Source organism: Arthrobacter sp. JUb119 (assembly GCF_024807995.1).
Lineage (GTDB): Bacteria > Actinomycetota > Actinomycetes > Actinomycetales > Micrococcaceae > Glutamicibacter.
In genome coordinates this window covers 976,179-1,032,150 of sequence record NZ_JANUFE010000001.1, presented here as the reverse complement: position 1 = coordinate 1,032,150, position 55,972 = coordinate 976,179, and the positions used below count along the sequence as shown (strand labels likewise).

At 61.6% G+C, this 55,972-nt stretch carries 57 protein-coding genes and 2 tRNA genes (1 of these 59 running past the window's edge); 41 read left to right on the top strand and 18 right to left on the bottom strand.

All coding sequences use genetic code 11. The features are described from left to right. Window positions 1-48 precede the first annotated feature (48 nt). Window positions 49-918 carry a VOC family protein gene (locus tag M2368_RS04945; protein WP_105657722.1) on the top strand — a complete coding sequence of 290 codons (870 nt, stop codon included), beginning with the start codon at window positions 49-51 and terminating at the stop codon, window positions 916-918. Window positions 919-996: 78 nt separating this feature from the next. Here M2368_RS04945 and M2368_RS04940 read toward each other — a convergent pair whose 3' ends face one another. Together M2368_RS04940 and M2368_RS04935 are read right to left on the bottom strand one after the other, a co-directional pair. Then, a complete protein-coding gene (locus M2368_RS04940) occupies window positions 997-1,788 on the bottom strand; it encodes a CatB-related O-acetyltransferase (protein WP_448940297.1) in 792 nt (263 codons plus the stop codon). 78 nt (window positions 1,789-1,866) lie between these two features. Then, window positions 1,867-3,696: a glycosyltransferase gene (locus M2368_RS04935; protein ID WP_498724077.1), complete on the bottom strand. Its 1,830-nt coding sequence runs from the start codon at window positions 3,694-3,696 to the stop codon at window positions 1,867-1,869. A gap of 358 nt (window positions 3,697-4,054) precedes the next feature. Here M2368_RS04935 and M2368_RS04930 point away from each other — a divergent pair, with 358 nt between their 5' ends. After that, a complete protein-coding gene (locus M2368_RS04930; RefSeq protein WP_286134218.1) occupies window positions 4,055-4,183 on the top strand; it encodes a hypothetical protein in 129 nt (42 codons plus the stop codon). Window positions 4,184-4,301: 118 nt separating this feature from the next. On the opposite strand, the gene M2368_RS04925 is transcribed toward M2368_RS04930, so the two are convergent. Continuing rightward, window positions 4,302-5,309: an ABC transporter substrate-binding protein gene (locus M2368_RS04925; protein WP_332727382.1), complete on the bottom strand. Its 1,008-nt coding sequence runs from the start codon at window positions 5,307-5,309 to the stop codon at window positions 4,302-4,304. Window positions 5,310-5,562: 253 nt separating this feature from the next. Between M2368_RS04925 and M2368_RS04920 the strand changes: the two genes are divergently transcribed. The 3 genes from M2368_RS04920 to M2368_RS04910 all read left to right on the top strand — a co-directional run bounded on the left by M2368_RS04920 (window position 5,563) and on the right by M2368_RS04910 (window position 9,362). Beyond that, on the top strand, window positions 5,563-6,510 hold the full coding sequence (locus M2368_RS04920) for a FecCD family ABC transporter permease (protein ID WP_498724076.1): 948 nt from the start codon (window positions 5,563-5,565) through the stop codon (window positions 6,508-6,510). After that, window positions 6,507-7,562 (top strand): FecCD family ABC transporter permease, encoded by a 1,056-nt coding sequence (locus M2368_RS04915; RefSeq protein WP_402472936.1) that lies wholly within the window; start codon window positions 6,507-6,509, stop codon window positions 7,560-7,562. The genes M2368_RS04920 and M2368_RS04915 overlap by 4 nt, the downstream gene beginning before the upstream one ends. 63 nt (window positions 7,563-7,625) lie before the next feature. Continuing rightward, window positions 7,626-9,362 carry an HNH endonuclease signature motif containing protein gene (locus tag M2368_RS04910; protein WP_105661207.1) on the top strand — a complete coding sequence of 579 codons (1,737 nt, stop codon included), beginning with the start codon at window positions 7,626-7,628 and terminating at the stop codon, window positions 9,360-9,362. Between the two features lie 46 nt (window positions 9,363-9,408). Here M2368_RS04910 and M2368_RS04905 read toward each other — a convergent pair whose 3' ends face one another. Continuing rightward, on the bottom strand, window positions 9,409-10,038 hold the full coding sequence (locus tag M2368_RS04905; protein ID WP_498724075.1) for a LysE family translocator: 630 nt from the start codon (window positions 10,036-10,038) through the stop codon (window positions 9,409-9,411). Window positions 10,039-10,288: 250 nt separating this feature from the next. Between M2368_RS04905 and rpsP the strand changes: the two genes are divergently transcribed. The 17 genes from rpsP to M2368_RS04820 all read left to right on the top strand — a co-directional run bounded on the left by rpsP (window position 10,289) and on the right by M2368_RS04820 (window position 24,727). Further along, window positions 10,289-10,699 (top strand): 30S ribosomal protein S16, encoded by a 411-nt coding sequence (gene rpsP, locus M2368_RS04900; protein WP_105657730.1) that lies wholly within the window; start codon window positions 10,289-10,291, stop codon window positions 10,697-10,699. Between the two features lie 2 nt (window positions 10,700-10,701). Next, window positions 10,702-10,944, top strand: a complete 243-nt coding sequence (locus M2368_RS04895; RefSeq protein WP_038991490.1) for an RNA-binding protein — start codon at window positions 10,702-10,704, stop codon at window positions 10,942-10,944. Window positions 10,945-11,098: 154 nt separating this feature from the next. Next, window positions 11,099-11,641, top strand: a complete 543-nt coding sequence (gene rimM / locus M2368_RS04890; RefSeq protein WP_498724074.1) for a ribosome maturation factor RimM — start codon at window positions 11,099-11,101, stop codon at window positions 11,639-11,641. Between the two features lie 3 nt (window positions 11,642-11,644). After that, the gene (gene trmD, locus M2368_RS04885; RefSeq protein WP_105661210.1) at window positions 11,645-12,469 is read left to right on the top strand and encodes a tRNA (guanosine(37)-N1)-methyltransferase TrmD; all 825 of its coding nucleotides are present in this window, start codon (window positions 11,645-11,647) and stop codon (window positions 12,467-12,469) included. A gap of 250 nt (window positions 12,470-12,719) precedes the next feature. Beyond that, complete coding sequence (gene rplS / locus M2368_RS04880) at window positions 12,720-13,079, top strand: 50S ribosomal protein L19 (protein ID WP_105657733.1); 360 nt, start codon at window positions 12,720-12,722, stop codon at window positions 13,077-13,079. A gap of 13 nt (window positions 13,080-13,092) precedes the next feature. Then, window positions 13,093-13,740, top strand: a complete 648-nt coding sequence (lepB, locus tag M2368_RS04875) for a signal peptidase I (RefSeq protein WP_402741333.1) — start codon at window positions 13,093-13,095, stop codon at window positions 13,738-13,740. 424 nt (window positions 13,741-14,164) lie between these two features. After that, entirely contained in the window at window positions 14,165-16,348 is a 2,184-nt protein-coding gene (locus M2368_RS04870) for a S1 family peptidase (RefSeq protein WP_483561295.1), read from the top strand. A gap of 173 nt (window positions 16,349-16,521) precedes the next feature. Further along, complete coding sequence (locus tag M2368_RS04865; RefSeq protein WP_133833437.1) at window positions 16,522-17,109, top strand: hypothetical protein; 588 nt, start codon at window positions 16,522-16,524, stop codon at window positions 17,107-17,109. A 164-nt stretch (window positions 17,110-17,273) separates the two neighbouring features. Further along, entirely contained in the window at window positions 17,274-17,978 is a 705-nt protein-coding gene (gene lepB, locus M2368_RS04860; protein ID WP_286134220.1) for a signal peptidase I, read from the top strand. Between the two features lie 11 nt (window positions 17,979-17,989). Beyond that, entirely contained in the window at window positions 17,990-18,715 is a 726-nt protein-coding gene (gene rnhB, locus M2368_RS04855; protein WP_105657738.1) for a ribonuclease HII, read from the top strand. Next, window positions 18,715-19,035, top strand: coding sequence for a DUF2469 domain-containing protein (locus tag M2368_RS04850; RefSeq protein WP_105657739.1), 321 nt, complete (start codon window positions 18,715-18,717; stop codon window positions 19,033-19,035). Before rnhB ends, M2368_RS04850 begins: the two co-directional genes overlap by 1 nt. Before the next feature lie 161 nt (window positions 19,036-19,196). After that, on the top strand, window positions 19,197-19,559 hold the full coding sequence (locus M2368_RS04845) for a YraN family protein (protein ID WP_105657740.1): 363 nt from the start codon (window positions 19,197-19,199) through the stop codon (window positions 19,557-19,559). Then, on the top strand, window positions 19,556-21,115 hold the full coding sequence (locus tag M2368_RS04840; protein ID WP_498724073.1) for a YifB family Mg chelatase-like AAA ATPase: 1,560 nt from the start codon (window positions 19,556-19,558) through the stop codon (window positions 21,113-21,115). Before M2368_RS04845 ends, M2368_RS04840 begins: the two co-directional genes overlap by 4 nt. A gap of 8 nt (window positions 21,116-21,123) precedes the next feature. Further along, window positions 21,124-22,368: a DNA-processing protein DprA gene (gene dprA / locus M2368_RS04835; protein WP_498724072.1), complete on the top strand. Its 1,245-nt coding sequence runs from the start codon at window positions 21,124-21,126 to the stop codon at window positions 22,366-22,368. 33 nt (window positions 22,369-22,401) lie between these two features. After that, window positions 22,402-23,397: a tyrosine recombinase XerC gene (locus tag M2368_RS04830; RefSeq protein ID WP_105657856.1), complete on the top strand. Its 996-nt coding sequence runs from the start codon at window positions 22,402-22,404 to the stop codon at window positions 23,395-23,397. A gap of 141 nt (window positions 23,398-23,538) precedes the next feature. Next, complete coding sequence (locus M2368_RS04825; protein ID WP_105657742.1) at window positions 23,539-24,042, top strand: DUF3145 domain-containing protein; 504 nt, start codon at window positions 23,539-23,541, stop codon at window positions 24,040-24,042. A 298-nt stretch (window positions 24,043-24,340) separates the two neighbouring features. Continuing rightward, the gene (locus M2368_RS04820; protein WP_105657743.1) at window positions 24,341-24,727 is read left to right on the top strand and encodes a VOC family protein; all 387 of its coding nucleotides are present in this window, start codon (window positions 24,341-24,343) and stop codon (window positions 24,725-24,727) included. A gap of 6 nt (window positions 24,728-24,733) precedes the next feature. Here the strand turns inward: M2368_RS04820 and M2368_RS04815 are convergent, their stop codons facing one another. From M2368_RS04815 to M2368_RS04795, 5 genes are all read right to left on the bottom strand, one after another. Next, complete coding sequence (locus M2368_RS04815) at window positions 24,734-25,309, bottom strand: dihydrofolate reductase family protein (RefSeq protein ID WP_105657744.1); 576 nt, start codon at window positions 25,307-25,309, stop codon at window positions 24,734-24,736. Between the two features lie 193 nt (window positions 25,310-25,502). Continuing rightward, complete coding sequence (fabF, locus tag M2368_RS04810; RefSeq protein WP_105657745.1) at window positions 25,503-26,750, bottom strand: beta-ketoacyl-ACP synthase II; 1,248 nt, start codon at window positions 26,748-26,750, stop codon at window positions 25,503-25,505. Between the two features lie 121 nt (window positions 26,751-26,871). Further along, window positions 26,872-27,117 carry an acyl carrier protein gene (locus M2368_RS04805; protein ID WP_105657746.1) on the bottom strand — a complete coding sequence of 82 codons (246 nt, stop codon included), beginning with the start codon at window positions 27,115-27,117 and terminating at the stop codon, window positions 26,872-26,874. 219 nt (window positions 27,118-27,336) lie between these two features. Beyond that, on the bottom strand, window positions 27,337-28,260 hold the full coding sequence (locus M2368_RS04800; RefSeq protein WP_105657747.1) for an ACP S-malonyltransferase: 924 nt from the start codon (window positions 28,258-28,260) through the stop codon (window positions 27,337-27,339). Between the two features lie 176 nt (window positions 28,261-28,436). Next, complete coding sequence (locus M2368_RS04795; RefSeq protein WP_105657748.1) at window positions 28,437-29,648, bottom strand: PucR family transcriptional regulator; 1,212 nt, start codon at window positions 29,646-29,648, stop codon at window positions 28,437-28,439. A gap of 62 nt (window positions 29,649-29,710) precedes the next feature. On the opposite strand from M2368_RS04795, the gene M2368_RS04790 reads away from it, so the two are divergent. After that, window positions 29,711-29,845 (top strand): hypothetical protein, encoded by a 135-nt coding sequence (locus M2368_RS04790; RefSeq protein WP_286134540.1) that lies wholly within the window; start codon window positions 29,711-29,713, stop codon window positions 29,843-29,845. Here the strand turns inward: M2368_RS04790 and aceE are convergent. Continuing rightward, window positions 29,805-32,549 (bottom strand): pyruvate dehydrogenase (acetyl-transferring), homodimeric type, encoded by a 2,745-nt coding sequence (gene aceE, locus M2368_RS04785; protein ID WP_105657749.1) that lies wholly within the window; start codon window positions 32,547-32,549, stop codon window positions 29,805-29,807. The genes M2368_RS04790 and aceE overlap by 41 nt on opposite strands. A gap of 362 nt (window positions 32,550-32,911) precedes the next feature. Between aceE and M2368_RS04780 the strand changes: the two genes are divergently transcribed. The 8 genes from M2368_RS04780 to M2368_RS04745 all read left to right on the top strand — a co-directional run bounded on the left by M2368_RS04780 (window position 32,912) and on the right by M2368_RS04745 (window position 36,987). Then, window positions 32,912-33,328, top strand: coding sequence for a DUF3052 domain-containing protein (locus M2368_RS04780; protein ID WP_105657750.1), 417 nt, complete (start codon window positions 32,912-32,914; stop codon window positions 33,326-33,328). Next, window positions 33,328-33,780: a redoxin domain-containing protein gene (locus M2368_RS04775; protein ID WP_133833430.1), complete on the top strand. Its 453-nt coding sequence runs from the start codon at window positions 33,328-33,330 to the stop codon at window positions 33,778-33,780. The genes M2368_RS04780 and M2368_RS04775 overlap by 1 nt, the downstream gene beginning before the upstream one ends. 115 nt (window positions 33,781-33,895) lie before the next feature. After that, window positions 33,896-33,971: transfer RNA gene (locus tag M2368_RS04770), tRNA-Val, on the top strand. Between the two features lie 662 nt (window positions 33,972-34,633). Beyond that, window positions 34,634-34,709: transfer RNA gene (locus M2368_RS04765), tRNA-Val, on the top strand. A 112-nt stretch (window positions 34,710-34,821) separates the two neighbouring features. After that, on the top strand, window positions 34,822-35,430 hold the full coding sequence (locus M2368_RS04760) for a class I SAM-dependent methyltransferase (RefSeq protein WP_332503844.1): 609 nt from the start codon (window positions 34,822-34,824) through the stop codon (window positions 35,428-35,430). A 258-nt stretch (window positions 35,431-35,688) separates the two neighbouring features. Further along, complete coding sequence (locus M2368_RS04755) at window positions 35,689-36,351, top strand: hypothetical protein (RefSeq protein ID WP_332489097.1); 663 nt, start codon at window positions 35,689-35,691, stop codon at window positions 36,349-36,351. Beyond that, entirely contained in the window at window positions 36,338-36,631 is a 294-nt protein-coding gene (locus tag M2368_RS04750) for a transcriptional regulator (RefSeq protein ID WP_402734985.1), read from the top strand. Before M2368_RS04755 ends, M2368_RS04750 begins: the two co-directional genes overlap by 14 nt. Before the next feature lie 161 nt (window positions 36,632-36,792). Next, on the top strand, window positions 36,793-36,987 hold the full coding sequence (locus tag M2368_RS04745) for a CsbD family protein (RefSeq protein WP_105657755.1): 195 nt from the start codon (window positions 36,793-36,795) through the stop codon (window positions 36,985-36,987). Window positions 36,988-37,073: 86 nt separating this feature from the next. Here the strand turns inward: M2368_RS04745 and M2368_RS04740 are convergent, their stop codons facing one another. Beyond that, window positions 37,074-38,300 carry a methyltransferase gene (locus M2368_RS04740; RefSeq protein WP_402734875.1) on the bottom strand — a complete coding sequence of 409 codons (1,227 nt, stop codon included), beginning with the start codon at window positions 38,298-38,300 and terminating at the stop codon, window positions 37,074-37,076. 66 nt (window positions 38,301-38,366) lie between these two features. Beyond that, a complete protein-coding gene (locus M2368_RS04735) occupies window positions 38,367-39,599 on the bottom strand; it encodes a glycosyltransferase (RefSeq protein WP_402734874.1) in 1,233 nt (410 codons plus the stop codon). Window positions 39,600-39,693: 94 nt separating this feature from the next. Between M2368_RS04735 and M2368_RS04730 the strand changes: the two genes are divergently transcribed. The 3 genes from M2368_RS04730 to M2368_RS04720 all read left to right on the top strand — a co-directional run bounded on the left by M2368_RS04730 (window position 39,694) and on the right by M2368_RS04720 (window position 42,867). Next, the gene (locus M2368_RS04730) at window positions 39,694-40,335 is read left to right on the top strand and encodes a TetR/AcrR family transcriptional regulator (protein ID WP_498724071.1); all 642 of its coding nucleotides are present in this window, start codon (window positions 39,694-39,696) and stop codon (window positions 40,333-40,335) included. 91 nt (window positions 40,336-40,426) lie between these two features. Further along, window positions 40,427-41,596: an acetylornithine deacetylase gene (gene argE, locus M2368_RS04725; protein WP_332595173.1), complete on the top strand. Its 1,170-nt coding sequence runs from the start codon at window positions 40,427-40,429 to the stop codon at window positions 41,594-41,596. Beyond that, window positions 41,593-42,867 (top strand): MFS transporter, encoded by a 1,275-nt coding sequence (locus M2368_RS04720; protein WP_133833424.1) that lies wholly within the window; start codon window positions 41,593-41,595, stop codon window positions 42,865-42,867. The genes argE and M2368_RS04720 overlap by 4 nt, the downstream gene beginning before the upstream one ends. 81 nt (window positions 42,868-42,948) lie before the next feature. Here M2368_RS04720 and trhA read toward each other — a convergent pair whose 3' ends face one another. Continuing rightward, the gene (gene trhA / locus M2368_RS04715; protein ID WP_181148856.1) at window positions 42,949-43,638 is read right to left on the bottom strand and encodes a PAQR family membrane homeostasis protein TrhA; all 690 of its coding nucleotides are present in this window, start codon (window positions 43,636-43,638) and stop codon (window positions 42,949-42,951) included. Window positions 43,639-43,748: 110 nt separating this feature from the next. On the opposite strand from trhA, the gene M2368_RS04710 reads away from it, so the two are divergent. After that, window positions 43,749-44,681: a zeta toxin family protein gene (locus M2368_RS04710; protein WP_498724070.1), complete on the top strand. Its 933-nt coding sequence runs from the start codon at window positions 43,749-43,751 to the stop codon at window positions 44,679-44,681. A 93-nt stretch (window positions 44,682-44,774) separates the two neighbouring features. Here M2368_RS04710 and M2368_RS04705 read toward each other — a convergent pair whose 3' ends face one another. Continuing rightward, entirely contained in the window at window positions 44,775-45,035 is a 261-nt protein-coding gene (locus M2368_RS04705; protein WP_105657761.1) for a GlsB/YeaQ/YmgE family stress response membrane protein, read from the bottom strand. Between the two features lie 322 nt (window positions 45,036-45,357). On the opposite strand from M2368_RS04705, the gene M2368_RS04700 reads away from it, so the two are divergent. Then, entirely contained in the window at window positions 45,358-45,864 is a 507-nt protein-coding gene (locus M2368_RS04700) for a gluconokinase (protein ID WP_498724069.1), read from the top strand. A gap of 66 nt (window positions 45,865-45,930) precedes the next feature. Then, window positions 45,931-47,346, top strand: coding sequence for a GntP family permease (locus M2368_RS04695; protein WP_498724068.1), 1,416 nt, complete (start codon window positions 45,931-45,933; stop codon window positions 47,344-47,346). 89 nt (window positions 47,347-47,435) lie between these two features. On the opposite strand, the gene M2368_RS04690 is transcribed toward M2368_RS04695, so the two are convergent. Next, complete coding sequence (locus M2368_RS04690; protein ID WP_105657764.1) at window positions 47,436-48,170, bottom strand: FadR/GntR family transcriptional regulator; 735 nt, start codon at window positions 48,168-48,170, stop codon at window positions 47,436-47,438. 208 nt (window positions 48,171-48,378) lie between these two features. Here M2368_RS04690 and gnd point away from each other — a divergent pair, with 208 nt between their 5' ends. Next, window positions 48,379-49,818, top strand: coding sequence for an NADP-dependent phosphogluconate dehydrogenase (gene gnd, locus M2368_RS04685; protein ID WP_105657765.1), 1,440 nt, complete (start codon window positions 48,379-48,381; stop codon window positions 49,816-49,818). A gap of 500 nt (window positions 49,819-50,318) precedes the next feature. On the opposite strand, the gene M2368_RS04680 is transcribed toward gnd, so the two are convergent. Beyond that, a complete protein-coding gene (locus M2368_RS04680) occupies window positions 50,319-50,897 on the bottom strand; it encodes a TetR/AcrR family transcriptional regulator (protein ID WP_332727893.1) in 579 nt (192 codons plus the stop codon). Between the two features lie 92 nt (window positions 50,898-50,989). On the opposite strand from M2368_RS04680, the gene M2368_RS04675 reads away from it, so the two are divergent. From M2368_RS04675 to M2368_RS04665, 3 genes are all read left to right on the top strand, one after another. Then, entirely contained in the window at window positions 50,990-51,382 is a 393-nt protein-coding gene (locus M2368_RS04675) for a DUF1304 domain-containing protein (protein ID WP_105657767.1), read from the top strand. A gap of 51 nt (window positions 51,383-51,433) precedes the next feature. Continuing rightward, window positions 51,434-52,444: an NADP-dependent oxidoreductase gene (locus tag M2368_RS04670; RefSeq protein ID WP_332727892.1), complete on the top strand. Its 1,011-nt coding sequence runs from the start codon at window positions 51,434-51,436 to the stop codon at window positions 52,442-52,444. Window positions 52,445-52,589: 145 nt separating this feature from the next. After that, a complete protein-coding gene (locus M2368_RS04665; RefSeq protein ID WP_498724067.1) occupies window positions 52,590-53,399 on the top strand; it encodes a DUF4839 domain-containing protein in 810 nt (269 codons plus the stop codon). A gap of 471 nt (window positions 53,400-53,870) precedes the next feature. Here the strand turns inward: M2368_RS04665 and M2368_RS04660 are convergent, their stop codons facing one another. Continuing rightward, a complete protein-coding gene (locus M2368_RS04660) occupies window positions 53,871-54,371 on the bottom strand; it encodes a GNAT family N-acetyltransferase (protein ID WP_402734870.1) in 501 nt (166 codons plus the stop codon). A gap of 2 nt (window positions 54,372-54,373) precedes the next feature. Beyond that, a protein-coding gene (locus M2368_RS04655; RefSeq protein WP_498724066.1) for an ATP-binding cassette domain-containing protein crosses the window boundary here: on the bottom strand, window positions 54,374-55,972 show its 3' portion. The gene runs 663 nt beyond the window's last position; only the last 1,599 of its 2,262 coding nucleotides appear in the window; the start codon falls outside the window, past its right edge; the stop codon is at window positions 54,374-54,376.

Genomic DNA, 55,972 nt, shown 5'->3' with positions numbered 1-55,972 from the left:
AGGCTGTTAATCAATAAGGAATCGATGCACTTGGAAAAGGAGCTTGCCATGTCAGTACTCCAGCAAGACAAACTAGCGGCCAACACCCACATGAACGCAGTCCAGCTCAAGGTCGGCGACATGAAAACCATGAGCGAGTACTACCAGAAGGCCCTGGGCCTTGAAGTGCTGGCCGAATCAGCCGAAGGCACCCGCCTGGGCCGCGGAACCCAGGAACTGGTCAACCTGCAGAACGCGCCAGGACTGCAACTCCCATCGCGCAACGAAGCGGGCCTGTTCCATACCGCGCTGCTCTTCGACACCAAGGCTGATCTGGCTGCGACCGTCCTGTCGGCAGCCCAGTTCGACCAGAGCCGCTTCGTGGGCAGCTCCGATCACCTGGTATCCGAAGCGTTCTACTTCACCGACCCGGAGGGCAACGGCATCGAGCTGTACTGGGACCGCCCGCGCGAGACCTGGAGCTGGAGCGGCGGCGAGGTGGCCATGGACACCATCTACCTGGATCCGAACAAGTTCCTCAATGAGCACCTGACCGAGCAGTCCATTGCCGGACAGCGCAAGGCCGCCGCGGATGTAGGCCACGTGCACCTGCAGGTGGGCGATGTCGCAACCGCCCGCCAGTTCTACGTCAGCACCCTGGGCTTTGACGAAACCACCACCCTGGGCGAGCAGGCACTGTTCGTCTCGGCTGGCGGGTACCACCACCATATGGCCATGAACGTCTGGAACTCGCGCGGAGCCGGCCCGCGCAAGGACACGCTGGGGCTGGGTGAAGTGCTGATCAACGTCCCGACCGAAGAAGAAGTGGGCAAGCTGGCCGAGCGGCTGGCCTACGCCAAGGTGGCAAACCACCACACCGGAGCCGAACTTCGCTTCCGGGACCCTTGGAACAACGAACTGCGCGTCGCCGTAGGCTAACGCGGAGACAACGCACCGAGGCTTCATTGCCCCCGGGCGCTCGCCGAATCGGCGAGCGCCCGGGGGCACTTCCTGTCTTCACCCGGTTCCGGTGCCCAGGGCCTCCAGGTGCTCGGCAATGGTCTTGGCGGTCAAGGGCCTCGTCTGGAATGGCCGCACAGTCCCTGCCTCGGCCTGCTCGAGCACCTGCTGGGCGAAGGCGGCCGGGTTGGCCACGTCCAGGTGGGTCAGGTTCTCCGGGGCGTACTGCCACCACTGCGATGCCTGGAGGGCCTGGACGGTCGGCGCATCGAAGCGGTCGCGGATCTTCTTGGCCGGCAGGCCGCCGACCACGGTGTACGGCTCGACGTCGCTGGTGACTACGGAATTCGAGGCGATGACCGCGCCGTCGCCGATGGCGACCCCATGGCCCAGCGTGACCTTTTCGCCGATCCATACATCGTTGCCGATGGAGATCTTCCCCGGCGTGTAGCCGTACTTCGTCGTCCCCAGTTCCGCGCCGTGATCGGCCGCGTAGGTGCGCATCAGCAGCCGCTGGTTGTAGAACACCGGGCTGGTAGATGCCCACTCCAGGGGGTGCTTGGCTCCCATGACAGTCATGCCCTTGGCGATCGAGGTGAACCGTCCGACGCTGATGGCCTTGTTGAGCTTTGAATGGGTGTAGGAGAACGCGCCCATGCGCGGAAGGGCTGTTCCGCTGGTTCCCCAGAAGGTGGTGTAGGGATCCAGCGCGAGGTCTTCCTGGTAGCTGATCCACGCCTCGGGATTGCAGGTGCTTCCGGTGTTCTCGAAATCCTTCATGCCCGGAACCGTCATGAGGATCCGGTGGCTTTTGAGCAGCGGCCGCAGTTGGGACATCTGAATTCGCATGCGATCGAGTTTATGGGACCGGATTTGGAGAATTGTCAGCAAGTCCCGAACGCGCGCTGGATGCGACCTGCTGCCCGGCTACTGCTTAGGGCGGAAGGAGAGGTTCTTCTGCGTAGTGAAGTACGGCAGGATCATTGATTCGGGCAGACCCAGGCGCTTCATTTCCATGGCCCTGCCCACGCGCAGGCGCAGGTTCACGTCCACCGCTGCATCCTGTTCCTGGGTCTCGCCCAAGAGCTGCGGTTCCACATCGAAGACCGCCAGCTGCTCGTCCACGCTGCTGCTGGCCACGGCCGCAATTTCTTCCTTGCTGTCCCGATTGACGAAGACCAGCTCGAAGGTTGCCGGTTCGGGTAGGTCTTCGACGTGGGCCCGATGCTCCACCCGCACCTGCAATCCCTGGCCGTCAGGGAAGTCGACGCCCCGCAGTTTTGCTTCGAAATGCGGGACGCGGTTCTTCGCGCCGAGCTTCTTGAGCATCTTCGCTATGGACATGGTGTCCTCCCAAAGTGAGACTAGATCGCGAGCTTGGTACTCGCTGGCAAAAGTGCGGGCCTGCTGCGACATCCGGGAGGCCAGGGCGGGATCGTCCATGAGCTGCTGCACCCGGTCGGCCATGGCCTGGATATCGCCATGGCGGACCAGGAAGCCGTTATGCCCATCGGCGATGCTGTCGGCAGGGCCGAAGTTGATGTCGAAGGACACCGGGATGCATCCCTGGGCCTGGGCCTCGAGGATGACCAGCGCCTGGCCCTCGTTGGTCGAGGTGAATAATTGCGCCGTGCAGGAAGCGAAGTGGCGGGGGAGCTGGTCGGAATAGCCATGGAAGATGACCGACTCGCGCAGGCCCAGCTCGGCGGCCCGTTCGGTGAGCGCGGCGTATTCGCTGCCCTTGCCCACAATGTGCAGGGTCGGCCGCTTGCCGCGAAGGGCCAGCTCGTGGAGGACATCCAGGGCGGCGGCTACGTTCTTGTTGGGGGTCAGCGAGCCGGCCACGATCAGGCTGGTCGAGCTGCGTGCCGGTACCGGCGGTTGCACGGTGGACGGGTTCAGCGGGTTGGGAATGACGAATGCCGAGTCTGCTGCGCCGAAGCGGTCGACATAGGCCTGGCGCTGGGCGTGGGTCAGGAAGACAAAAGCATCCCAGTTGGAGCGTTCTTCGATGATGGGTTCGTGGCCCTTGGAGAGCTGGCCGCTGGCAAGGTCCTGCCCCTTGGCCACATGGATGCTGTGGAACGCGAACACCTTGGGCACATGCACCGGTTTCCAGGAAGCGAGCATGGCCGCGGTGTACTTGCTGTCGATGACCACCAAGGAGTTCGGGTGGTCGACGATCTGCGACAGCCAATGGCGGTAGAAAGCCGCCGCGCTGGGGAAGCGGGCCACCAGGGTTCCCCTGCGGTCAAAAGCCTCAACGATGCGGCGGGCCTTGCCGTCATGGAACTTCATATCGGACAAGAAGACGGTGCCATCGGCCCGGTAGTACGTGGTCTTCTTGATCCCGCCTTCGGGGCCTGCAACCCCGCCTTCGGGGCCTGCAACGCTGTGCTCGCAGAACAAGGCGGAATCCTGGCCAGGGTGGTGGACGGACTGGCGTACCGTGAAGTCCAGGCAGGCCGGTTCGGCCTTCCGCTGGGGGATGCTGGCCTGCGGCTGCAGGTCATGCTCCGCCAGGTGGAGGTAGGGATTGAGCACCCGGACCTTGGGCGAAAGCTTGCCGCGCTCCACGAGTTCCCCAACGATCTGCGGGAGCTGTTCGTTGGGGCCGAAGGTCACCACCGCGGCAGAATCGTGCCGCTGGGCGAAAGCGGCCGCGCGCTGGGTGCAGACGGTGGTCATCCCGCCGAATTCGCGCTCAAGCTTCCACGTGACCATGTAGGCGTCCAGCTGCTGTTCCCTGATATCCACGGAGAATGATCCTTAGTTTGACCACGGCAAAGTTAATTTCGCGCGAAGATATGCAGTTCCTCGCGCCAAGTTCCAGACTACGCGGTGAAGCTAGGCGGGCGCTGGGAAGGCGCCGTCGTGTCGGCCTCGATTTCCCTGATCTGCACCGCAGGGATGGCCCAGTGGCCGAAGAGGCGGCCAACGCGGATTCGAACGTATCTTCGAAAACGCCATGGCGCTCGCCGAAAGCCGTGGGAGAATCGCCGGGAAGGCCCCAGCCCTTGCTCTTCGGTGCGAAACTTCCTATGGTTCAGGTTATGGGGTACTCTCCCCACACTTGTTGGAGGCGCAGCGCGTCTCCGGTAAAGGACGGCACGTCATGTCGAGCAAATCCCCACGCAAGGGCGAAGCGAAAAAACCAGGCAAGAGCATCAAGGAAAAACGCGCTGAGAAGCGGCTGAAGCACGCGGAGGTCGCTGTCGATCCGGTGCGCAAAGCTGCCAGGTAACCACTGATTGGCACCTGCTCCCACGCACGGAGCCGGTAAATGAATCGAGTCCCTGCCTACGGCGAATGACGCCGGGCAGGGACTCGAGTATTTTAATTGCCGGTTTTCCGGGTGCCGCTTAGGGCAGCTGCGGATCGACCTCGAAGTGCTCGGCCACCTGGGTGATGACCTCATGGGCGCCCTGCAGCGACACCGAGGAGAGGAAGATCGAGTCGTCGACCTGCATGACCTCGCCTTCCAGCTTCTCCCACAACGGGTTGGAGGTGAACTTGTCTTCCTGGGCGCGCGACGCGTCGCCCTCGGCACCTTCCGGGGCCCAGGTGGACTGGAAGATCACTTCGGCGTCGGCCTTCAGGATTTCCTCCGGCGACAGCGGAACGAAGATCGACTCGGTGGTATCCGGGGCATCCTCCGGGCGCGGAATGCCCATGTCCACCATGATCTCGCCGATGAACGAATCGGTGGCGTACAGGCGCGCGGTGTCCTCGCCGGCGAAACGCACCAGCGAGTAAGTGGTCTCGGGCTTCTTCGCCAGGATTTCCTTGCCCACCGCGGAGGCGCGGGCCTCGTAGTCAGCCACGGCCGTTTCCGCCTGCTCCTTCTTGCCCAGGGCCTCGCCCAGCAGCACCACGTTTTCCTTCCAGGTTGGTCCGGTGGACTCGGAGAAGATGGTCGGGGCGATCTTGTTCAGCTGGTCGTACATGGCGCCCTGGCGCACGTCGGCGGAGATGATCACGTCCGGCTCGGTGGCCAGCAGCTTTTCCAGATCCGGTTCGGTGATGGTGCCGACGTTCACGGCTTCGTCGGTCTGCTCGGTGATGTCGCCGAGGTACTCGGGGAAGGGGTTGTTGCCCTTGCGGTATTCGGTGTAGGCCACCAGCTCGGCTCCTAGCAGCATGGCGGCATCCACGTAGGAGGGGTCCAGTGCGGCGACGCGCAGCGGGCGTTCGGCCAGCTCGGTGGTGCCGCGGAAGTGCTTGATGGCCGCCGGGAAGCTGGAATCGGCTTCCGCGGTGGCGGCGGTTTCTGCCGGCTCGGTGCTCGGGGAGGAGCTGGCGCAGGAGGACAGGGCCAGGGCGGCCGCGGCCAGGGCGGCGCTCAGGGCGAGAATGCGGGGAGTGTGCATGCGAGTGCTTTCCATGAAGGTGATTGACTAATTAGCGCATGATGTATTTTTGCTTGCCCCACTTAGGTAAGGGTAAGCTTAGCGCGCGAGAAGAACAGTAGCATGGATCCGGCCGTCCTGGTCAAGGTCCTGCGACATCACTGCTTCGCATATCCTGCACGCACCCGCCGCGCACTCCGCGGCCCGAGAAAGGCCACCCACCATCGACCGCACCACACCGCGCACCAGCTCGCTGCTGGCCCTGGCCGCCGGCGTGGGCGCCGTCATCGGGCTCAGCCTGTGGATCGGCAGCACCACCTCCAGCTTCGCCGAGCTGCGCCACGCGCTGCTGGCCCCCGACGGCCAGGTCAGCGACATCGCAATCCGCGAGATCCGCTGGCCGCGCACCGTTACCGCGCTGGCTGCCGGCGCCGCTTTGGGGATGGCTGGCACGCTGATCCAGGGCCACACCCGCAACCCGATCGCCGAACCCGGCCTGCTGGGCATCAACCAGGGGGCGGCCCTGGCCATCGTCTCGGTCGCCGCTTTCACCGGCCCGCTGCCGGCGTGGACCCAGGCGCTGCTGGCCCTGGGCGGAGCGCTGCTGGCGGCCCTGGTGGTCTTCGGCATCGGGCGCATCGACGGGCGCGGGGGATCGCCCATCACCTTGCTGCTGGTGGGCGCCGCGGTCACCGCGCTCTGCGCCGGAGTGGTCTCGGCCATCGTGCTGCTGAGCGAGGCCGCCTTGGAAACCCTGCGCTTCTGGCAGGTCGGCTCCGTGGTCCAAGGCTACGAATCCTTCTTGTCGCTGTGGCCGCTGCTGGTGGCCGGCACCGTGCTGGCGCTGGCCAATGCCCGCGGGTTGAACGCGCTGACACTGGGCGAGGATTCCGCCCGCAGCCTCGGGGTCACCGCCCTGCATGCCCGCGGGCTGGGGCTGGCGGCGATCGTGGCACTGTCCGGGCTGGCGGTCACCCTGGCCGGGCCGATCGCCTTCCTGGGCCTGCTGGTACCGCATATTTCCCGGCGCATCTTCGGCGCCGACTACCGCTGGGTGATTCCCGGCTCGGCATTGTGCGGCGCGCTGCTGCTGTGCGTGGCCGATGTGCTCGGCCGCATGCTGGCCCGCCCCGGGGAACTGCCCGTGGGCGTGGTCATCGCGCTGCTCGGTGCGCCCTTCTTCATCTACGTGGCCCGGCGCCGCAAGGCTGTCACCGTATGAGCGCCCCGGCGATCCGCACCCCCGCTTCCGCGGTGCGCGCCCGGCGCGCTGTGGCCACCGGCCTGATCCTGCTGGCCGTGGCCCTCGCGGCCTTCTGCCTGCACCTGGCCATCGGGGGCACACCGATCGCGCTGGGCGATGTGGTGGCCACGCTCTTCGGCGCGGCCCCGGATCCGCGCACCGAGCTGACGATCATCGAGTTCCGGCTGCCGCGCAGCGTGGCTGCGGTGCTGGCCGGGGCCGGCTTCGGAGTGGCCGGGGCGCTGACCCAGAACGTGGCGCGCAACCCGCTGGCCAGCCCCGACATCCTCGGGGTGACCAACGGCGCGGCCCTGGGCGCAGTGGCCGTGCTGGCCCTGAGCGTGCACGCCGGCGGGCGTTCGGAACTGCTGGTGCACTACGGGCTGCCCATTGCCGCCACCTTGGGCGGCTTGCTGGTCTCGACCCTGGTCTTCGCGCTGGTCTGGCACAGTTCCCTGGAAAGCAACCGGCTGGTGCTGGTGGGCCTGGGCTTTTCCGGGCTGTGCGCCGCACTGACCTCCTGGATGCTGACCCTGGGAGAAATCTACAACGCCCAGCAGGCGCTGACCTGGCTGGCCGGGACCATCAACGCGATCTCCTGGGCCGACCTGGCCTTCGCGCCGGTGGTCATCGTGCTGGGACTGGCCGCGGCCGCGCTGCTGCGCAACCAGCGCGAGGTGCTGGCGCTGGATTCGGATACCTCCCGCGCGCTGGGCATGAACCTGGGGCGCGACCGGGTCCTGATGCTCGGCATCGCCTCGCTGCTGGCCATCGCCGCGACCGTGATCGCCGGGCCGCTGGCCTTCGTTGCGCTGGCCAGCGGGCATGCCGCGCGGCTGGTGGCCCGCGGCACCATCCCGCCGGTGCCCCATGCCGCGCTGATCGGGGCGATCTTCGTGCTGCTGGCCGACCTGGTTGCGGCCCGGGCTTTCCCGGTGATCCTGCCCGCCGGGGTGGCCACCGCGGTGATTGGCGCCCCGTACCTGATCTTCCTGGTCATCCGCCAATCCAAGGTCCGCCAACGCGGCTAGCGGTTTATCCACAGTTGGCGATGGCTGCCAGCTCGGGCCTCTGGCCGCGCCCATGATGGGTCCATGGGCATCCACCAGCTAGCCGCAGCGATCCAGATCCTGCGCGAATCCATCACCGGGTCGCTCCCGCGCGGAGCGATCCAAGTGCTCCTTGAGCTGATGGCTTCCTGCTGCGCGCTGCTGGCCAAGCTCTCCTGCACCCTGCGCGAGTCCGATGACCCGCGGGTGGCGGCGGGGCATGCACGGCTGATTGAAACGCTCTACCGCTACACCCTGCGGGAGCAATTGCACTGCGCTATCCATCTCGAATCAACCGGCGCCCACCTGCTGGAAGACGATGAGCTGGCGGCCGTTTCCGCATCGCGGACCAGCTACGACCGCCCCGCCCGCCAGCATTCAGGCCGCGCCCACTACCAGAACACCGGCGACTTCCTGGCCAGCTGGCTGGGGATCAACGCCCATGAGGGGCAGCACCGGGTGAATGACGCGCACCTGCTCATCGCCCGGCGCCTCATGGATGGCAGCACCGCCGCGCCGCGCTTGTCCCAGCTGGCCAGGCTCTACGCCGAAGCGCCGGACCTGGACCCGCGGCTGATTGCCCGCACGGCCCGCGCACTGGACAAATTCGAGCCGGCTGACACGAGCTTCCAAGGCCGGCCGCTGGAATCGTCCGCCCGCGATGAACAGGGCCAGCTGCTCGATCACCAAGCCGCCGTGCTGCTGCAGGAACCTGACCGTGCCACCCGCGAGACCCAGCTCGCGGCAATGCTTTCCGCTGAGCGCAGGGCCCGCAAGCAAACCAGGAACCCGGCACCCGGCATCTATCCGCGAGGCACCGTGGGCGACTGCGACAAGTACGAGCTCTACATCGCCGGGACCCAGCGCGAGGAATTCCGCTCCACCCTGGCCCAGGCCGATAACCCGCGTACCAAGGCAGGCAAAGCCGCCCGTGCCGCCAAATCCGGTTCAAGCGCTGCCCCTGATGATGGCCAGAACGCCTCAGAGGACCAGCAGGAAGCGGATCCCGGGGCAAATGCCGGGCAATCAGCCACCGACGACCTGTTCAGCAGCAAGGAACCACCACCGCCATGGGCCCAGGACGGGCACGGGGAGGAAGAATCCTTGTCCGGAGCGCAGCAACAACCTGACAAGCTTGTTGATGAGCAGGAAACGCGCGGCGCAGGCGGAGCAGGCGAAGGCCTCCAAGCGTCCCTGCTGCTTGGCGATGGGGAGGTTCCGGTGGCCCAGCGCCGGCTCAACGCACTATTGGCCGCGCTGAGAGGGCGCACGGCAGGTGCCGCGCCCAATGGAATCATTCCAAGGATCGGCATCCATATCCAGTTGCGCGATCCGCAGGATCTTGGAGATCCGGCCAAGCTTCGCGCCACCTCCGACCACGGGGTGAAACTCGATTCCGCGGACACCGCACAGCTGATCTGCCAAGGCGAGATCTACCGGGTGGTCTTCGGACCCGATGGGCAACCGCTGGATGTAGGACGCAAGGAACGCTTCTTCACGGATGCAATGAAGCGCGCAATTTTCGCCCGCGACCGCGGATGCATCGTCCCGGGATGCACCGCACCGCCTGAAATGCTCGAATACCATCACGACAACTGGTGGGAACGTGGCGGGTGCACTTCATCGCGCAATGGCAGCTGCCTGTGCCGGAGGCACCACCATGCCATTCATGCAGGATTGCTGACCCTGGTTACCGTTGGGGGACTGGCTCACATCCTGCTGCCCAAGCACCTGGACCCGATGCAGGTACCGCGAAGAAACAGTGTTCCGGTGGCCGCCTGAGCACCCGGAGCCGCGAACTGCTGCACCTGCCGGCGTGGCCAAGATGCTATGGGCGCGAGAGCGCAACTTTCAGTCCGAACCCGATCAGCACTGTCCCGGTGATCCGGTCCATCCAGGACACCGACTTCGCTGAGCCCAGCCAGCGGCCAGCGATCCGAACCCCGTATACCAAGGCCACTGCCCACACCAGGGTCAGTGCAACATGCACCGCCGATAGCCCCACGCCCATGAATAGGGCGTTGGTGCCCGCCGGGGTGAACTGCGGGATCGCGGCGATATAGAAGACGCCGATCTTCGGGTTCAGCACGTTGGTCACCAGCCCGGTCAGGTAGGTTCGATACCTGCTGTGCGATACCGGGACATGGATCGTGGCCAACTGCTTGCCCCGCAGGCTCCGATGGATCATCTGCCCGCCCAGGAACACCAGATAGGCTGCGCCGGCATAGGCCAGCACCTGGTAGGCCAGGGATGAGGCGGCCAGAATTGCCGAAGCTCCCGCGGCCGCGGCCACACCCCAAGCGAATACTCCCGTGCAGATCCCCAGCGCCGCCAGCAGCGCTTCACCGCGTCCCCGGGCAATGGCCGATCGCAGGATCAGCGCGGTATCGACACCCGGAATCAACGTCATCAGGGCGGCAACTATACTGAAACCCAGCAAGGCGGAAGCAACGGTCATGCACTCAATGCTAGAAGCTGCATCTGGGCGCAGACCCCAGGGTGAGCAAGCTCATGATCTTCGCCCGACGCGCGGGGCCAATTAGAGTTGGCCACCACGCACGCTCTCTGGCATAATTGCAGGGTACTCGATTCGCAGTGGCCCCTCTCTCCGCTATGAATCCTGTCCTTTTAGAATCCGACCAGTAAGGCCTGCCCCACAGGTGCTAAAAATTGGATTCGACCATGTTGAGAAACAGGAGACCACAAAAGTGGCCGTAAAGATTCGTCTGAAGCGCTTCGGTAAGATGCGCGCACCTTTCTACCGCGTTGTCGTCATGGACTCGCGCGCTAAGCGCGATGGCCGTGCCATCGAGGAGATCGGCAAGTACCACCCAACCGAGAACCCATCGGTTATCGAGATCGATTCGGATCGTGCACAGTACTGGCTGTCCGTTGGCGCTCAGCCAACCGAGCAGGTACACGCACTGCTGAAGATCACCGGTGACTGGCAGAAGTTCAAGGGCATCGATGGCCAGGAAGGCACCTACAAGGTTGCCGAGCCTAAGCCAGCATTCGTTGCTCCTGACAAGGGTTCGGTGATCCTCCCAGAGGCAATCACCAAGAAGGCTGAAAAGCCAGCTGCTGAAGAGGCAGAGGCCGAAGCTACCGAGGCTGAGTAACAGTGCTCGTTGACGCGCTAGACCACCTGGTACGCGGGGTTGTCGAGGAACCGGAAGACGTCAAGGTCGCCTTGAAGTCCACCCGCCGCGGCGACCTGCTCGAAGTACGTGTGAACCCTGAGGATCTCGGTCGTGTGATCGGACGCCAAGGACGCACCGCACGAGCACTGCGCACCGTAATGGCAGCGTTGGCCAAGGAGCCGGTACGTGTCGATGTAATCGACACCGACCGTCGCCGAGGCTAAGCAACTTAGAGGTCTGGCTTTTAAGTTGGCTTCGAAACGAAAGGAGTTTCCGTCCTAACTAGTGACGGAAACTCCTTTCGTGTTTACCCCTAGAATTTCCATTCCAGTCTCCCGGCACACGCCACGGAACACAGTGCAGAAAGAGCAGCAGACTATGCGATTGCAGGTTGCCCGCATCGGCAAGCCCCACGGCATCCGTGGCGAAGTCACCGCCCAGGTCATGACCGACACCCCGGAAGAGCGCTTCACCGCTGGCGAAGAACTCATCGTCGTCGACGGCCCGGTCAAGACGCTGACCATCGCCAATGCGCGCTGGAACAAGACCATCCTGCTGCTCTCCTTCAAGGAAATCGCCGACCGCAACCAGGCTGAAACCCTGCGCGGCGCGCGCCTTGAGATTGAAGTTTCCGACGAGCCGGAAGACGACTCGGACGAATGGTACGAGCATGAACTGCTGGACCTGAAGGTCATGCTCGATGGCGAGCAGGTCGGTACCATCACCGCACTGCGCACCAATCCCGCCCAGGACCTGCTGGTCTTCGAAGACGCTGACGGCCAGGAGATCTACCTCCCGTTCGTCGACGAATTCGTCCCGGAGATCGATCCGGAAACCGGCATCGTAGTCATTACCCCGCCGGCAGGCCTGCTGACCTTGAACAGCGATGAAGACGGCAGCGACGAAGAGGGACAAAAGTAAGCCATGCGTCTTGACGTCATCTCGATTTTCCCTGAGTACCTCCAGCCACTCTCGCTTTCGCTGATCGGCCGCGCCGCCGAAGACGGCATCTTGGATCTGAACGTCACCAACCTGCGCGACTTCACTGCCGACAAGCACCGCAAGGTCGACGACACCCCGTACGGTGGCGGCGCCGGCATGGTGATGATGCCGGAACCATGGGGACAGGCACTGGACGCGGTGCGCCCAGCCGATGCTGGCGGCCCCAAGCCAACCCTGATTGTCCCTTCGCCTGCAGGCGCCGTCTTCAACCAGCAGATGGCTTACGACCTTGCCGAGGAAGAGCATCTGGTCTTCGCCTGCGGCCGCTACGAAGGCATCGATGAGCGCGTCATCGAATACGCGCACGAGAACTTCAACGTCATCCCCGTATCCATCGGCGATTACGTGCTCAACGGGGGAGAAGTGGCCGTGATGGTGATGGTGGAAGCCATCGCCCGGCTGATCCCAGGAGTCATCGGCAACCCGGAATCGCTGGTAGAAGAATCCCACTCGGATGTTCTGCTGGAATACCCGGTGTACACCAAGCCGGCCTCCTGGCGCGGCCGCGATGTCCCCGAGGTGCTGCTCGGTGGCAACCACCAGCGGGTGGGACGGTTCCGCCGCGACGAGCAGATCAAGCGCACCGCAGCGCGTCGCCCCGACCTGATCACGCAGCTGGATGCCGAGAGCCTGAACCGCAGGGACCGCGATGCCCTATGGCACAGCGGATTCGCGCTCGTTGACGGTGCCATAACCCCCAAGTCCGAATTGGACTGGGCTACCGGCGCCGGCACCGAGAGCGACTAAGAGGCCAAAATCACTCGAAAGCCATTTCGGGCAAACTCGCATCGGCTTCGCTGATACGGCATAATTGTTTCTTGGTGTGTTTTTGTTCGACTCCTGCCGCAGGGGGAAGCTCGAGCCACAGAAGACCGCCGCACCGTTTGCTAGAGGCAATCGGTGGTACAACGTTCCGGGGATTTCACTGGTTTCGACCGGTGTCGGGCCCCGCTACGAGGATTCGGTGACCTGCGGCATTGATCCTAGGAGATGCACTATGCATATTCTTGACTCTGTTAACGCAGCCTCGCTGCGCTCCGACGTTCCAGCCTTCGGCCCAGGCGACACCCTGAAGGTTCACGTCAACATCATCGAAGGCAAGAACTCCCGTGTTCAGGTCTTCCAGGGCTACGTCCTTGGTCGCCAGGGCCAGGGTGTTGGCGAGACCTTCACCGTTCGCAAGGTTTCCTTCGGCACCGGTGTTGAGCGTACCTTCCCAGTTCACTCCCCAATCATCGACAAGATTGAGGTTGTGACCAAGGGTGACGTTCGTCGTGCAAAGCTGTACTACATGCGCGATCGTCACGGCAAGGCTGCTCGCATCCGCGAGAAGCGCGACTTCAGCGCAAAGAAGTAATCTGCGTTCTTCAATGAACCGGATTGCACGCACTGAGCGGGCAACAATGAAGCGCCGGGCCTTTTCATGGGTCTGGCGCTTCGCTGTACTCGCCATCACTCTTGGTCTGCTAGCCACCATCGTCATTCGCGCCACCCTGATCGACGTCTTCCATATCGAGTCCAACTCCATGGAATCCACGCTCAACCCTGGCCAGAGCATCGCCGTAGACCGCCGCGCTTACTCGGATGCCGAACCGCAACGCGGAGACATCATCGTCTTCGATGGCCGCGGCTCGTTCCTGCCCTACGCCAAGGCCAGCTTCGCTGATGATCTGCTGGGGGCGTTCAGCCTCACCGGGAGCAGCAATAAGTACGTCAAGCGCGTCATTGGCGTTGGGGGAGACACAGTGGAATGCTGCAGCGCCGATGGGCGACTGCTCGTCAACGGCGAGCCTGCAGACGAGCAGTACATCTTCGCCGGGGACGCTCCGAGCGAACAGAAGTTTTCCGTAGAAGTGCCGGTTGGCCGCTTGTGGGTCATGGGCGATCACCGCTCCACTTCCAAGGATTCGCGGGCATTGCTGGGCGCAAGCGGCGGCGGAATGATCAGCGTCGAGCGCGTCACGGGCAAAGCGACCGAGGTGATTTGGCCGCTCGATCAGCGTTCAGTAATCAGATGACACGCCGTAACAACCGGCGATTTTGATAGCGCCAGATGGGTAGAACTACCCATCTGGCGCTATTTTTCTAGGTTAATGGAATTAATTCGGATGGATTTCCATCCCACCCGATTTGCTGTGCAATTGGTGTGTAAATTTCGCGACAACACTCAGGATCCACCAAGCTGACTAGGGATTAGAAAGAGAAGTCCAATCTTAAACCAATACTACTGGCACGTAAGTTGTAACCAAGCTCGATGAGGGTAGAGCTATTTGACTAGGTGAAACGGGTTCTGGAATTTATATTTTTGTTGGATTCGATGGTTGAAAAGCTGTGTCGGAACAAAGTATTGTTTCATTTTGGTAACAACACCTGTGCTTACGCGCGCGCCCTTAGGTAAGGGGACGCGCGGGCACTCGCACCATAAATCTGGGAGAAGCATTAATGCCACATCCAAAAAAGAAGACTGCGCAACGCGGCATCGTTGCAGCAGCCGCGACCGCCTTGGTGGTCGGCTCTAGCTTCATGCCTGCCGCAGCGGCGCCAACGGCCTCCGAATCGCCGTCTGCGTCCGCTACGGCAAGCGAGAAGCCTTTGGCCAGCGAAACCGCTCTGGACACCGAGGGGCTCGACAAGGCTATTGAGAAGGACCTCAATAAGTCCGTTGAAGAGTACGTCAAGGACGGGGAGACCAGCGACGCTGCTTCCAAGGTCCGCGATGAACTGAATGCGAAAGGCATTGACGCCACTGCCTCGGTGAAGGACGGCAAAGCCGAGATCACCGTAAGCAAGAAGGACGCTGCCAAGGCCAAGGAGATCGTCAAGGCCAGTGCAGCTCCGGCTCCTATCGTAGTGACCGAAGTTGACTCGCAGGTCAAGACCGTAGACAAGGTCTACACCGAGCTTTTGGCCAACATCGAGCCGAAGGAACTGAAGCGCATCACCGCTATCCTTCAGACCAACGATGGCTTGAAGATCTACGCAAAGGGCTTCGACGAGAAGGAAGCTGCGGACGAACTGAAGTCCAAGTCCGCTGGCTCCCTGCCTGAGAAGCTGACCGTTGAGCAGTTCGTCAGCGAAGCTACGCACGTTGACGGTGTAGAAAGTTCGGGTGTTGCCAAGACCACCGCCGCAGAGGATATTTACGGTGCCCTGGGTTACGCAATGGACAAGTCCGGCGCACCTACTAGCACGTCGACGGTCTGCTCGCTCGGATTCACTGCGTGGACCGCAGAGGGTGAAGATGCCATCATCTCGGCTGGGCACTGCTCGGAAGATGGCGCCACCAAGATTTTGGGCCTTGCCGAACAGTCGGTACCAGGCCAATCGCCAACGCTGGGTGCCGAGCTGGGTACCTTTGGATTCAACCAGTTCGGTGGTCCGGGTAATTCGGGCCTATCTGCCGAAGAACTGAACTCCTTGACCGAGGAAGAGTTCAATAACCTGGAACCAGGCACGGATATCTCGGTGATCGATAACATCAATCCTGCGCTGAACCTGCATGCTGCCGTGTCCGAATGGGTTGACGGCAAGGAACCTCGCGACGACGTTATCAACGTGACTGGCACGACCAAGGCTCTCGTCGGGTCGGAAGCTTGCTCTTCGGGCCGTACCACCGGTTGGAGCTGCTCCCCGATCATCGGCGAAGGTGTCTTCTTCGTCGGCGGCTCGGACCAGACCTACCGTTCAGTTGCTGGCTATGTCGCTGAAAATCCTGGCCAGAGCGTGCTTGACCAGGGTGACTCCGGTGGCCCAATGCTGGTTGGCAGCAAGGCTGCAGGCATCAACTCGGCCAACGCCGCAGGTGAAGACCTGGAGGAAAACACCGCTGATGACATCGCCATGTACACCTCGCTCGATGATGTCTTCGACAAGGGCTACATTGATGGCTACACGCTGAAATTCCATATCAATACCCCTGCCATCACGGTGGAAAACGGTACTGAAGTTGAACCTGGTGAAGCAATCACCGGTACCCTTGCCAATGCTCCGGCTGGCACCATCATCCGTGTGGTCGTTGACGGCAAGCTCTACAAGAAGGTTGAGCTGGACGCTAAAGGAAACTTCTCGTTCCCAGCCCCGGAAGAACCAGGAAAGTTTGCGTTCAGCGTTGTGGCCAAGAACGGCTTCAACACCTCTGAGCGGGTCAACGCCAACGTCGTGATCGTTGCTGCGCCGACTCCAACTCCGACGCCGACTCCAACCGAGGAACCGACTGAGGAGCCAACCGAGGAACCTACCGAGGAACCAACTGAGGAACCAACTACGGAGCCTTCCGAGAGCACCTCGCCATCGCCTTCCGAGGAACCAACTACTGAGCCTTCCGAGAGCACCTCGCCATCGCCTTCCGAGAGCACCTCGCCATCGCCTTCCGAGGACGAAAGCGACAAGCCATCGGAGAGCACCTCTCCTTCCGCTTCGGAGGACGACGACAAGTCGGAAGCTCCGAAGGACCAGAAGGACGACGAGCCAAGCAAGTCTGCAACTCCAAAGGAAACTCCTAAGAAGGACGATCCTTTGGCGGATACCGGTTCGAACAGCGTTCCGCTGATCGCCGCCGGTGGCGCAATGGCCCTGGCCGGTGCGGCATTCCTGCTGTTCCGCCGCAACGCACGTCGCCACGGCTAAGGGATTCTGATCCGGCGGGACTGGGTCCTGCTGAAAATGCCCCGCTACTTGAGAACAAGTAGCGGGGCATTTTTACTTGGCACACATGTAGTTCCTTGGTTGCTCTACGATTTCGGCACTAGTCTCAAAGCTAAGATCGTTGCGGCAACGTGAATATCACCGAGGTGTAAATTATGAATTTCAACGCTAGAACTTCACGCACGCCAATCATGCTGGCCTCTACTGCCGCCATGGCTGCCCTATTGCTAACCGGCTGTGGTCAGGGAACTGATCCAGGTGCGCAGGCTACGGCCAGCGCCACGGCATCGGAACCCTCGCAGCAAACAGAAAACTCGAGCGGGAACACCGTGGACCAAGACGCATTGCTCCAGACTAATGACCAGCTCTCCGAAGCCTTGGGCGATGAATACGTCCAGGGTTGGATCAAGGACGGGCAGCTGAACGTTTCGACGACCAGCGAAGAGCAGCTATCCGTTATTGAAGAAGCCGGGGCTATCGGGCACCTAGTCCAATTCAGCAGCGAGGAGCTTCGTTCGGCGATTTCCGAAATCATGAAGTGGCAGGGCAAGCAGGAAAACCCCGTGCGCACTGCCATCCATGCATACACGCTGAATCCTGAAACGGGCGGCATCACCCTGTCGGTGGATAAGAGCCAGCTGGACGAAGTCCAAAAGCTGATTGAAGCTGAGAAGCCCATCGGCGAAATCCCCGTGGACTACAAGCAGAGCGGTGGCATCATGTCGCCTGCTGCCACCCAGTAGCCCGCAGCCCGCTTGAACGGACGCACCAATGGCCAGGCCCGGCGACGGACCTGGCCATTGGTGCGTTTCTGGGCAACTGGCCGTGGCTATGCAATGATCCGTTGCGCCTGGCAAGACACGTAAGATGGGGATTACACGCGACAATGGAAGGTACTAATCGAATCGTGAGCGCAGCATCAGCAGAGACTCCTCCAAGCAGGGGACCCCTATACAAAATATGGCGCTTCGTCCGCGAGATTGTCATCATCATCGCGATCGCGCTGTTGCTCTCGTTCGTGATCAAGACCTTCTTCTTCCGTGCCTACTACATCCCGTCAGGCTCCATGGAGCATACCCTCGAGGTCAACGACAGGATTTTCGCCAACCTCATGGTTCCCGGGCCGTTCGAGCTGGAACGTGGCGACGTCGTCGTCTTCCGCGATGACCAGGAATGGTTGCCACCGCTGACCGAGTACCCCACCGCGTTCCAGAATGTGCTCTCCTTTGTCGGAGTGCTGCCAGCGGCTGATGAGCAGTACCTGGTCAAGCGCATCATCGGCATGCCCGGTGACACCGTGGAATGCTGCACCGCGGAAGGTGCCATCACGATCAACGGCGAGCCCATAGACGAGCCGTACATCTTTGACGGCGACAGCCCGTCAGACATGGAATTCAAGGCGACCGTCCCAGAGGGAAAAATCTGGGTGATGGGTGATCACCGAGGTGCCAGCGCGGATTCCCGCTTCCACGCCGATCGCCAGGGTGGCTTCGTCGACCTCGAATCCGTCCAGGGCCGCGCTTCGGTGATCTCTTGGCCAACCTCGCGCTGGGGCATCGTCGACTCGCACGAAGAAGTCTTCGCCAACGTCCCGCACGCAGTGGCGAAGTAGGGGCACCGCCCATGGCCGTTTTGAAGAGCAAGGCAACCACGCTAGAACATGAGCGCGCCTTGGCAGCCAAGCATGGGTTCCGCTATATCGCAGCGGTCGATGAGGTGGGACGCGGCGCCTTGGCTGGTCCGATTACCGTCGGCATGACGGTGATAGATATTGAGCAGGTCACGGAGTTCCCAGCGCTGCGCGACTCCAAGCTGCTGAGCCCGGAAACCCGTACGGAACTGGTCGATCCAGTTCGCCAGTGGGCCGTGGGCTATGGCGTCGGGCATGCCTCTGCGGCTGAAATCGATGAGCTGGGAGTTACTGGCGCCCTGCGCCTGGCCGGATCGCGGGCCATGGAGCTGTGTGCGGTACAGCCCGAGGCGGCGCTTCTGGATGGCAGCTACGACTGGCTGACCGCACCGGAACCGGATCTCTTCGACATCCTGGCCGATGACCGCGAACCAGTGGGCCTGCACATCCCGGTGACGACCATCATCAAAGGCGACATGACCTGCCAGGCGATCGCCGGAGCTTCCATCCTGGCCAAGGTCGAACGCGATGGAATCATGGTTGATCTGGCCATCGAGCATCCGGCCTTCGGCTGGGAGATCAACAAGGGGTATGCCACCGCTGCGCATCGTGCCGCGATCGTTGCGCAGGGTCCCTGCGACTACCACCGCAAGAGCTGGAACTTGACTTCGGGTGCTGATCAGGCCCAAGGTGAAGCCACGACAAAGAAAGCAAAGTGATGGCTGCCGACGACCTGGAAAACTACGAGTCCGACATGGAACTGCAGCTATACCGCGAGTACAAGACCGTGGTGGGGCTGTTCAATTACGTGGTCGAGACCGAGCGCCGCTTCTACCTGGCCAACCAAGTGGACGTGAAGACCCTGTCCAACGCCGGGGAAGTGTACTTCGAGTTGAACCTCACCGACGCGTGGGTCTGGGACATCTACCGCCAAGGGCGCTTCGTGAAGTCCGTCAAGGTGCTGACCTTCAAGGACGTCAACGTCGAAGAACTGAACCCTGACGAGTTCCAGATCCCGAAGGATGGGCTGGGCTCCTAACAAGAGGCACTGCGGCATTCGATCGCTGGCTCTGTTCCTGGAACAGAGCCGGCGATCTCGCTTAAAGCGAATTGTCCACATTCCGCGGCGGGCGCCGCCGCTGTGGACCATAATTCTCCGACGATGTTTCCATTACGGATCGCAGACATCGAGGAGCAAACATGCAGACCGCGAAGCAACGCCTAGGGACCGATGGCGAACAAGCTGCCGCCGCATTTCTCACCGGGCAGCACTACGAAATTCTCGATCGCAATTGGAGATGCCCAGCAGGGGAGCTGGACCTGGTAGCAAGAGCCGGCAACGGTCAGATCACCGCCATCGAAGTCAAAACGAGGTCCTCGCAACGCTATGGATCAGGCTTCGAGGCGATCAGCGCGGCAAAATTCCGCCGGCTCAACAGGCTGCTGATTTCCTGGGCCCAATGCCATCGCATGTTTCTCGCCGAACTTCGCGTGGACATCGTCGAGGTCTATCTGACAACAACAGGGTTCGAATGCCGGCTGCATGAGAACGTGCGCTCATGAGCACCGCGCGCACCAGCGCAGTGGCCCTGCACGGGGTCAGCGCCTCACTGGTGGAAGTCGAGGCCGACCTCGGCAACGGCATCCCAGGATTCGTCCTGCTGGGCTTGCCCGATGCATCTTTGAGCGAGGCCCGTGAACGAATCAAAGCCGCGGCAAGGAATTCAGGGATTCCTCTGGCAAACCGGAAACTGACGGTCAATCTTTCGCCAGCCACCCTGCCCAAGTATGGATCAGCTTTCGATCTGGCCATCGTCATCGCCGCCTTGGCCGCTGATCAACAGCTGTTCGCGTCACCGAGCACGCTGTACATGGCGGAACTCGGCTTGGATGGCACCTTGCGGCCAGTACCCGGGGTGCTGCCAGCGGTGCAGCTAGCCAAGGTCCATGGTCTTGACCGGGTGATCGTGGCCGAGTCTAACGGGGCAGAAGCGAGGCTGGTGCATGGAATCGAGGTCATGGCGCTACGCCATCTGGGACAGGTTCTCACCTGCTGCGGAGCCCCAGCCGAACAGGTCACCACTTACCTGCGCCACCGGCAGCCGCAGGCGCCTACCGAATCTGCTGGCCCTGCCGCAGGAACTGCTGCCTCGGGCGATGCGGACCTGGGCCTGGTCAACGGGCAGCAGGAAGCTCGGCTCGCCTTGGAACTGGCCGCGGCCGGCGGGCACCACCTGATCATGGTCGGACCGGCCGGTGCCGGCAAAACCATGCTGGCCAAGTGCCTGCCATCGATTCTGCCGCCACTTGATGACCTGCAAGCCCTTGAAGCCACCGCGGTGCATTCCATTACTCGGGGCGGATCCGGGGAATTGGACCAGCTGCAACGCACCCCGCCTTTCGTGGCGCCGCACCACACCGCGTCCCGTTCAGCCCTGATTGGCGGCGGAACCGCCCAACTCATTCCCGGGGCCATTACCCGCGCGCACCAGGGCATTCTATTCCTCGATGAAGCAGCGCAATTCCACACCGGAGTACTTGATGCGCTTCGCCAACCGATCGAGGAAGGCTATATCAACCTCGCGCGGATACGCGGCCACCAGCGGCTGCCGGCCCGTTTCCAACTCATCATGGCCTCCAATCCGTGTCCCTGCGGAAAAAACTTCGGCACCGGTACCGGGTGCACCTGTACGCCCATGGCCCGCCGGCGCTATTTCGCCCGGCTTTCAGGACCCATCCTCGACCGTGTGGATCTGCAAGTCAGAGTCAATCCGGTAGCGCAGGCACAGCTTCTTAGCGGAGTACCAAATGAATCCAGTGCACAGGTGCGTGAACGCGTCTTGGCCACCCGGGCACGCAGCAAGGAGCGGCTGGGAAAGTTCTCTATTGCTTGCAACGCGCAAATACCAACTCAGATCCTCAGGAATGAACTGGAATACTCGGCCAAGACCCGGGCGGCGCTTGAACAACTCGCCACACGACGCGGGCTCTCTGCGCGTGCCATCCACCGCCTCCTGCGGGTCGCGTGGACGGTTGCAGACCAGCAAGGGCATGCAGCACCGACCGGGGATGATCTGGCCATCGCCGCTCACCTTCGCCAGAACTTGGAAAATAGCTAGGTATGGCCATGACTTTCAACGATGTGAACACTGCCGGAAAAGCCTCGGCTCCAACCAGCCAGGAGCGCCGGGTCTACGCCCATCTGAACCAACTTATCGAGCCCAACGACTATGTGGCCACTGCCTTGCTGGAACTGATGAGCCCACAGGAACTGCTGCGCCTGATCCAGCGGGAGGATTTCTACCCGGCCGCGCTCAAAGCGCCGGTCGACGGAATCCTCGGATTCCACCCGCCCGGGGATGGCGCACAAGACTTGAGGGTAGCCTTGGCCCGATGGAGAAAGCGCCTGTCGCTGAGCAACCCGGCGGGAGCCTTGGATGCCGCTGCGCGCGCGGGTGGCGGATTGCTGATCCCGGACGATGCTTCGTGGCCGCGACAGCTAGCCGACCTGGAACTGGGACGTCCCCTGTGCCTGTGGTGGCGTTCAGCGAACCCGCAATTGCTCGAAGGCCAAGAGCTGGCGCGCAGCGTGTCCATCGTCGGCTCCCGCGATGCCAGTGACTACGGTGATCAAGTCACCTTCGATCTTGGCCGGACCCTGGCCCTGAACGGGTACACCATTGTCTCGGGTGGCGCTTACGGCATTGACGCCAGCGCGCACCGGGCCGCTCTGAGCGTGGACGATTGGCAGCATCCGAACCCGCCAACGATCACGGTTATGGCTGGCGGCATCGATCGGCTCTACCCTTCGGGCAACAGCAACCTGCTCAACCAGATTGTTGCTCGCGGCGTGCTGATCTCAGAGGTGCCTCCCGGAACCACATCAGCACGCTTCCGCTTCCTGAACCGCAACCGGCTGATCGCGGCATTGAGCAGGCTGGTTATCGTCAGCGAAGCGCGCCACCGCTCAGGAGCGCTGAACACCGCCAGCCATGCAGTCGAGTTGGGACGCGATGTAGCGGCCGTTCCCGGAAGCGTTTTCGCGCCCAACTCCGCAGGGTGCCACCGATTGATTGCAGAAGGCAGTGCGGCCTTGCTCGCCAGCCCGCAAGATGCGCTGGGCCTGGTTGGCCACCACTGCCAAGCAGAGCCGCGGAGTGCCAAAGTTCAGCAACGCCCGACGGACATCCTGGGTAGGGACGAAGCAATGGTGTACGACATCATGTCCTTCACCAAAGGACTGCTGGTCGATGAGATCTCTGCCCGCAGCGGGGTACCGCTGATCCAGACGCTACGCGCCATCAATCGATTGGAGACACTGCAAATGGCTGCCACCGATGGCCTGGCATGGAAGTTGGTGCGCCAAAACTGACCGGTGACGCAGCTGAGGGTATCCTCAATAGTGATGAAGCAAGAATCAACGACGCACGCCAGCAATGCGACGTCAGCAAAATTCGCTGAGCCGGTGGCAGACTACCTGGAGTACCTGCAACGCGAACGCGGCCGCAGCACTAATACCCTGCGAGCCTACGAAGTGGATTTGCGGAACCTCGGCCAGTTCTTGCTCCACCATGCGCAGGATCCGAGCCTCAAGCAGATTTCAGTTGATACGCTCCGCGATTGGTTGGCACAGCTTCATGAATCGCAGATTTCCCGCACCACCTTGGCCCGCAGGATCTCTGCGGTGAAGAGCTTCTTCGCGTGGGCGCTGAAGCATCAGCTGATCGACGCGGACCCTGCCCTGCGGCTGGCCGCGCCCAGGAAGGAACGGCGTCTTCCGCATGTTTTGCAGCCAAGCCAGATCGACCGCTTGCTCTCCGAAACAGCCCAGCCGCCTGCTGGAAAAGAAGTCAGCGAGAGCAAGCCGGAACCTGCCCCCGATGCCAAGAGCCAGGCCGTAGCGGCACGCGATAAAGTCATCGCCGAGTTGCTGTACGCATCCGGCCTGCGTATCAGCGAGCTCGTGGCCTTGGACGTTGACGACATCGACTTCGAACGACGCACCGTCAGGGTTCTCGGCAAGGGCAACAAGGAACGGGTTGTTCCGTTTGGCAAGCCCGCCGAACGCGTGATCATCGGGTGGATTCGGTCGCATCGCAAGGTCCTGGCCCGCCAGGAAGCTCAAGGCGCTTTGCTCGTAGGGGTGCGCGGTGCGCGCTTGAATGTACGCCAGGCACGAGAGGTCATTTCCAAGGCCTTGCAATCGCTGGGGGATACCGCTGCCAGCGGCCCGCACGCGTTAAGGCACACCGTAGCCACGCATCTGCTGGATGGCGGCGCAGATTTGCGTGCTGTCCAGGAATTCCTCGGGCATGCTTCGCTGGCAACGACCCAGCTATATACTCACGTTTCGGTTGACCGATTGAGGCAAAGCTACCGCCAAGCCCATCCCCGAGCCTGACTATTTGGTACCAATCTGCAAAAATAGCCTTTCTGGGTGGCGAAAGGCCTCTTCATCGGGCAAAATGGAAGTATCGGCGGCGATGGCACCGGAACGATGTTGACGTAGGGGAAGACGATCAACACCGCAACGGAGGATGGCATGTCTGCACCGATGTCCAGAGGCGTGATTTATATTCATTCCGCCCCTGCAGCGCTATGCCCACATCTGGAATGGGCAATCGGGTCCGTGCTCGGTACTCCAGTAAAAATGGAGTGGACCGAACAGCACGTCGCACCCGGATTTTGTCGCGCCGAAATCGAGTGGGTAGGTACGCAAGGTACCGGCGCTTTGCTGACCAGTGAGATGCATGGTTGGCAGCACCTTCGTTTCGAAATCACCGAAGACCCAAGCCCGGGTGCCGACGGCAGCCGTTGGTCCGTGACCCCTGATCTTGGCATCTTCCACGCCACCGTTGATTGCGCTGGCAACGTCATGGTCAGCGAAGAACGCATCCGGTGGGCCTATGAAAAGGGCGACGGCAATCCCTCGGTCTTCTACCAGGAGATGTCCATCGCTCTCGGCGAGCCCTGGGATGAAGAACTTGAACCCTTCCGTCACGCAGGCGAAGACGCGCCTGTTCGATGGCTCAACCAGGTGGTTTAGCAACTGGTTATCTAGTCCCTGAGTGACTTATCAACAGACACTCAGATACAACCCCGATGGTGCGGGGTTGTTACCCAAAAGAAGTGGGATCCCATGCCGGGGATCCCACTTCTTGCTTTAAAAACTGCGGTTGTGGAGAAGTGCCGAAGCGCAGTGCTATGCTCGATGGCGATGAAGACCAGTCAGGCCGCATGCGGCCACTCCCGGAACGGCAAACTGGTCGTTCCCTGATCCGCGGCCCTCCCGTGCCAGATGCATTCCACCAAAGAACAGCACATCTGAACCACGAAAGGGAGACATGACCGCACAGTTCAACCACACCATCATCGCTTCACTCGACCCGCAACGCATGGCAAAGTTCTATCTTGAGTTGCTCGAAGCCCGCGCGGAATCAAGCTGGGGACCATTTACCAACATCAGCCTGGCCCACGGGGTGCTGCTTCAATTCGCTGCACCACCGATGGACTTCCCAGCGCAGCACTATGCCTACCTGCTCGATGACGAGCATTTCGACCGCGCCTACGCGACTATCCGCGAGGGGAAAATGGAGCATTGGGCCGATCCCCAACGGCAGCTGCCAGGGCAGATTAATCATGAACACGGCGGCCGGGGAGTCTATCTGCTTGATCCTTCCGGGCACTACCTGGAATTGATCACCCGGCCTTACCTGCCCGCAGCCAGCTAGGACCAGCTAGCGCTGAACCTTGAACACGTTCTTCTGGATGCCGTTGGAGTAGACCTGCGAATCAATAAGGGCCAGCTTCTGCGCGTCCAGGCTCGCGTCGCTGAAAAGGCGCTTGCCTGCACCAAGCAAAACCGGGAAGACCAGCAGGTTGTACTGGTCGATGAGCTGATGTTCTTGCAGCGAGTGGACCATCGTTGCCGATCCATGGATACTGATCGGGCCGCCGTCGCCGGCTCGAAGCCGCGCCACATCGGCGACCGAGCGCAAGATCGCAGTCTCGCCCCAGTTCCCGGCCAAGTCCTTCTCCCGCAAGGTAGTGGAGAGCACGTACTTGGGCATCGCGTTGTACTGCGGGAACTGCTCGGTCATCGAGGGCCACACCGCGCAGAAGGCCTCGTAGCTGTGCCGGCCCAAGAGCATGGCGCTGGCTTCTTCTTGCTCGGCGCCCTTCAGTTCGTAGGCGGCGGGGTCGAACTCGACCGAGTTCATCGTCCAGCCTGAATTGCGGTAGCCGGGTTCGCCGCCCGGGGCTTGGACGACACCGTCCAAGGAGACGAAGGAAGTGGCGATCAGGGTGCGCATGGGAAGGGATCCTTTGCTCGTGGCATGTACCGTCAGTTGCCTCCGACATGAGGCGGTACTTGAGCTTAACGAACATGTCAGGACCGAAGCAATGGCTCTGAGCCAATTCTTTCGGGGTTAAAGACCACTGGGCTGGTTGAAGATTACTCTTCAACCAGCCCAGTGGCGCGCTCGCCTGCAGCTGCCGGAACGGCTAGACGCTGCGGATGGCGACCACGGCGTTATGGCCGCCGAAGCCGAAGGAGTTATTCAGCGCAACGATGGAGCCCTCTGCAGGCAGCTGCGCAGGCTGGCCGGTGACGACCTTCAACGGGATCTCTGGATCCTGGTTGTCCAGGTTAATGGTCACCGGGGCCTTGCGGTTGTAGATGGCCAGTGCGCACAGCACGGACTCCACGGCACCGGAAGCGCCCAGCAGGTGGCCCATCTGTGACTTGGTCGCGGATACCCACACGTTCTCGAGGTGATCGCCCAGGGCGTTCTTCAGCGCAGCGTATTCCGGCTTGTCGCCAACTGGGGTGGAGGTTGCGTGGGCGTTCACATGGACCACGTCCTCTGGCTGGATGCGGCCATCGAACATGGCAGCCTTCAGCGCACGGGTTGCACCCATGCCTTCTGGATCCGGTGCGGTGATGTGGTGCGCATCGGAGGTGACCGAGGAGCCTGCCAGCTCGGCGTAGATGCGTGCGCCGCGGGCGATTGCATGCTCTTCGGCTTCCAATACCAGCGCGCCAGCGCCCTCGCCCATGACAAAGCCATCACGGTCGGTGTCGTAGGGACGCGAAGCCTTGGTCGGATCATCGTTGCGGCGGGAGAGTGCATGCATGGACGCGAAGGCGGCCATCGGCATGGGGTGGATCGCGGCTTCTGCGCCACCGACCATGACCACATCGGCCTTGCCCGAACGGATCAGTTCCAGGCCAACGTGCATCGCTTCGGTACCCGAAGCGCAAGCCGAAACCGGGGTATGCGCGCCACCGGCGGCACCCAGGTCCAGCGACACGGCAGCTGCTGGGCCGTTAGGCATCAGCATTGGCACGGTCATGGGCAGGACGCGGCGTGGGCCCTTTTCACGCAGGGTGTCCCAGGCGTTGAGCAGGGTCCAGACGCCGCCGATGCCGGTAGCGAAGGCAACGGCCAGCTTGTTCTGGTCCATCTCTTCCTTGACCAGGCCTGAGTCGGCCCAGGCTTCACGGGCCGCAACCACAGCGAACTGGGTCGATGGGTCCATGCGCTTGGTCTCCGGGCGGGAGAGTACCTCGGTCGGCTGCACAGCAGCGCGGGCGGCGAAGGTGACCGGCAGGTCGTATTCCTTAACCCAGTCATCTTCCAGGGTTACGGCGCCGGAGACGCCCTTGAGGGCGTTTGCCCATAGGGTGGGGACATCCCCGCCGATTGGGGTGGTGGCTCCGAGACCGGTGATCACTACTTTGCGCGCCATCATCAAACTCTCTACTGTGCGAATAAGAACTGTGCTTGGAAATTCAGGGGGCCGGCTTGACGTACCGGCCGGTGTGCGCGGCTTGCCCGCACAACGGTGTGGCGAAAAAACGCCGGGAAGCTTAGGCCTGTGCCGCAGCGATGAAGTTGACGGCGTCGCCGACGGTCTTCAGGTTCTTGACCTCTTCGTCAGGGATCTTGACCTCGAACTTTTCCTCAGCCTCAACGACGATGGTCATCATCGAGATCGAGTCGATGTCCAGGTCCTCGGTGAAGGACTTGTCCATCTGCACGTCTGCTTCGTCCAGGCCGGTCTCGGAGTTGACGATTTCGGCGAGGCCCGCCAGGATTTCTTCGTTGCTAGCCATGGATGGCTCCTTTTCTTCTTAGCCGGAGGACTCCGGTCATTTTTGTGGCTGGGCGCAGATCCTGTTTCCAGGAACCGGTTCCAGCCGGCTTAATGAAACTTTGGTGGCGCATCAAGAATGCGCGGCACGTTTCGTCGGTTTAAAGCTTAGGCCAGAGACGCGCTCGGCGGACGCAACATGACGTTCCCGGCGTGCACAATCTGTGAACGGCGCAAAAGCCTAGTTGGCGGTGTGCTCGGCGATGAACGCCTTGGCAGCTTCCAGATCCGCTGGACTCTTCACCGCCAGGGTCTTCACGCCCTTGAGCCCGCGGCGGGCCAATCCCACCAGGGTTCCGGCCGGTGCCAGTTCCAGCACACCGGTCACGCCAGCTTCGGCCAGCGTCTGCATGCACAGGTCCCAGCGGACCGGACGCGATACCTGGGCGACCAGCGAATCGAGGTTCGCCTGGCCATCGGCTACGGCCTTGCCGTCGAAGTTCGAGAGCAGGGTTTCCGCTGGTTCCTTCGGGGTGATGGTTCCGGCCAGTTCCTCCAGGATGCCAACTGCGGGCTGCATGTGCGCGGTATGGAATGCGCCGGCAACCTTCAGGGGGATCACGCGAGCCTTGGCCGGCGGGTTCTCGCCCAGGGCCGCGAGCTGCTCCATGGTTCCTGCGGCCACAATCTGGCCGCCGCCATTGGCGTTGGCCGGGGTCAGGCCCAGTTCGTCGAGCTTGGCCAGGACCTCATCCGGGTCGCCGCCGAGCACTGCTGCCATGCCGGTCGGAGTCGCCGCAGCGGCTTCGGCCATGGCGTTGGCGCGGACCTTCACGAAATTCATGGCGTCAGCTTCGTCCAGCGCGCCGGCCAGGGCCGACGCGGTGATCTCGCCAACCGAGTGGCCGGCCACCACGGCGCCTGCCGGCAGCGAGCTGCCAAAGAGCGCACGGGCGGTGACCAGGCCGGCAGCGACGATCAGCGGCTGGGCGACGGCGGTGTCCTTGATGGTCTCTTCATCGGAGGTGGTGCCGTGGGCGGTGAGGTCGCGCTCGGTGATCGAGCTGAGCGCCTGCAAATGCTCGGCCACGCCATCGACGTCGAGCCATTCGGTGAGGAAACCTGGGGTCTGGGAGCCCTGTCCGGGGCAAACGATTGCTAACACTCTTACAGCTTTCCAAATGTTGGGAGCTTTTGGCGCTTCATTTGAGTACCAAGCTCGTGGTGACTGTTTGTAGGATCTCTACAAAAGCCTAGCGTATCCAGAAGCTGAATTCCGCTGTAATGCGCGATCAACTCGGAATTATCGGTGTCGGGAGCTCGACGCTCTTTGGTTGAAGCCTACAAGTTCGATTCGTGGAGCCGTCCGAAAAGCAGCGCGGTTTGCAGGACGAAGGCATCCCGGGGAACCAGTGGATCCCAACCGGTCACTTCGCTGACCCGCTTGAGCCGGTAGCGCACCGTGTTTGCATGGACAAACAGTTCCCGGGCGGTGCCTTCGAGCGAGTGGCCAAGCGCCAAGTAGCTGGAGAGCGTTTCAGCCAGGCCATTGGAGGCCTGCTGCAGCGGAATGTAGACCTGGTCCACCAGCGCCGTGCGGGCCAATTCATCGCCGTTGCAGGCGCGTTCTGGCCACAGGTCATCGGCACCGACCGGATTCGGCGCTTGCGGCCAGGCCTTGGCAGCGCTGAATCCCGCCACGGCTGCCACCGCGGCGTGGTGCATTTCCTTCACCGTCGGAGCCATGGGGGAGTAGACCAGCGGGCCGGGCCCGAAGAACCGGGTCAGCCGGCTCAGATCCGCTTCTTCGAATTTGGTGTCCGAAAGCATCAGCACCGAGCGGTCGCCGAGCACGCCCACCAGCGAATCGCGCGAGTAGCGGATGGCAATACGGCGCAGGGCCGAGACGAAGGTGGCCGGGTTGGACGAAGGGGTGGTGCCCACCAGGATGCGGATATTCTTCTGCGACTTCCAGCCAATGGCCGCAATGCGCGAGGAGAGCGAGTCGTGGGCCTCGCCGTGCAGCACCGCGTCGACCACGTGGGCCTCCAAGCGCGAGTCCCAGGCGCCGCGGGTTTCGGCGGCGCGGGCATAGACATCGGCGGCGGCAAAAGCGACCTCGCGCGAATAGCGCAGCACCGCTTCGCGCAGGGCTGCCTGCTCATGCTCGGCGGCGATGTCGGGCACCTGGGATTCGACCACTTCCACGATGGTGCGCAACAGGCCCAAGGCCTTCTGCAGGGAGATGGATCGGGTCAGCTCCGTGGGAGCGGCGCCGAAGACGTCGGTCACCACCCAGGACGGGGTGGAGGAGGGATCCTCGTACCAGGTAACGAAGGTGGAGATGCCCTTCTGGGCGATCAGTCCCAAGGCGGCGCGCTCATTGGGCGCCAGCGATCGGTACCAGGGCAGTTGCTGGTCCAGGTACTTCAGCGCGGTGGTGGACAGGACGCCAATATGGCTTTTGAGTCGCTTGAGCGTTTCACTGCTGGGTGCCTGGGATCGGCTGGGACGGTTCTTCGGAGCTGCGGCGGCATCCATTTCAGGACTCATGGGTTCCAGCTTAGTTTCTTTTCTTCCCCCGCGCCCGGCACAGCAGGTAAAGGTGAGATTAAATGAGCCAGCTGCCCGGCAACGAGGAAAACCTCGTCATCGGGCAGCTGCTCAATGCGGCGCCGGAGCAAGCTCCGGGCACCTGGACCCTGGGGCCTAGGCGTCGCCGCCAGCGTTGCCGGACTGGCCGGCGTTAGCGTTATTCAGGTCGTACTTGGCGTGCGCCTTCACTGCGGTGTCCGCAGGGATTTCGCCGCGCTCAACCAGCGACTGCAAGGTCTGCACGACCAGCGAGTGCGCATCGATCTTGAAGAAGCGGCGGGCCGCGGCACGGGTGTCCGAGAAGCCGAAGCCGTCCGCGCCCAGGGTGTGGAATTCACCTGGCACGTACGGGCGCAGCTGCTCGGGCACGGCGCGCATGTAGTCGGTGGTCGCGATGACTGGGCCCGGGGTGGACTCCAGCTTCGAGGTCACGTACGGGGTGCGCCGCGGCTTCGATGGATCCACGAGCACGTCGGCGTCGGCGCGCTGGCCGTCGCGGGCCAGTTCGTTCCACGAGGTGACCGACCAGACATCAGCCGAAACGCCCCACTCCTCGGCCAGGATGGCCTGGGCTTCCAGCGCCCATGGCACGGCCACGCCCGAGGCCAGCAGCTGTGCGCGCGGGCCGTCGGTGGTAGCTTCCTTGAGCAGGTGGATGCCCTTGATGATGCCTTCGATGTCAACGTTCTCCGGCTCAGCTGGCTGGCTGATCGGCTCGTTGTACACGGTCAGGTAGTACATCACGTTCGGATCGGCGTGGGTTCCGCCGTACATGCGTTCCAGGCCGGAGCGCATGATGTGGCCGATTTCGTAGCCGTAGGCCGGATCGTAGGTGATCACAGCAGGGTTGGTCGAGGCCAGGATTGGCGAGTGGCCATCTGCGTGCTGCAGGCCTTCACCGGTCAGGGTGGTGCGGCCGGCGGTAGCGCCGATGATGAAGCCACGGGTCATCTGGTCCCCGGCTGCCCAGAATTGGTCGCCGGTGCGCTGGAAGCCGAACATCGAGTAGAACACGTAGATCGGGATCAGCGGTTCATCGTGGGTCGAGTAGCTGGTGCCGGCAGCGGTGAAGGCTGCGACAGCGCCGGCCTCGTTGATGCCCGGGTGGATCAGCTGGCCCTGAGGGGATTCCTTGTAGGCCAGGACCAGATCGCGGTCCACGGACAGGTAGTTCTGGCCGCCCGGGTTGTAGATCTTCGCAGTCGGGAAGAACGAGTCCATGCCGAAGGTACGGGACTCATCTGGCACGATCGGCACGATGCGGTGGCCGAATTCCTTGTCGCGCATCAGGTCCTTGAGCAGGCGCACGAAGGCCATGGTGGTGGCCGCCTGCTGCTTGCCCGAACCGCGCTTGGCGATCGCGTAGGTCTTCTCGCCTGGCAGGGCCAGCTTCTTCGAAGCTTCCTGGCGGCGGGTAGGCACCGAACCGCCCAGGGCCTCGCGGCGCTCCATCATGTACTTGTACTCAGCCGAATCCTCGGTTGGGCGGTAGTACGGAGGAGTGTAGAGGTCCGCTTCGAGCTGCTCGTCGGTGATGGGGATGCGCAGGTGATCACGGAACTTCTTCAAGTCCTCCATGGTCAGCTTCTTCATCTGGTGGGTCGCGTTGCGAGCCTCGAAGTGCGAACCCAGGCCGTAGCCCTTGACGGTCTTGGCCAAGATGACGGTCGGCTTGCCCTTGAACTCCGCAGCAGCCTTGTAGGCGGCGTAGACCTTGTGGTAATCGTGGCCGCCACGCTTCAGGTTCCAGATCTCGTCGTCGCTCATGTCGGCAACCAATTCCTTGGTTTCCGGACGCTGGCCGAAGAAGTGCTCGCGAACGAATGCGCCGGACTCAGCCTTGTAGGTCTGGTAGTCGCCATCCGGGGTCTGGTTCATGATGTCAACCAGCGCGTTGGTCTTGTCTGCTTCGAGCAGGGCATCCCACTCGCGGCCCCAAGCAACCTTGATGACATTCCAGCCGGCACCGCGGAAGAAGGCTTCCAGTTCCTGCATGATCTTGCCATTGCCGCGAACCGGGCCGTCAAGGCGCTGCAGGTTGCAGTTGATGACGAAGTTCAGATTGTCCAGCTTTTCGTTGGCGGCCAGCTGCAGGAAGCCGCGCGACTCCGGCTCGTCCATTTCGCCGTCGCCCAGGAAGGCCCAGACCTGCTGGTCCGAGGTGTCCTTGATGCCGCGGTTCTGCAGGTAGCGGTTCAGCTGCGCCTGGTAGATGGCGTTAGCTGGGCCGATGCCCATCGAGACGGTTGGGAATTCCCAGAAGTCAGGCAGGGAACGCGGGTGAGGGTAGGAAGGAAGCGCGTGGCCTTCCTTCGACTTTTCCTGGCGGAACCCGTCCATGTCCTCTTCGGACAGGCGGCCTTCGAGGAATGCGCGGGCGTACATGCCTGGCGAGGCGTGGCCCTGGAAGAAGACCTGGTCGCCGCCGCCTGGGTGGTTCTTGCCGCGGAAGAAGTGGTTGAAACCTACTTCATACAGGGTCGCTGCACCGGCATAGGTGGAGATGTGCCCGCCAACGCCGATATGAGGGTTCTGAGCGCGGTGCACCATGATGGCGGCATTCCAGCGCATGAAGGCGCGGTAGCGGCGCTCGATGGCCTCATCGCCCGGGAATTCTGGTTCCTGGTCCACAGGAATGGTGTTCACGTAGTCGGTGGTGGTCACGTGCGGCACGCCCACGGACTTGGCACCTGCACGCTGCAGCAGCGAGCGGATAATGAACTGGGCACGCTCGGTGCCCTGGGTCTCTACGAGGGAGTCAAACGAGTCCATCCATTCCTGAGTTTCCTCAGGATCCCGATCGGACAGCTGGTAAGTCAACCCGCTACGGATCTGGGAGATGTGTTCCTCTACAGCCACGGAAGCTCCTTGATTGAATTGCGGCTCCGACGCTGTGCAGTTTTGCGCTGCGGTGCATCGGTATTGGGACAACGGGTGCAGTAGCACTGGAATGATGTGCACTGCCGGTTCATATGCAACTCTAGTGTTAAACGATCCAGTTTTGTGGCGCGTTTTCCAGCAAAAACCGGTTTAAATCAGATATTTGAAGTGACTTGCGCAACTAGGTACGGGAGCTAACTTCCCGATGGCCATGTCAATATGATGCGGGTCACTGGAATGTGGGTTATATTTGTTCGGCGTGTTATCGCTGTAGCGCTTGAACGGAGCGGCAAAACCGTGTTTCGTTGGTAGTAACGCTTTGCACCAGCAGGAGGAATGAAGTGAGCGACGCCGTATCGGCAAACTTGGAGCCCGCCAAAAAATTGGGCTTCGCTAATGAAGACCTTATTCAGGAACTGGGTTACGACGATGATGTGGACTACGATCTGCGCGAATCGATCGAGGACCTGATTGGTTCAGAGCTGCTCACCGAAGAGGACCATGACGTTGTCGACGCAGTCATTTTCTGGTGGCGCGACGGCGATGGAGATCTAGTTGACGCATTGATGGACGCGCTGAACTGCTTGGACGAGAGTGGCATCGTTTGGCTGCTTACTCCTAAGCAGGGCCGCGAGGGACATGTATCCCCAGCACTTATCCAGCAGGAGGCGCCAACCGCTGGCCTGCATGTAACTACTAGTGAAGGCGTTTCGGAGGATTGGTCCGCAATCCGCCTCGCCCCGCGTAAGAAGAACTAATGATTCAAACAGGTTCACGCCTGTTCGACTTCTCGCTGGAAAATCAGTACGGCGAAACGATAACCAGTACCGGGCTGTCTAGCGGCCGGGTGCTGGTTGTCTTTTATCCCTGGGCATTTTCGCGGGTATGCGGGTCGGAACTGGCAACACTCCAAGAGCACTACGAATTCTTCACGCAGCACCAGGTGCGCATCGTGGCCATTTCGGTGGACCATAAATTCACCCTGCGCAACTATGCGCAGTCGCTTGGCTTGGACTTCGAGCTGCTGGCCGATTTTTGGCCTCATGGGGCGGTGGCGCAACAGGCCGACGCCTTTGACCCTGAGCGTGGGGTCGCGGCCAGATTGACGCTGTACCTGGTTGACGGTGAAGTGCGCGATGTTTTCCGCAGCGAGATGACGCAGCCAAGAAGCATTGATGATTACAAGGCGGCAGTGGAACGCGCCGTTTAGCGTGCCGATATGGGCTGTGCTCCAGTTCACGAAAAAAGTCGGCTCACCGATTTGCCCGGACGCAGAAACCTGTGTAGAGTTATTCCTCGTTGGCTTGCAAAAGCGAACATGGTAAGGGCCTTTAGCTCAGCTGGTAGAGCGTCACGTTTACACCGTGAATGTCATCGGTTCGATCCCGGTAGGGCCCACCAAATAAGAATCCTCGATCCATTCGGATCGGGGATTTTTTGTCTCCTTGAGGCGATTTTTCCACTCGGGCAAGTCCTGCGGTGCCCATAGTGCCGCCTTCATGGAATATTTGATCCTCGATGACGCTGGACTCCTGGCATTGTCGTCCGAAGCCAGCGTGGCTGAGCCGGTGGCCCTTGCGCGGCACCGGAGGGTGCTTCGAATCTGCGAACCCGGTACAGCGATCTGGCATCGCTGTTTTCCAATGCCCCGTGGAGGGTGGCGGCGTCGTCTTCGATCACCGCTTCTTGGTACGTGCTATCGCTCATCGAGCTGCTTCGCTTCCACCTGCGGGGCAAGTCCGCAGATCCAGGCGCCTCGTGTTCTTCCGCGCTGGACTGAGCTCGCGCCTCGGTGGCGCTGGTCCCAGTGGTGCAGCGTGGAATAAGCAGGTGTGGGGGCGATGCTGGCGATTGCGGATTACCCGTGCATGCGAACAGCCTCGAACTTGCCGGCAACGCCAGTGGAGAGTAGGTTCCAAGATCAGGCGATGTGGTGACGCTCGGCACTCTTTTATGAAAACCTCCATTTCAATTTGCCAAGTCAGTTCGGGATGCATTAGATTATTACTTGTTGCAGCGAAGGACTGAAGGAAAGAAACTTCCCGATTTCACACACTGCAGGAGGGCCTTTAGCTCAGCTGGTAGAGCGTCACGTTTACACCGTGAATGTCATCGGTTCGATCCCGGTAGGGCCCACCAAAACGAAGACCGCTTCAATCACTCTGGAAAGAGTGATTGAAGCGGTCTTCTTCGTATTCCCGGCCGGCGCCAGCCAATCGCCGAATGCCAGCGAAAGTGCGAAACTGGATGCATGACTGCACCAGAAGAAAACCTTTGGCTCGCCACCGTTCGCAAGAACCCGGACCACTCGCAGAATTTTGCCCAGCGCTGGCGCACGCTTGCCGCCGAAGGCCAGGATATTTTCGGGGAAGCTCGCGCCGTTGACGCGATGGTTGCCCGGGGCAGCAGAATTCTGGATGCCGGATGCGGGACCGGGCGGATCGGCGGCTGGCTTTCCGAGCAAGGGCACCAAGTGGTTGGCGTGGACCTCGACCCGCATTTAATCGATGTTGCCCGGGCAGATTACCCCAAAGCCCAATGGCAGGTCGGCAATCTGGCTGACTTCACCATCGCTGACGCAGCGGGGGAGAACCAGGAATTCGACCTGATAGTTTCTGCCGGCAATGTCGTCACCTTCCTCTCCGAGTCCGAACGCCGCCCGGCGCTGCAGCAACTGCGCGGGCATCTGGCGGCAGACGGGCGCATGATCATCGGCTTCGGCTCGGGACGCGGCTACGGGTTCGATGACTTCGAGGCCGACGCATTGGAGGCGGGGCTGGCACTGCAGCAACGCTATTCGACCTGGAGCTTCCATTTGCCTGCCGCCGATTTCCTGGTCGCCGTACTCGGGCGCAAATAGCGCCAAGCGCGACCCGAACACTGCAGGAAAAAAGCCACTTCGCTTCCATGCGACGTGCAATTGCTCTTGAAAGGCCTCTGGCCTGCGGCTTCTGCCGTGGGTCGAAAACGGCGGGGTGCGATTAGGCGCAGCTGCCAGAATGCGCCTCTTGCGGTAAGCCGTCGTTAGCGCTATCTTGAACTTTGTAATGCAAAGTGGTTTTCATCACGTACTGCTTTGCGGCTCGGAGGCGGTGATCGCCGAAGGAGGCAGTGCGCCATGGACAACACGAACAGCAATGACATCGACCCGGCTCGCATTCTGCGTGGAATCGAATCGGATGCACAGCAAGCCCGCGAGGGCATGAGCCCGAACCAGCAACTGCTGTTCTCCATCTGGGGCGGTGCCTGGATCATTGCCTTCCTCGGGCTCTACTTGGCACTCGCGCCGCAGGGCTCGCCGCTGCTGCCGCCGGCGGTTGGCATCGGCACCGCAGTTGCCTCATTCCTCATCGCGATCGTGACTTCCGGCGTGCATTCGGCCAAGCGCGGTTCGGGGACCAAAGGTCCGTCGATGGCGCAAGGGGCGATCTACGGCAACACTTTCAGTCTGGGCATGATCATCACCGCCTTGCTCGGTTGGCGGCTGCATGCCGAGGGGCTGAGCTCAATGGGCATGGCGACTTTTGCCCTCACCGGCCTGTGCCTGGTGATCGGCGTGCTCGTGGTTGCCGGCTCGGTGCTCTTCAACGACCGGGCCCAGCTGGTCTTCGGGTCCTGGATCCTGGCTATTGCCCTGCTCTCACTGGCCGCGCCGGCACCGCATAACCTCTTGGCCGGTGCAGTTGGCGGGCTGGGATTCATCGTGCTGGGCCTGCTGCACGGCAGCAAGCCGGAACTGGTCTCAGGAGCCTTGATCCGGGGTGGGCATGCAGGAGCTTGACCCGCTGATCCACGCCCAGGCACGGCTGAGGACCGTCACGGTCCTGGACACCTTGCGGGCCGGGGACAGCATCTCGTTTCCCAAGCTGCAGGGCCTGCTGTCGATGACCTCGGGTAATCTGGCCACGCATTTGCGCAAGCTGGAAGACGGTGACTACGTGAAGGTGGACAAGATCCTGGAGGGGCGCAGCCCAGTGACCTACATTGCCTTGACCCGCGCTGGGCGAACCGCCTTCGAAGAGTACAAGGAACAGCTTCGCGCATTGCTGGATACGGTGTGATCGTCGGACGAACGTGCAAGGATACACGCAATTGCGCAGCCGGGGAGGAACCGGGAAAATCTGCCAGCTAATGCAGAGGCCCGGGACAGGTGAATCATCTGCGCGGCCCATTAGGCTGGAGAAGGTACGCTGTCGAATCAACTGCAGAAGGAGATTTTCCAATGGGCCTAGGCGATAAGATCCAGAATAAGGCGCAAGAAGTTTCGGGCAAGGCCAAGAAATCCGTAGGCGATGCGACCGGCAATGAACGCCTGCAGGCTGAAGGCGTTAAGGACCAAGCCGCTGCGAAAGCCAAACAGGCCGGCGAGTCAGTCAAGGATGCGGCCAAGGACGTACGCGACGGCCTGGACAAGTAGCAACAGGCACGCAGGAGCTTAAACGGCAAAGGTGCCCGCGAATTCCGCGGGCACCTTTGCCGTTTCTGCATGGAACGCACTCGGGGCTACTTGGCCTTGAGCCTCCACAATGAAGTGACTTCCTTCGAACGGGCCGCATGCAGCACGTCCTGGGCATCCTGTGCGCGGTGGTGCCTTGGCGCGGTGTCGATCTTGTCGATGACTTCCAGGCCTGCCGCCTCGATGGCCTCCAGCAGCAGCGCGCGGGTACGCAAGCCCAGCAGCTCGGCGAGATCCGAGATGATCAGCCATCCTTCGCCGCTCTCGGTCAGGTGACCGGGCAATCCGCGCAGGAACTGCATCAGCATCTTGCTCTCGGGATCGTAGATGGCCGCATCCAGGGTGCTCGGCGCGCTGCCCGGAAGCCACGGGGGATTGCACACGACCAGCGGGGCCCGGCCCTCGGGGAACATGCTGGTCAGTTGCGCACGAGCGGCGCCGGAAATGCCCAAGCGCGCGAAGTTGTCGTTGGCGCAGTCCACCGCGCGCTGGTGAATGTCGGTTCCGATGACCTGCTTGACTCCGCGGCGGGCCAGCACTGCCGAGAGCACTCCGGTTCCGGTGCCGATGTCGAAAGCCAGCGAGAGGTCCTCCAGCGGAGCCACCGCCACCAGATCCACATATTCCTGGCGGGTGGGCATGAACGTCCCGTAGGCCGGGTGGATTTTCGCTCCCAGGGCCGGAACGTCCACACCCTTCAGGAACCACTGGTGGGCACTGAGCATGCCAGCTAGTTCCTGCAGGCTGGCCACAGCCCGGTGTCCAGCCAGGTCCGCGGCCTGCTCGTAGCCGAATGCCACCGCCGGACCGACGATCGGCGCCCGGGGCAAGTCCAGGACGGCCAGGCCGTCCTCGGCCTGGAAATCCAAGGGAACCAGGATCAGCGACAGCATCCGTGAACGCTGGGCCCGGGCCTGCCGGATGGCGTAGAACTTCTGCGCATCATCCAGGACCTTTTTCTTGGCCTTCGCGCTGCTGGCCTTGGCCGCGTTGGCGGCCGCCATGCGCCGGTCCATGGCGGCAAGCAGCTGCTTGGCGTTGTGGAAGTCGCCGGTCCACAGCATGGCCGTGCCGCGGGCCGCGTGGCGCATGGCCGCATCCGCGCTCAAGCGGTCATCGGCCACCACGATGTGTGCTGGTGCCCGGCGGGAATTGGCGGACAGCCAGATGGCTGTGGTGCTGGTTCCTTCGTGGTCCCAGGAAACGGTCACAGGGGCGGTGGCGGAATGGGAAGCGATGGGATAGCCCTGTCGATCAGCGTTGCTCAAGCGCATGGCAACCGCGCATGAGCTGTTCTGTTGCGAGGGGCTGGAGTTCCAATTCTACCGGTCCCGGCCAGGCTAGCTGGGCCGGTGCCTGGCGCCCAGCTGTTCGAGGATCCTTATCACTGGAATCGAGCTGTCCGTTTCGGCTGCCAGCTGCCGGGCAATTCGCCGGGCGCCATCGGCCAAGTCCTCATTGGCCAGGACTCCGGTAATTGAGGACGCGAGCCGCTGCGCAGTCAAGTGCTTGTAGGCAATGGGCTCGGCAGCCGCGCCGAGCCGGTGGATGCGCTGGGCCCAGAACGGCTGGTCGGTGAAGACCGGAACCGGAACTGCGGGGACGCCTGCCCGCAGGCCAGCGGCCGTGGTGCCGGCCCCTGCATGGTGCACGACGGCCGCCATCTGCGGAAACAGCCAGTGGTGGGGTACCGCGCCGATGCCCAGGATGCCGGGTTCGTCGATTTCCGGTTCCCCTTGCACGATAGTCCGTCTTCCGGTGCGCCGGGCAACATCCGTGATGAAGTCCGGTTCCAGCGCCTGCGTGCTGCCGAAGCCAATGAAGACTGGCGCCGGCCCCTCGTCGATGAAGTCGAGCAGCCTCTGCGGCGGTGTCCATGCCGGATCGGCTGGCGGCCACCAGTACCCGCAATTGACGATCCCCTCATGCCAATCAGCGGACCGTGGAACGATAACTGAACTGAAGCCGTGGAGAATGGGGCTCCGGTGCTGGCGGCGAAGGCGTTCGGAGGCGGCACGGCTGCGTGCGGGCAATCCCAGGGATTCGCGTACCCGCTTTGCTGGGAGGTCGTAGGGCGCCTTGGAAGCGGCGAAGAGCTGGCCGAGCAGCTTGTTGCCCAGTGGCCCGAAGCTGCGCGATGCACCCAAAGCCATGGGCGAGTACGCTGCACTGGGTTCAATGGGTTGCAGGTGCGCGCCGATCGCGGGGATGCCCATGGCCTCGGCCACGTCGTAGGCATAGGGTGCTACCGCATTGGTCATGATGATATCGGCACCTCGCTCGGCTGCGGCCATCGTTCCGGTAGCTGCCAGTTCGAAATAGTCCCGGAGCTCCCGGAGGTACCGGCGCAGATCCTTGGGGCTGGCCTTAGCGCCCGGAGCTGCCGGCTTGACCAAGGCAACCATGTCGCCGGGGAGCTCCCGGAATCGGCAGCCTGCGGAAACCGCAAGGTCCTTGTATGCCGGGTTTGCCGCAATGGATACATCGAAACCATGGAGCGCCAGCTTCTGGCCGAGGCCGGCCATCGGCGCGACATCGCCTCGTGTTCCCGGTGCGATCATCAGCAAGCGCATGGTTCCTCCTGTAGAGTTAAATGCGAACAGTGTTCGCGGTTAACTATACAGCCAGAGCACGGCGCGTGACGCGCCCTGCGGGAAAGGACGGGCGATGACCGGCAACCAGCCTCGCACCGGGCCCAGGCCCCGGCACTCCCGGGCCAAGATCGCCCAGGCGGCGATCGCGCTGGCCGATGAAGAAGGCATGGGAGCGGTATCCATCAGAGCCGTAGCTGCAAAGATCGGAGCAGGAGCCGCCTCCCTGTACCGTTACGTTGAGTCCCATGAGGAGCTCACCGGCCTCATGGTTGAGCAGATCAGCGCCGAATATGAACTGGAATCGCTGGCCGGTTCGGCTGCCCAGCAGCTGCTCCGCCTGGCCACCCAGGGCCTGCAGATCATGCGCAGGCATCCCTGGGTGCCCTCGCTGGCCATGGGCAAGGCGTCCATGGGGCCGAACGCCTTGGCCTACCTGGAACGTGGATTAGCGGCCCTGGAAGGCAGCGGGCTGGAGGCAGGGGCCAAGCTGCATTGCCTGGCGATGCTCAACGCCATCACCGCAGCATTCGCGCTCAATGAGCAAAGCCAGCAGCGGCCCGAAGACCCGGCGGCGCTGTTCGCCCAGCTGGAAACAGGCCGCTACCCCCACCTGTCGGCCGCGCTGGGCCAAGCGGCAAGGCCCGTGGACCAGCAAGAGGCCTTCGTGAACGCGATCATGCACTATCTGCGTGGTGCCGGTGTTATTCCCAACTAGCCAGAGGCCATTCTTTGACATCTTCTAGGTGGTGCGGGAGCAATATGGAAACATGAATCCATAGCATCATCGCCTAGAACCAGGAGCTGAAATGCCCGCGCCCAGCGAAGCAAGCATGAAAGAAATCCACGAGCTCATCGCCGTGGACACCACTAGCCGCGACAGCAACCTTGCGCTGATCGGGAATGTCGTGAAGAAGCTGGACGCCTATGGCATCAGCTCCCAGCTGATCCACAACGAAGAGGGCACCAAGGCCAACCTGCTGGCCACCATCCCCGCCGCCGATGGAACCCGCACCGGCGGCATTGTGCTTTCCGGGCACACCGACGTGGTGCCAGTGGACGGGCAGAAATGGAGCAGCGATCCATTCGACGCCCAGGTGCGCGCAGACAAGCTCTATGGCCGCGGCACCTGCGACATGAAGGGCTTCCTCGGGGTGATCCTGGCCAAGCTGGACCAGTTCACCGGCGCAGAACTTGCCGAACCAATCCATCTGGCGCTGTCCTATGACGAAGAAGTCGGCTGCGTCGGCGCGGTGTCGCTGGTGCAGAGAATTGTTGACGAGAAGCTGGCGCCTCGCGGATGCTTCGTGGGGGAGCCATCGAGCATGCGGGCGATCCGCGGCCACAAGTCGATGAACGTTTTCCGCGCCGAATTCAACGGCGTCGCAGCGCACTCCTCGCTGCCTTCCGAGGGGGTCAACGCAATTTCCTATGCGCTGCGCTTCGCGAATTTCGTCGAGGAGGTTTCGGCCGAGCTGCGCAACCATGGCCCGCGCGATGAAGCATTCATCGAACCGACCACCACCATGAACGTGAACAAGTTCGACGGCGGCATCGCGGTGAACACCATTCCCTCGCAGGCGGTGGTGTTCTTCGAGTACCGCTCGCTCGCGGTGGTGGACCGCGAGGCGCTGACCGCGCGCTTGCGCGAAGAAGCGGCCAAGCTGGAAGCCCAGATGCGCGAGCAGAACCCGAGCTGCTCCGTGGAGTTCTCCCAGCAGGCGGGCGCTCCGGGACTGGATACCGCTGCGGAGGAAGGGATTGTGTCCTTCGCGGCCGCCTGCGGCGCCATTGCCACCGATGAAAAGGTCACCTATGGCACGGAGGCCGGGCTGTTCGCCGCGGCCGGCATCCCCACCGTGGTGTGCGGTCCTGGCGATATCGCCCAGGCCCACGCTCCGGACGAATACATCGAGCTGGAGCAGATCGTGGCGTGCGAGAACTTCATCGATTCGCTGATTGCGCAGGTCAGCTCGTGAGCGCAGAGGTGAAGGCGACACCCGAGCAGATCGTCAAAGCCCGCAAGGCGGTCATTTCCAGTTCCATTGGCGCGGCGCTGGAATGGTTCGACATCATTGTCTATGCCACCTTCGCGACCACCATTGCAAAGGTGTTCTATCCGGAATCGGACGGCACGTTCGCGCTGATTCTCACCTTCGCCACCTTCGCGATTTCCTACCTGATACGCCCCCTGGGCGGCATGGTGCTGGGCAGCTACGCCGACCGCAAGGGACGCAAGAACGCGCTGACGCTCACGCTGGGCCTGATGATGCTCGGTACGCTGATCATGGCCGTGGCGCCGCCCTATGAGGTGGCGGGCGTAGCCGGTGCCTTGATCATCCTGCTCTCACGCATGATCCAGGGCTTCTCTGCCGGTGGCGAGTTCGGCACGGCCACTGCATTCCTGATCGAAACCGCACCGCACAAGAAGGCGTTCTACTCTTCGTGGCAGGTCGCCAGCCAGGGTGCATCCATGCTGCTGGCTTCTGCCTTCGGCTACTTCCTGACCACCGGCCTGAGCCCGGAAGCCCTGGAGAGCTGGGGCTGGCGCGTGCCGTTCTTCGTTGGCCTGCTGATCGGGCCGGTAGGCCTGTATATCCGCGCCAAGCTGGATGAAACCGACGAGTTCGTTTCCGCCGCCAAGGAGAAATCGCCACTGGGCACGCTGTTCACCCAGCACTACGGCCGCCTGCTGGCCGCGGCGGCTACCATTGGCGTGGCCACGATTTCGGTGTACATGATCCTGTACATGCCGACCTTCGCCGTCACGAACCTGAAGATCCCTGCCGACGCGGCCTTCCTGGGCGGCATCTCGGCGGGCATCATCACGTTGTGCGGCGTCCCGCTGGTGGGCCATCTGGCCGACCGCATTGGCCCGGCCCGGGTGATGACCTACGCCGCGGTCGCGGCGTTCGTGCTGGCCTATCCGCTGTTCAAGCTGATGACGTCGAACCCGAGCGTGATCGTGATGGTGATCGTGATCGCGGTTCTCGGCGTGATCATGTCCTTCTACTTCGGTCCGCTGCCGGCGTTGCTCTCCAACCTCTTCCCGGCTGCCATCCGTGGTTCGGGCCTGTCGGTGGCCTACAACGTGGGCGTGACCCTTTTGGGCGGAATTGCCCCGCTGGTACTGACTTGGTTGCTGGACCTGACCGGGTCGCTGGATGCACCGAGCCTGTACTACATGGCAATCGCCGTGATTTCGCTGATCGGCCTTGTGGTCGTGCGAAAGCGCTACGGCCAGCGCTAGTCCAGCCTGGGATTCAGCCAAAGATCGCCGCAAGCTTCCTCGTGGAGCTTGCGGCGATCGCTTTTTCCAGCGGGTGCGCCCTTACAGAGCCACCAGAAGCACAGCCGTCCAGTGGCACAGGAAGGCCATGACGGTGCAGGCATGGAAGAGCTCGTGGAATCCGAAAATGCTCGGCAGCGGATTTGGCCGCTTCGTGGCGTAGAAAACCGCGCCGATCGTGTAGGCCAAGCCGCCAGCGAGAATCAGGATCATCACCGCGGGGTTCGCGGCCCAGAACGCTGGCAACTGCATCAATGCGCCCCACCCGAGCAGGATGTAGAGGCTGACTCCAACCCAGCGGGGTGCCGCGGGCCAGAATGACTTGATGGCAATGCCGGCCAGTGCACCGGCCCAGATGACGGACAGCACGATGATCGCCTGCGGACCGGGCAAGGTCAATGCTGCTACCGGAGTGTAGGTGCCGGCAATGAGCAGGAAGATGTTCGCATGGTCGGCCCGGCGGAAGAGCCCCATGACCTTGTCGGTCCAGTTGCCACGATGGTAAAGCGCCGAGGTGCCAAAGAGCAGGATCGAGCAGAGCGCGAAGACCGCGGTGGTCCATTCCGCCAAGCGTCCGTTGGCCAGTACGACCAGCACCAGGCTCATGATGATAATGCCCGGGGTGGACCAGGCATGGATCAGCCCGCGCCAGCGAGTACGCTCGGTGCCGATGTGCGCGAAGGTTCGCCCGGCTCGGCCTTTGCCTGCAGATGGTAGCGGTGCGGTAGCCATGGGTCTCCTTAACGTCGTGCGCGGGCACTGGGCCCATCATCGAACTATACGATAATCGGCTGTCAGCGTGCTGTGGGGTCCTCGCGATTAATCCCGATTAGGATTCGAATATGGCAGATGACCAAGAAATTACCGACCACCTGAAGACTATTGCTCAACTCAATGAGCCCGGAGAAGTGCTGGCCAATGATTCACCGTTCATCTCCGTGCGCAACCCTGACTGGTTCGAAGAAGTGGCCCCGGGCTCGTGGAAGGCGATCGGGGAACGCGACCAGTTGCATCGGCGGTTGATCGACCAGGAACTGCGGGCAGCGGGCGGCGCCCAAGCGCAGCGCCAAGCTGTTGTGCTTGCCGGAGCTCCGGGAGCCGGCAAGAGCAGCCTGCTGCGCGAACTGCTTGGCGGTCATGAAGATGACTATGTGGTGATCGATGCCGATGAATTCAAGGCGAATCTGATGCGCGAAGCGCAAGAAGACGGAACTTACGAAGGATTCTTCAAGCCTCGGGAAGTCAAAGAGCGCGAGCAGCGCGGTGAGCAGTTCTTCCCGATGGACATGGCGAGCCTGGTGCATGAGGAATCTTCCATGCTCAGCGAGAACCTGCGTGCCGCATGCTTCGAGCAAGGGCTGAATGTCGTCATTGACAAGGTCCTTGCGTCCGAGGATTCAGCGCAGAAGCTGGCAGCTCAGCTGCAGGAGGCCGGATACGAGATTCAGATCGTGGAGGCGTACGCGCCGCAAGATGTCTCGGAAGAACGGATCGTTGAACGCTGGGAAAAGCAGCAGGAAGCTTCCCTGGATGGCGACGACAACCTTGGTGCACGCTGGGTTCCCGAAGGATTTACCGATATGGTCTTCGACGCCCCGGGCCAGCGGTCCCGGCCTGCTGCCGTGGCCCAGATGTTCGCACGCAACTGCCCAGCGGTACTGAGCTTCAAGGTATTCCATACCGCACTCGGGGAAGCCTCGGACACGGAGGGGAGCCTTCTGCTTTTCGAATTGCGCAGGGAATCCGTGGGCTCTGAGCTGCTGCGGGTGAAGTAGCCAAGAAAAAAGAAGAACCCACCGAGCAGCAGTTGGTACTGCTGCTCGGCGGGAATTCAAGATCCGCAGGACAATGGTCCCTCGGGAGGTGCGTTATGCCCGTCGTTTGGTGATGAAGCCCCAAATGACCAGGACGATCAGGGCGCCACCGATGGCAAGAAGCCAACTTGAGATCGAGAAGAACTCATCCACGCCCTCACCGAAGATAGCACTTCCGATCCAGCCTCCGAGTAGGGCGCCTACGACGCCGAGAATCAGGGTAGCGATCCAGCCGCCACCTTGCTTGCCGGGCAGAATGGCCTTTGCGATCGCTCCGGCAATCAAGCCCAAAACTATCCATCCAATGAATCCCATGATTCGCTCCAATGGTCAGACTGTGCAGTGGTCGGGTTCGATCCACTTAAAAACCGAGAGTACATGGCATTGAGCTGGGGTTCTACAACGACCTCGAAGAAATTCAGCATTTTCAAAGGCTAGGTTCAAGCCATGCTTGAACCTCGGGCCAATTGATCCGGGAATTCCCCATCTGGCCACATGTTTTGCAGAATCTTCCTGGTGAACCAGGTGCAACCTGTTGACAGCGTCCGCTGCCGCTCCTACTCTAGTTAAATCATACTTTATGACTTTGGCTACAACATAAGTCATATATTAGGTTCACGTACGACGGAGTAAATGGATGAGTGAACGGGTCCCGCCCCTAGTTGTAATGGGTGTCTCGGGCAGCGGCAAGACCACCATCGGAAAGATGCTGGCTGATCAGCTGCATCATGAATTCATTGATGGCGACAACCTGCACCCCAAGGCCAACAAGGAAAAAATGGCCGGCGGACAGTCTCTGGATGACGCTGACCGCGAGCCGTGGCTGCAGCTGATCGGCGCCAAACTGGCCGAAAGCAATCGGCACCAAGCGCCGCTGGTTATTGCCTGTTCTGCACTCAAGCGAAGCTACCGGGATCTCATCCTCAGCTTGGAGCCAGCAACGATCTTCATCCACCTCACCGGTGTCCCGACGCTGATACGGGACCGGATGAACGCGCGTTCGCATGAGTACATGCCCACCAGCCTGCTTGACAGCCAGCTGGCCACGCTTGAGGCTCCCGATGCGGACGAGCCGGTGCTCAGCGCCGATATTGCCGATAGCCCCGAGGACATCGTTCGACAGCTGATCGCCAAACTGTCCTAGTGCAGTGCGCCGACAGCAATCCACAGACCACCTATGGCATAAGCCTCCCATTGATCAAGGATGACAATGACAACTGAGCTTGAACTGAACTGGACGTTAAGTACGCCCGGGCTCCTGACGCTAGCGGTCGCGGCGGTAGCGCTGCTGCTGGTGCTGATTATCCGCTTCCGCGTCCACGCGTTCCTCGCACTGGTGCTCACCAGCTTGCTGACCGCGGTCGCTTCCGGCATCCCGGCTGAATCGGTCATCACGACGCTGACCGGCGGCTTCGGATCCACCTTGGCCAGTGTGGCCCTGCTGGTCGGCCTTGGCGCAATGCTCGGACGCATGCTGGAAACCAGTGGCGGCGCCGATGTGATGACCAACTGGCTGATCTCCAAGTTCGGCGAGAAGCGCGCGCCGCTGGCACTGTCAGTTGCCTCGCTGCTCTTCGGCTTCCCGATCTTCTTCGATGCCGGGCTGGTAGTCATGCTGCCGATCATCTTCACCGTGGCCCGCCGCTTGGGCGGCTCGCTGCTGCTCTACGCCATCCCATCGGCCACCGCATTCTCGGTGATGCACGTCTTCGTTCCGCCGCACCCGGGCCCTGTGGCCGCATCCGGCCTGCTGGAAGCCAATGTCGGGCTCGTGCTGGTGCTCGGCCTGGTCGTCGCGATTCCAACCTGGTTCGTTGCCGGCCACCTCTTTGGAAAGTTCGTTGGCAAGAAGTTCAACATCCCGGTACCGAATATCCTGGATGCGGCACTGGGCAACGGTGCAACGAAGGACGAGTTCAAGTCCTCTCCTTCCGTGGGCACGGTGTTCAGCTTGCTGCTGCTCCCGCTGCTGCTGATCTTCATGAACACCGGACTGAATATGCTCGGTTCCGCCGGCATCGTGGACCCGGAAACCTCCTGGGTGCGCTGGCTGCGCCTGCTGGGTGAAACTCCGGTGGCCCTGCTGATCACTGTGCTGCTGGGAATGTTCCTTCTGGGCTTCCGCAAGGGCAAGGATAAGACCTTGACCGAGACCATCGTGGACTCCGCGCTGGGCCCGGTCTGCTCGATCATCCTGATCACCGGCGCTGGTGGCATGTTCGGCGGAGTGCTGCGTGCCAGCGGCATCGGCAACGCCATTGCCACCTCGCTTGAATCGGTGGGCATGCCGCTGATCGTCGCCGGCTTCCTGATCGCGGCCATCGTCCGGCTGGCTCAGGGCTCGGCAACAGTGGCGCTGACCACTGCGGCGGCCATTGTCCAGCCGGCGGTGCTGGCGGATGCCTCGCTGACCGCATTCCAGGTCGCCGCCATGGTGCTCGCGCTGGCAGCAGGCTCGGTCTTCGCCGGCCACGTCAACGACTCGGGCTTCTGGCTGATCTCGCGCTTCCTGGACATCGATGTGCCAACCACCTTGAAGGTCTGGACCGTTGGCCAGGCGCTGGTATCGGTGGTCGGCTTCGCCTGCGTCATGGTGCTCTACGGCCTGGCGACCGCGCTGGCCTAAAAAGGGGCAGCGAGCAGGACAAAAAATCCGCCGGGGCAGCGATGCATTCGCTGCCCCGGCGGATTCGCTTTTAAGAAGGGAATGCCGGGTTACTGGGCGCTCTTGGCCGGGTCCACGAACAAGCGCGGCGCGCCGTCCCAGAGGCTGCAGATCTCGTTGTGCGTCCGGCGCATGATGCTTTCCATGTTCTTCCGCGCGCTGGCGGAGTCCGAATTGGAGATGGCATCGGCGACCGACTGGTGCCAGAGCAACGCTTCCTCGTGCGGGCGTTCAGGCATCAGGCCCAATTCGGTGCGGCCGCGCAAAATCGCTCCGATCGGGGTGGAGAGGTTCGCGAACATCTCATTGCCGGAGGCGGCCAGCACCACAGCGTGGAATCGGATATCCAGTTCCAGGAAACGTCGCAAATCGCCTTGGCGCCCGTAATGGTTCATCTGCGCCGAGAGCATCATCAGCTCCTTGCGCATCGCTTCGGGGGCGAACTCGGCCGCCAGTTCCGCGGCCATCGGCTCTACGGAAATGCGCAGCTCGGTCAGCGAGCGCAGCTGTGCGCCCTTCTGGTCGCTGGCCAGCCGCCAGCGGATGACATGATCGTCGTAGGGGTTCCAGCGCTCCGCTCCCAGCACGCGGATGCCCACGCGCTTGGTGCTGGTGACTAGGCCGCATTGGGCCAGAACGCGGATGGCTTCACGGATCACCGAACGCGAGACCTGGAGCTTCTGCTCGAGGTCGGCGGCGAGGATGATGGAGCCGCGCGGAATTTGCCCGCTGATAATGCGAGAGCCGAGGTGCTCAACCACATGAGCGTGCAGACTAGTTGCCATGGGGTCAGTTTAGCCAATGACTTGCGCCAAATCGGACTATGGCGAGTCGATCCGCGAAATAAATATGCTTTAATTTACGCGATCCTCTGTAAAACACGGGCGTCGCCCTTGTAGGATGGAAAGGTCACGTGGCCGTGAACAGGGATCGTGACTCATCCGGTCTCTGCTTGGCGGTTCAACTCCCCGTAATCGATGGAGACTTATTTTTATGCCTGCACAGATTGGTGTCACAGGTCTGGCCGTCATGGGCGCAAACCTTGCCCGTAACTTCGCTCGCAACGGATACACCGTCGCCCTGCACAACCGCTCGGTCGGCAAGACCGACGCGCTGCTGGAAGCTCATGGCGATGAGGGCGATTTCATTCGCACCGAAAGCCTGGAAGAGCTGGTAGCAAACCTCGAAACCCCGCGCCGCGTGCTGATCATGGTCAAGGCCGGCGGTCCAGTGGACTCGGTCATCGACCAGCTGGTGCCGCTGCTCGAAGAGGGCGACGTGGTCATCGACGCCGGCAACTCGCACTACACCGACACCCGCCGCCGCGAAGCTGCCCTGGCTGAAAAGGGCCTGCACTTCGTGGGCATCGGCGTCTCCGGTGGCGAAGAGGGCGCACTGCTCGGCCCATCGATCATGCCCGGCGGTTCCGCTGAATCCTACAAGTCGCTGGGCCCGATGCTGGAGAAGATCTCCGCCAAGGCCGACGACGGCGCACCGTGCTGCGCTTGGATCTCCACCGACGGTGCAGGGCACTTCGTGAAGATGGTCCACAACGGCATCGAATACGCCGACATGCAGGTCATTGGCGAAGCCTACGATCTGATGCGCAGCGCCGCCGGCATCGAGCCAGCCAAGCAGTCGGAGATCTTCAACGAATGGAACCAGGGCGAACTGTCCAGCTTCCTGATCGAGATCACCGCTGAGGTGCTCGGCCACGTCGATGCTTCCACCGGCAAGCCGCTGGTCGACGTCATCCAGGACTCCGCAGGCCAGAAGGGCACCGGCCGCTGGACCGTGCAGTCCGGCCTGGATATGGGCTCGCCTGTTTCGGCCATCGCCGAGTCGGTCTTCGCCCGTTCCCTTTCCTCGCAGCGCGATATCCGCGCCGTGGGCCAGAAGGTGCTGACCGGCGAAACTGCCGAGGTCACCTTGCCGGAGAACTTCGTCGAGGATGTGCGCCAGGCACTGTTCGCTTCGAAGCTCGTCTCCTACGCGCAGGGCCTCGACATGCTCACTTCGGCTGCCGGCGAATACAACTGGGACCTGAAGCTCGACGAGATCGCTGGCCTGTGGCGTGAAGGCTGCATCATCCGCGCAGCCCTGCTCAAGGACATCACCGCTGCCTACTCGGCAGGCGAGAAGCCTTCGAACCTGCTGTTCGCTCCGGCATTCGCTGAAGCCATCAACAAGGCAGTTCCAGCATGGCGCCGCGTGGTTTCCGTTGCTGTCCAGCTGGGCATCCCTGCACCAGTGTTCTCCTCGTCGCTGGCATACTACGATGGCCTGCGCCGCGACCGTCTGCCAGCAGCCCTGACCCAGGGCCTGCGCGACTACTTCGGTGCGCACACCTACCGTCGCACCGACAAGGAAGGCACCTTCCACACGCAGTGGAGCGGTGACCGTACCGAAATCGCTGCCGAGGACACCCACTAAGCGGAGTGATTTGACGCTAGCAGCAGCTGGCTGATCCGAAGCCCACCAGTTCAATTCGATTGAACTGGTGGGCTTTTGCCATTTGGGCCCTTCTGCGCGCTGTCCCGCTTAGCTGGAACTGGCAGCCGTGGGGCGTGCTCAGCAGAATGCTGGGTGGGATAGGCGCAGGTCCCGGCCAGCGCCATGCGCTCAGGGGAGAACGGATCCTAGCGGCGCGGAAAATCGGTGCGGCAGCCAAAGCCAGTTGGGTTTTCTGCGGCAAGCGCGACGAATAAGGCCCCCTGCGTGCGAACTCATCTGCCAAGCATGCGCCGGTGATTGCAGAACGATCTGCAGCTGGCGGCAGTCGGCGGAGCCCCCGCGCATCGAGCCGGCAGCCCTCCGCGATGCATTCACTGAATGGATCCGTGGATCAGCGCCTGGCTAGAAGCAATCCGGACATCAGGTGCCCCAGGGCTTGCGCCTTAATCCCGGAAAGGAATAGGTGCAGAAGGCCGGTACTAGTCTTCCAGCAAGTTCTCGGCGCATTGCAACAAGCGAACAGCTTCACTGGGGGAGATGCGCACCAGTGCGAAGGCCGCTACCACCAGGCCGGTAATGGTGTCGCTCAGCAGGGCATGGCGTTCTACTGAAAGATCCGGACGAAGGGCATGCAAGCCACGGCCCATGGCTTCATCAAGTTCTTCCCGGTACGCGGAAATGATGGCGGCGATTTCGTTCTCTGCTGCAATCGGTGCGCTGGCGGTGTTGATCAGCAGGCACCCATGGGCTGCAGGCAGGGACTCCGGCTTCGCGAAAACGGAAGCAAGCCCACGCAGATAGTCTCCCAACGCCTGTGAAGGTACTGGGTCCTGGAGCAGCGGACGCAACCGCGGGCGGACAATTTCATTGAGGTAGCTGTTCACTGCGGCGTCGAACAGTCCGCGCTTGGAGCCGAAGGAGTTGTAGATGCTTGAACGGCTCAGGCCCGTGGCATTTTCAAGTTCGGGAATGGACGTGGCCTCGAAGCCTTTGGACCAGAACACCGAGCGGGCGTTCTGGATAGCCGTTTCCTTGTCGAATGCAGATGTACGCGCCATCACACCCACCTCCTCTTTTCGTAACGACCATTCCAGTATATATTGAAATGGACGTTACAGAATAGTTGCCTTCCCAACACCAAGGACAAGCCATGATCATCGCCGCGCAGATCTTCGCAACCGCCGCTGCCCTGCTCCACATCTACATCTTCTCGATGGAGTCCATCACCTGGACCACTGGAAAAACCCGCGCCTTGTTCAAGACCAGCGAGGCTGAAGCAGAAGCAACGCGCGAAATGGCCTTCAATCAGGGGTTCTACAACCTCTTCTTGGCAGTTGCCGCACTTGCCGGGGTGATTGCCCTGGGCATGGGCCACTTGGCTGCGGGTGCCACGTTGGTCTTCGCCGGAGCCGGCTCCATGCTGGCCGCTGCGTTGGTGCTGGCACTGGGAAGCCCGGGCAAAGCCAAGCTGGCCGTCAAGCAGGGGATGTTCCCTCTGCTGTCAGTTGTGCTGCTGGTCCTCGGCCTGGCGCTGGGTAACTAGAACGACACCGAGAGTTTCCAATATCACCGAGAATTGAAAGAACTGGTAACCATGACTGAAGCAACCAGCACGCAGATCCTGCTCGCCTCCCGTCCGTCCGGTTGGCCAACGCAGGAGAACTTCACCGTCCAGACCGTTGAGCTGCCGGAGCTGAAGACCGGTGAAATCCGGGTGCGCAACGAGTTCATTTCCGTGGACCCGTACATGCGCGGACGCATGAATGACACCCGTTCCTACATCCCGCCATTCAAGATTGGCGAGCAGATCCTCGGAGGCGCAATTGGCCGTGTCATCGAGACCGCGGACGAAGCGTTCCCGGCAGGTACCCTGGTCCAGCATCAGCTGGGCTGGTCTGACACCGTGCAGGCTGACTCTGCGAACTTCAAGCAGGCACCTGATCTGCCCGGCGTTTCCTCGTCGCTGCGCCTGCACATCTTGGGAATGACCGGCTTGACCGCCTATGTAGGCCTGAGCGCAGTCGCCAATCTTGCCGAGGGCGAGACCGTCTTCGTCTCCGGCGCTGCAGGTGCCGTGGGCACGGCTGCCGGGCAGATCGCCAAGCTCATGGGTGCCAAGCGCGTCATCGGCTCGGCCGGCAGTGCAGAGAAGGTTGAACTGCTGACCAGCAAGTACGGCTACGATGCCGCCTTCAACTACAAGGATGGCGATGTCCGCGGGCAGCTGGCCGCCGCAGCCCCGGAAGGCATCGATGTCTTATTCGACAACGTGGGCGGAGACCACCTTGAAGCCGCCCTGGCAGCGTTCAACGATGGCGGTCGTGCTGCGCTGTGCGGCGCTATCGCCAGCTACAACACCACCGAGTCGACTCCGGGCCCGAAGAACATGGCCAACCTGATCACCCGCGGCCTGAAACTGCAGGGATTCACCCTCTCCAGCTACCTTGACCTCGCCCCCGAGTTCGGCGAGCGCATGGGCAAGTGGTTCTCCGAAGGCAAGATCGCCTACGACGAGACGATCGTGGATGGCATCGAGAATACCGTGGACGCCTTCCTTGGCATGATGCGCGGTGCGAACACCGGCAAGATGCTGGTGCGCATCTAGGGAGCGAAGTTGATTTGACGCTAACGACAGATTTGGTGGCTCTGAAGTATTTCAGGTTTAAATTCGTTTCCTTTTGACCAATGTATATAGTGGCCAGTGTGCGATCGGTAGTTGAATAGTTACTGGTATAGATCCGCACGTTAATTTGAATACCACTATTGCAATGGGGTGCGCATTGGTCGACGGCCAGGACTTTATTTTTGAATCCGTTAAAGTCGTTCGAGGGTTTGAATCGCGAACGGTTTCAAAAAAAGAGTCCCTTGGCTGGGAGCTGGTGTCTCAAACGCCGGCGTCAATGGGCAGAGTGGAACTGAGATTCCGTAAAAAGAAACAGAGGATTTCCAAGAAGTCTATGATCATCGCCGGTAGTGTCCTTGGATGCCTGGCATTGATTATCGGAGTGGGAGCTGTTCTTGAAGATTCTACTGACGATGAACCTGCTGGTGAATCTTTAAGCGGTACAGAGGCACCTAGTGCCTCGGTACCCTCTCTGGTTGAGCAACGCGCAGAAGAGAAAGCACCTGATCGATCGTTAAGCGAAATGAAAGAAGCTGAGACGAGCGTTAGAGCGTTAACTGTTGATAGTGATAAGAGAGTTGCAGAGCTGATGGCAACTACTCAAGACTGTGGACCTTTAGTGGCCCAGTTCGCTAAAGATTATCGAGGGAAGATAATCAAATTTGACGCTGCTGTTTGGGCATTGAATAAACATGACGATTACCACACCCGTTACGATATTTTGGTTTCCTATGGTGGTTTCACTGAGGAAGGTATTTCGGGTCCTAACTTTCAGTTCCGCGATGTATCGCCTACTCTTGATCTTCATTTTGGAGCCGAGGATGTTCCGGACTCGATTGGTGTAGGGGATGAACTGACCATTACTGCTGAAGTCAAAGAATTCGAAGAGGAATCGTGTTTGTTCTTATTGGAACCAGTAGCAACTTCTTTTAGATAGATCCGAACGACGTGGCATAACGACGAATGCCGATCCTAATGGATAGGCAAGTGCTATTAGTCTTTCCGACTCATTATCCTGTCACTGCTCCGGCCCGACCCCCGATTCAGGGGCTAGGACCGGAGCAGGAACGGTTAAGGTGGTGGCTGGGGCGCGGGGCTGGGAACCCTGCTCTCGCTCGAAGCTGGATACCCGCCGGGCAATGGTCGCTGCGCGTGCAGTACCCCATTGCCCGGCAGATGTCCCTTGGCATCATCGAGCAGAACGTCGGTACTTCGATGCTCGACCGGCTGCAAGGCGTCGGCGAGCTGCCCGAAGCCATGGACAAATCGCGCAAACTCAGGAATTCGCCCAACCCCTGGCCCCGAATACGGCACACTGATTCGCCAAGCGCAGCTGGTGCTGAAAATCGACGCGAAACTGGGTCGTGGGAGCGACCCGGACATCGTCGGGATTCTCTCCGCTTGCTAGCTACCTGATCATTCTTGCGTCGGTAATTTTCGGAGCAGCCGGGTCGTCCTCGCTCACGCCGTCGAAGGCGAATCCGTTGCGTTCGTAGAATCGGATGGCACGCGGATTCTGGGCCGCCACCCACAGCACGGCCGGCTCATCGCCAAGGACTGCATCCAGCAGCGCCTGCCCTGTTCCGTCGCCATGGAAGTCTTCCAGCACATACAGGTTGTACAGCTGGCGAGAGACGTTCTCCGGTATCCCGTCGGTATTCCCCATGGGTGATGCAGAGAACGCGAATCCGACAAGCTTCCCGTCCTCATTTTCCGCCACCGAAATCCTGAAGAGCGGATTCGGGTCCTCCAGAACCCTGTCCCACATGCGCAGCCGCTGCTCACTGTGGGCAGGGTCGAAGAAACCATCTGGCAGCAGCTGCGTGTAGGTTTCTTTCCAGCATTCGACATGCAGCCTGGCAAGCTCCTGCGCGTCGGCAGGCAGCGGTTTCCTGAGCTTCTGTGCCATTCCTATCCCTTGATGTAGTCGGACAGATGAACTCCGGTCAGCGTGCCCGAGGCGGCCAGGTCGGCCGGGGTCCCTTCGAAGACAATGCTTCCTCCCTCGTGCCCTGCCCCGGGACCCAAGTCAATGACCCAATCGCAGTGGGCAACCACCGCCAGATGATGCTCGATGACCACGACGGTATTGCCTTCATCGACCATCTCGTCGAGCAGGCGCAGCAGGTTCTGCACGTCAGCCATGTGCAATCCTGTGGTTGGCTCGTCCAGGATGTAGGTACCGGCGCCCTGGCCCAAATGGATAGCCAGCCTGATTCGCTGCCGTTCGCCGCCAGAAAGCGTGTTCAGCCGCTGTCCCAGTTTCAGGTATCCCAGACCCACCTGGTTCAGGCGTTCGAGCACGGCCTTCGCCTTGGGTACTTTGAGCTGCTCAAGCGCTTCTTCCATGCTCAAGTCCAGGACTTCGGCAATGTTCAACCCATCCAGGGTGTATTCCAGCACATCAGCGGTGAATCGCTTGCCGCCGCACTGCTCGCAAGGCAAGGCCACTCCGGCCATGGATGCCAAGTCCGTATAGGTGTATCCGACACCGCTGCACCCCGGGCATGCTCCGGCCGAATTGGCGCTGAACAGGGCAGGCTTCACGCCGTTGGCTTTAGCAAACGCCGCACGGATCGGATCCATGATCCCGGTATAGGTGGCCGGGTTCGAACGCCGGGAGCCTCGGATGGCGGTTTGGTCCACCACCGCCACGTCATCACGTTTGGCGATTGTCGAATGGATCAGCGTGGATTTGCCCGAACCGGCGACACCGGTGATTGCGCACATCACGCCGGTAGGGATATCCACGGAAACATTCTTCAGGTTGTGCAAGGAGGCACTGCGCACTTGCATGGACCCCTGTGCCTCGCGCGGGTTCGCATTGAGCGCAGCACGCGTGGTGAAGTGCTTTCCGGTCAGCGTATCGCTGGACAGCAGGCCGTCCACTGGACCGCTGTAGCAAATGGTGCCGCCATGGGTACCAGCGCCCGGGCCCAAGTCGATCACGTGGTCTGCGATGCCGATGACCTCGGGTTTGTGCTCCACCACCAGCACGGTATTGCCCTTGTCCCGAAGGCCAGCCAGCAGCCCGTTCATCCGCTGGATGTCATGGGGATGCAATCCAACGGTGGGCTCGTCGAAGACATACGTGACATCACTGAGTGCTGATCCAAGATGCCGGATCATCTTCACGCGCTGGGCTTCGCCGCCCGAAAGGGTCCCCGCCGGACGGTCGAGGGACAGGTATCCCAACCCCAAATCCACCATGGATTTGAGCACTGCCTTCAAATTGGTGGTCAATGGCGCTGCATCCGGGATCTGGATCTTCTCGAGGATGTCGAGCAGTTCGGAAACCTGCAGTGCAGTCATGTCCGCGATTCCCAAGGAATTGATCTTCGAATCACGAGCGGCCTGGCCGAGCCGTGATCCGGCGCAGGCAGAGCACGGTGCGGTCGTGGAGATGCGTTCGATCCAGGCACGAATATGGGCTTGCTTGATCTCCCTGCCCGAATGGATGTAGTTGGACTTGATGCGCGTGACCAAACCGGAGTAGCTCATGTTGGCCCC

Excerpts from the sequence above, each read along its gene's own strand:
- M2368_RS04905 (WP_498724075.1), bottom strand. The coding sequence starts at position 10,038 with ATGACCGTTGCTTCCGCCTTGCTGGGTTTCAGTATAGTTGCCGCCCTG.
- M2368_RS04755 (WP_332489097.1), top strand. The coding sequence starts at position 35,689 with ATGGACAACACGAACAGCAATGACATCGACCCGGCTCGCATTCTGCGT.
- M2368_RS04680 (WP_332727893.1), bottom strand. The coding sequence starts at position 50,897 with ATGGCGCGTACATCTGCATTCGACAAGGAAACGGCTATCCAGAACGCC.
- M2368_RS04775 (WP_133833430.1), top strand. The coding sequence starts at position 33,328 with ATGATTCAAACAGGTTCACGCCTGTTCGACTTCTCGCTGGAAAATCAG.
- fabF (WP_105657745.1), bottom strand. The coding sequence starts at position 26,750 with ATGGCGCGCAAAGTAGTGATCACCGGTCTCGGAGCCACCACCCCAATC.
- M2368_RS04730 (WP_498724071.1), top strand. The coding sequence starts at position 39,694 with ATGACCGGCAACCAGCCTCGCACCGGGCCCAGGCCCCGGCACTCCCGG.
- M2368_RS04735 (WP_402734874.1), bottom strand. The coding sequence starts at position 39,599 with ATGCGCTTGCTGATGATCGCACCGGGAACACGAGGCGATGTCGCGCCG.
- lepB (WP_402741333.1), top strand. The coding sequence starts at position 13,093 with ATGAACCGGATTGCACGCACTGAGCGGGCAACAATGAAGCGCCGGGCC.
- M2368_RS04700 (WP_498724069.1), top strand. The coding sequence starts at position 45,358 with ATGAGTGAACGGGTCCCGCCCCTAGTTGTAATGGGTGTCTCGGGCAGC.
- gnd (WP_105657765.1), top strand. The coding sequence starts at position 48,379 with ATGCCTGCACAGATTGGTGTCACAGGTCTGGCCGTCATGGGCGCAAAC.
- M2368_RS04930 (WP_286134218.1), top strand. The coding sequence starts at position 4,055 with ATGTCGAGCAAATCCCCACGCAAGGGCGAAGCGAAAAAACCAGGCAAG.
- M2368_RS04705 (WP_105657761.1), bottom strand. The coding sequence starts at position 45,035 with ATGGGATTCATTGGATGGATAGTTTTGGGCTTGATTGCCGGAGCGATC.
- M2368_RS04760 (WP_332503844.1), top strand. The coding sequence starts at position 34,822 with ATGACTGCACCAGAAGAAAACCTTTGGCTCGCCACCGTTCGCAAGAAC.
- M2368_RS04925 (WP_332727382.1), bottom strand. The coding sequence starts at position 5,309 with ATGCACACTCCCCGCATTCTCGCCCTGAGCGCCGCCCTGGCCGCGGCC.
- M2368_RS04675 (WP_105657767.1), top strand. The coding sequence starts at position 50,990 with ATGATCATCGCCGCGCAGATCTTCGCAACCGCCGCTGCCCTGCTCCAC.
- rimM (WP_498724074.1), top strand. The coding sequence starts at position 11,099 with ATGCGATTGCAGGTTGCCCGCATCGGCAAGCCCCACGGCATCCGTGGC.
- M2368_RS04660 (WP_402734870.1), bottom strand. The coding sequence starts at position 54,371 with ATGGCACAGAAGCTCAGGAAACCGCTGCCTGCCGACGCGCAGGAGCTT.
- M2368_RS04865 (WP_133833437.1), top strand. The coding sequence starts at position 16,522 with ATGAATTTCAACGCTAGAACTTCACGCACGCCAATCATGCTGGCCTCT.
- M2368_RS04910 (WP_105661207.1), top strand. The coding sequence starts at position 7,626 with ATGGGCATCCACCAGCTAGCCGCAGCGATCCAGATCCTGCGCGAATCC.
- M2368_RS04805 (WP_105657746.1), bottom strand. The coding sequence starts at position 27,117 with ATGGCTAGCAACGAAGAAATCCTGGCGGGCCTCGCCGAAATCGTCAAC.
- rplS (WP_105657733.1), top strand. The coding sequence starts at position 12,720 with ATGCATATTCTTGACTCTGTTAACGCAGCCTCGCTGCGCTCCGACGTT.
- M2368_RS04710 (WP_498724070.1), top strand. The coding sequence starts at position 43,749 with ATGGCAGATGACCAAGAAATTACCGACCACCTGAAGACTATTGCTCAA.
- M2368_RS04820 (WP_105657743.1), top strand. The coding sequence starts at position 24,341 with ATGACCGCACAGTTCAACCACACCATCATCGCTTCACTCGACCCGCAA.
- M2368_RS04915 (WP_402472936.1), top strand. The coding sequence starts at position 6,507 with ATGAGCGCCCCGGCGATCCGCACCCCCGCTTCCGCGGTGCGCGCCCGG.
- M2368_RS04840 (WP_498724073.1), top strand. The coding sequence starts at position 19,556 with ATGAGCACCGCGCGCACCAGCGCAGTGGCCCTGCACGGGGTCAGCGCC.
- trmD (WP_105661210.1), top strand. The coding sequence starts at position 11,645 with ATGCGTCTTGACGTCATCTCGATTTTCCCTGAGTACCTCCAGCCACTC.
- M2368_RS04790 (WP_286134540.1), top strand. The coding sequence starts at position 29,711 with ATGAGCCAGCTGCCCGGCAACGAGGAAAACCTCGTCATCGGGCAGCTG.
- M2368_RS04815 (WP_105657744.1), bottom strand. The coding sequence starts at position 25,309 with ATGCGCACCCTGATCGCCACTTCCTTCGTCTCCTTGGACGGTGTCGTC.
- M2368_RS04845 (WP_105657740.1), top strand. The coding sequence starts at position 19,197 with ATGCAGACCGCGAAGCAACGCCTAGGGACCGATGGCGAACAAGCTGCC.
- M2368_RS04695 (WP_498724068.1), top strand. The coding sequence starts at position 45,931 with ATGACAACTGAGCTTGAACTGAACTGGACGTTAAGTACGCCCGGGCTC.
- M2368_RS04750 (WP_402734985.1), top strand. The coding sequence starts at position 36,338 with ATGCAGGAGCTTGACCCGCTGATCCACGCCCAGGCACGGCTGAGGACC.
- M2368_RS04670 (WP_332727892.1), top strand. The coding sequence starts at position 51,434 with ATGACTGAAGCAACCAGCACGCAGATCCTGCTCGCCTCCCGTCCGTCC.
- M2368_RS04825 (WP_105657742.1), top strand. The coding sequence starts at position 23,539 with ATGTCTGCACCGATGTCCAGAGGCGTGATTTATATTCATTCCGCCCCT.
- dprA (WP_498724072.1), top strand. The coding sequence starts at position 21,124 with ATGACTTTCAACGATGTGAACACTGCCGGAAAAGCCTCGGCTCCAACC.
- argE (WP_332595173.1), top strand. The coding sequence starts at position 40,427 with ATGCCCGCGCCCAGCGAAGCAAGCATGAAAGAAATCCACGAGCTCATC.
- trhA (WP_181148856.1), bottom strand. The coding sequence starts at position 43,638 with ATGGCTACCGCACCGCTACCATCTGCAGGCAAAGGCCGAGCCGGGCGA.
- M2368_RS04940 (WP_448940297.1), bottom strand. The coding sequence starts at position 1,788 with ATGCGAATTCAGATGTCCCAACTGCGGCCGCTGCTCAAAAGCCACCGG.
- rnhB (WP_105657738.1), top strand. The coding sequence starts at position 17,990 with ATGGCCGTTTTGAAGAGCAAGGCAACCACGCTAGAACATGAGCGCGCC.
- M2368_RS04690 (WP_105657764.1), bottom strand. The coding sequence starts at position 48,170 with ATGGCAACTAGTCTGCACGCTCATGTGGTTGAGCACCTCGGCTCTCGC.
- M2368_RS04830 (WP_105657856.1), top strand. The coding sequence starts at position 22,402 with ATGAAGCAAGAATCAACGACGCACGCCAGCAATGCGACGTCAGCAAAA.
- M2368_RS04745 (WP_105657755.1), top strand. The coding sequence starts at position 36,793 with ATGGGCCTAGGCGATAAGATCCAGAATAAGGCGCAAGAAGTTTCGGGC.
- M2368_RS04740 (WP_402734875.1), bottom strand. The coding sequence starts at position 38,300 with ATGCGCTTGAGCAACGCTGATCGACAGGGCTATCCCATCGCTTCCCAT.
- M2368_RS04945 (WP_105657722.1), top strand. The coding sequence starts at position 49 with ATGTCAGTACTCCAGCAAGACAAACTAGCGGCCAACACCCACATGAAC.
- M2368_RS04850 (WP_105657739.1), top strand. The coding sequence starts at position 18,715 with ATGGCTGCCGACGACCTGGAAAACTACGAGTCCGACATGGAACTGCAG.
- M2368_RS04795 (WP_105657748.1), bottom strand. The coding sequence starts at position 29,648 with ATGAGTCCTGAAATGGATGCCGCCGCAGCTCCGAAGAACCGTCCCAGC.
- M2368_RS04870 (WP_483561295.1), top strand. The coding sequence starts at position 14,165 with ATGCCACATCCAAAAAAGAAGACTGCGCAACGCGGCATCGTTGCAGCA.